Consider the following 54411-nt stretch of genomic DNA (forward strand, 5'->3'; position numbering starts at 1 on the left):
TCTGAAATCTTGCGTCAACAATCCTGCGCTGGATCAAGTTTGCAAACCCTTTGGCCGCGGGCGGGGCGAAATGGCCCCACAATGGGCGTCGCTGCTGCAATCGGGCAACGCGCCTTTTCAATCCGGCGGCAATCGCCTACAAGACCTCATGTTTTTGCCGGTCCCGTGCGGGCCCCGACCAGTCAAGGCCTTCATGCAGACAATCACCACGACCGAGGCGCTGGCCACCTTTTGTGCCGAAGCCGCCAAAAGACCCTATGTCACTGTCGACACCGAATTCCTGCGCGAGCGAACCTACTACGCGATGCTCTGCCTCGTCCAATTGGCATGGCAGGATGATGGTGGGCACGACGCGGTCGTCGTCGATCCCTTGGCCGACGGGCTGTCGCTGGAACCGCTATACGATCTGTTCCGCGATGAGGGCGTGGTGAAGGTGTTTCATGCCGCCCGTCAGGACCTCGAGATCTTCTGGGTCGATGCCAAGCTAATCCCCTCGCCGCTGTTCGACACGCAGGTCGCGGCGATGGTCTGCGGCTTTGGCGATCAGGCGGGCTATGAGACGCTGGTGCGCAAGATCTGCAAGGACGGCGTCGACAAGTCGAGCCGCTTCACCGACTGGTCCCGCAGGCCGCTGACGGACGCACAGAAGACCTATGCCATCGGCGATGTGACCTACCTGCGCGATATCTACGAATACCTGTCCGACCGGCTGCGCAGCACCGGACGACAGAAGTGGGTGACCGAGGAAATGGCGGTGCTGAACGACCCCACCACCTATGAGACCGACCCCGATACGGCGTGGGAACGGGTGAAGACCCGCACGAATTCGGGCCGGTTCCTTGGAATTGTGCGCGAACTGGCGCGATTCCGTGAAGTCTATGCCCAGACCAGAGACGTACCACGCAGCCGGGTCTACAAGGATGATGCCCTGGTCGAGATCGCGAGTGCGAAGCCCGCGAACGAGGCCGAGTTGGGACGCCTGCGCCTGCTGCTACGCGAAGCGCGGCGCGGCGAGATCGCGGACGGCATTCTGAAAGCGGTTGCCGACGGGCTGGCGGTGCCCAACGACAAGTTGCCAAAGCCGGACCTGAGCCGCGAGAAATTGCAGGTCAACCCGGCGATCGCCGACATGCTGCGGGTGCTCCTGAAGGCGAAATCCGACGCGGAGGACGTGGCGCAGAAACTCATCGCCTCATCCGCCGATCTGGACATGCTGGCGGCAGGTCAACGCGACATTGCGGCCCTGAAAGGCTGGCGTAACGAGGTCTTTGGTCGAGATGCGCTTTTGCTGACGCAGGGCAAGGTGGCGCTGGCTGTAGACGGACAGCGCGTCATCACGGTGCCGCGCTGAAAGGTGGATAAAGATGGCCACGCAAGCCTTTGAAGAGATAGTTGAAACCTTCGACTTTCTGGACGACTGGGAAGACCGCTATCGCCATGTCATCGACATGGGCAAGGCGATGCCGCCGCTGGAGGATGCGCTGAAGGTGCCGGCGACGAAGGTGGAGGGCTGTGCCAGTCAGGTCTGGCTGGTGGCGATGCCCAAAGACGGCGTGTTCCACTTTCGCGGTGACAGCGACGCGATGATCGTGCGCGGGCTGGTGGCGATCCTCGGCGCGCTTTACGACGGCGTGCCATTGGATCAGGTGGCACAGGTCGACGCCGGTGCAGAGCTTGGGCGGCTGGGTCTGACCGATCATCTGTCGGCGCAACGCTCGAACGGGCTGCGCGCGATGGTCGAGCGGATTCGCAACGTGTCAGCGTCGGGCTAACCGCTGCCCTGCAATGGGTTGAAGGGTGTCAGGCCGTCGCGAGGGCCTGCGCGAGGTCGCCGTATCCGGTACAGCGGCGGATGAACGTCAAACCCATGCGGTCCGCGATGGTGGCCGCCTTTGCCGTCAGCGCCGGGTCGTCGGTCTGCGCCAGATAGATCAGCGCCGTGTAATTGCCGAAATAGGTGTCGCGCAGTTGCGGATGACGGTCGAGGCCGAGCGGGCGCCAGACGAAGGCGTCGAACTGGCGGGTCAGGAAATCAGTCAGATAGAAGGCTGTCATGTCGTCGGTCCGGGCAAAGGCGTCGTTCCCCGTGAAGAAGCTGTAGCAATGCGGACCGGGGATCATCGCGATCCCCATCTCGTCGCAGGCCGCCTGCAACTGCCCACCGGTGCCGCAATCCGCGTAAACAACGAAGATTCGGTCGTAATCGTGACGTCGCGCCGCGACGGTCGCACGAATGGCCGGGACGATGCGTTCCGGGTGATTGTGGTATATTGCCGGCAGGCATTGCAGGTCCAGATGGTCCCACTGGTTCGCTGCACGCAGCGCGAGGATTTCATGCGCCAACGCACCGCAGGCCAGCAACAGGACCCGTCCGTCGCCTTGCGGCAGCAGTCCCTGTTCGGTCAACCGGTGATCCAGGTCCGTCACCGCGCGCGGCGGATCAGGATCGCGAGGATCAACAGGACAGTTCCCAAAGCCGGCAGAAGCGCCAAGGCACCGGCAAACTGCGCCAGCCAAACCGTCGCTGCTGCCAGCAGCAGCACGGTCAGGATTAAAAGAAGAAAGGGTCCGGTACGCATGAGTCTCCCCCCTATGTAGTGGGACAAGTGGGGGAGACTTTGCGGTCTGTCCAGTCAAAATGACGTCAAACTGAAAGCATGTCAGCCAGCATTGGCGCGATTGTGCTTTCGCGCCATCCAGGTCTTGGCCGTTTCGACCGCGACCGCCGCATCGCGGCAGTAGGCGTCGGCTCCGATGGCCCGGCCGAACTCCTCGTTCAGGGGGGCACCACCGACCAGCACGATGAAATCGTCGCGCATGCCTTTTTCGATCAAGGTGTCGATCACGACCTTCATGTAAGGCATCGTCGTCGTCAGCAGGGCGGACATGCCGAGGATGTCGGCCTTTTCGGACTGCAATGCCTCGATATATCCGTCGACGGCATTGTTGATGCCCAGATCGATGACCTCGAAACCGGCTCCCTCCATCATCATGCCGACAAGGTTCTTGCCGATGTCGTGGATGTCACCCTTGACCGTGCCGATGACCATCTTGCCGATGGTCGGCGCGCCGGTTTCGGCAAGCAGCGGCTTCAGGATCGCCATGCCGCCCTTCATCGCGTTGGCGGCCAGCAGCACCTCTGGCACGAACAGGATGCCGTCGCGAAAGTCGGCGCCGACGATGGTCATGCCGCCGACAAGTGCCTCTGTCAGCACGCGGTAGGGTTCCCATCCGCGCGCGATCAGAATGTTCACGCCTTCCTCGATCTCTTCCTTCATGCCATCGTAAAGGTCGTCGAACATCTGCGCGACGAGGTCTTCGTCATTCAGGTCGTTGAGGATAATTTCGTCGTCGTCCGACATGGGTTGATCCTTATGGCACGGCATTGACCGAAGTGTAGTTTCGTCATGCGCCTTTGCCCAGAGACGGACGCGATGAATTGCGACATTCGCGCCGTTGGGACCGACGCGGGCTTGCGGTTGTTTCCGTTTTGTTCCAAGCTCAGGTCATGGATTTCACTGTACCGCCACGCTTTCGCACGCCCGGTCGGGCCGCTGCCGGCAATCCGGACGTCCGGTTCGACCGCCTGACGCACGAGGGGGTCGATGACGGCTGGACGGCTGACGAGGATCTGCCTGTTCTGCGCACGCAGGTCAGCGAGGAGATGCCGCGCAGGGTGATCTCCAAGAACACCTCGCCCGACCTCTCCTTCGACCGGTCGATCAACCCCTACCGGGGGTGCGAACATGGCTGCATCTACTGCTATGCGCGACCCAGCCATGCCTACCTTGGCCTGTCACCCGGTCTGGATTTCGAGACGCGACTGATCGCGCGACCCGATGCGCCGCAGGTCCTGGCACGCGAGTTGCGGGCAGCGTCCTATGTGCCGCAGACCATCGCCATCGGCACCAACACCGACCCCTATCAGCCGATCGAAAGGGATCGCAGGATCATGCGGGGTCTGTTGCAAGTGCTGAGCGACTTCAACCATCCCATCGCCATCGTCACCAAGGGGGCGCTGATCACGCGGGACATCGACATCCTGGCACCGATGGCCGCCAAGGGTCTGGTGCGGGTCGGAATCTCGGTCACGACCTTGGACAACGCGACCAGTCGCGCGATGGAACCACGCGTGCCGCTGCCCGCCGTGCGGTTGCGGACGATCCGGGCGCTGACCGACGCCGGCATCGATGTGCGCGTCATGGTGTCGCCGGTGGTGCCGGCCCTGACGGATCACGAGCTGGAATCGATCCTTGCGGCGGCGAAGGACGCGGGGGCGGTTGCGGCGTCTTCCATCGTGCTGCGACTGCCGCGCGAGGTGGCGGGGCTGTTCCGCGACTGGCTGGAGTCGTCCTATCCCGACCGCGCCGCGCGGATCATGGGGCGCGTGCGTGAACTGCACGGCGGGCTGGACTATGACCCGGCGTTCGGGACGCGCATGACCGGGCAGGGGGAATGGGCACGTCTGCTGCGCCAGCGGTTCAACCTGGCCGCCCGGCGGCTGGGGCTGGACCGCCGCCTGCTGCCCTTGCGGACCGACCTGTTCGCCGCCCCGCCGCAGGCCGGTGACCAGATGCAGTTGTTCTGATAAGGTGACCTCCTCCGCGTGAAAGGATGCGACGATGAGCGAGCAACACTATTTCGGCGGCTGCCAGTGTGGTGCCATACGGTTCGAGGCAGACCTCGACCTTGAAAGGGCGATGACTTGCAACTGTTCGCGGTGTCAGCGCCTTGGCAGCGTGCTGACTTTCACGCCGCGTTCGAAGTTCACGCTATTGCAGGGTGAAGCTGCAATGACGTAATATCTGTTCAACACCGAACGGATTGCGCATCGTTATTGCACGACCTGCGGGATCGAGGCCTTTGCCTATGGCATCGGACCGGACGGATCCGAGGTTGTCGCCGTGAATGCCAACTGTTTTGACGGAGTCAATCCGCGGGCTCTGGCGGTGCAGCATGTGGACGGTGCAAGCTTCTAGGCCAGCCCCGCCTGCGTCAGTTGCGTCGCTTGCCCCGACGGGCGGCGCGGACGGGGCCGTTGCCGTCGGTGCCGTCCGATTCCGACGAAAAGGTGCCGAGGGCCGCCGTGATCGCCTCGAGTGACGGGCGGTCGCCCTTGGGCCGTGTTTCCAGAGCCTCACGCATCGCGGTCAGATGCTCTGGCGTCGTGCCGCAGCAGCCGCCGATGATCTTTGCCCCGCAGTTGCGGGCGAGTTCCGCGTAGTCCGCCATCAATTCCGGCGTGCCGTCGTAGTGAATGTGACCATCGTGATACTTCGGAATGCCCGCATTGCCTTTGGAGATCAGCGGCAAGGCAGGGTCCGCGTCCGCCATGCCGAGGATCGTGCGCAGCAGATCAGAGGCACCGGTGCCGCAGTTCGCGCCGAAGCCCTGCGGTTGGTAGTCGAGCTTGCCCACCGATTTCACCATCTCGCGCGAGGTGACGCCCATCATCGTGCGGCCCGCCGTGTCGAAGGACATGGTGCCGCACCAGGGCATGTCGGCGAGCTTGAACGCCTCGGCGGCAGCGGCATATTCCTCGAACGCGGAAATCGTCTCGACCCAGAGGACATCGGCACCGCCGGCCTTCAGCCCCTCGGCCTGTTCGTGGAACATCTCGACCGCAAGTTCATGGGTCAGGTTGCCCATCGGCATCATGATGTCGCCGGTCGGCCCGACAGAGCCCGCGACGATGACGGTGCGACCCGCCTTGTCGGCGACCGCGCGCCCGATCTCGGCGGCGGCCTTGTTCAGTTCCATCACGCGGCCTTGGGCATCGTGCAGTTTCAGGCGCGAGGCATTGCCTCCGAAACTGTTGGTCAGAAACAGGTCCGATCCTGCATCGACGGCCCCCTGATACAGCTTCGCGATCCGGTCAGGATGTTCGACGTTCCACATCTCTGGCGCGTCGCCGGAAGAAAGACCCATGTTGAAAAGGTTTGTCCCGGTGGCGCCATCGGCGAGGATCCAGTCGCGCGCGGCGAGCAGTTGGGCGAATGCTTGTGTCATCGGTGGCCTCGGGCGGTGCAGGGGGTCCGGTACGGACGGTCGTGTCTTCCGTCGCACGGGACGCGGCAAAAGACAATCGTCCGAGCCAGGATGTCAGCCGCGCGTGCGGGCGCTGGATGGCGAGCAGAACGGCACTGGCAGACCACAGGAACAGGATTGGATTGGGAGCGGCATGATAGAGCATCCGGGTGCGGGGCGCGAAGCCGCCCTTGAACTGTTGCAGTCCGGTATTGCGTCGGCCCAGCCAGCCGAAGGGTCCGCGTCGGGCGACCGTCGCACCCATGTTCACCTCGGTCACGCCCGCCAGCCTTGCAGCCGCGAACCCCGCGACCATGGCCGCGTGGATCGCACCGGCGGGCAGGGTGCCGTCGTAGCGGATCAGGTCCAGCGTCCAGTCGAACCGGCCGACCTGAAAGGTGACGAAGCCGCGCAGGGTGTCGTCGACGAAGATGCCATGGACCCGTTGGTCCCGCAGGGCATGCGGGGTGGTAGCGCCCCATGGAGAACCCGCGCTCTCCTCCGTGAGCGCGCGCCCAGGTGGCAGCGATGCGGTTCAGGTCGGTCGCCATTGCGCCGGGATCGATGATTCGGATCACGACACCGGCGGACCGGGCCTGCCGCAACTTGCGCCGCAGCGTGGACCTCGCAGGGCCGTCACATGTCCAGACCTGCGGGTCGATCCAGGATTCGGTCGCGATCACCATGACCGACCAGTCCACGCGACGCAGACGCGCGGCGGCGCGCGCGCTGCACTTGTAGCGACTGGTGCGGGCAAGGGCCGCAGGGGTGTCGCGCAACGTCTCTCCGATGATGGCGCGCGCAAAGAGGGCCTGGCCGACCAAGGCGGCACCGCGGTCGTCCTGCCAGACAGAGGCCCCTTGCCCCGACAGCGCCCAGATCGCGGGCGCACGGTTTCGCAACAGGCAGCGCAGGGAATCGCGACCGGGCAGGGCATGTGGCTGCCGCAACGCCAGCAGCCCCATTACGCCGGGCAGGATGCCATAGACCAAGCGGTAGGCCAGCAGCGCCGGCAGCATCTGCGCCACCGGGACCGGAAGCAAGGCCAGCACGACCAAATCGAATGCGCCAAGGCCCATCGGCAGGTGGGTGGCCAGCCTGGCCCCGACCGCCAGCGTGAAGACTGCTACGACGTCCAGCGCGGGAAGGTCAGAGGGGGCCAGCAACAGAAAGACGGCCGCCGCACAGAGCAAATCCAACTGGCACCACCCCAGGACACCGGTGGCAACGGCACGGTTTCGCCAGAGCATCGGGCCGTAGCGCCAGCTTGCAAGCCCGGCGGCGGTCAGCAGAAACGGCAGCAAGGTCAACGACAGCGACGGGATGCCAGTCAGCGCGACCCACCAGATTGCGACCAGCGCAGAGACACTCCAGCACAGCATGAACGACAGCGAGGCTGCGAGTGACAGGCGCGCGACATCGGCGGGCGGGGTCGTGTCGCGCAGCAGTCGCCAGCGCAGCAGGCCCGCCACCACGCTGGCCGCCCCGACGCACTGACCGACAGCCACGGCAATGCGACCGGTGCGCCGCGCGGCATGAGGCTGCGTGTTCAGGCGCAAGGCGACGTGCCAAACCGCCTCCATCCGGCCCATGACGACAAAGCTGAGGCCGGTCAGGCCAAGGGCTGCGATCCAGCGCCAGGGCGCGATGGCCGGCAGGCCGTCCAGTGCCGTCGCAAGCGCATGCGCCGGCAATTGCCCGGCACCCCAGACCAGCAGGCCAATACCGAGGGCCGTTGGCAGGGTGACGCGCGCCGCGCGCCAAGCCGGGTGGATCGTGACGTGTTGCCGCATCTGGGCCCCCTGACTGCACTGTCAGGGTCCTAGCGCGCGTGGCATGAAAGGCGGGTAAACGCGGCTCCGAAAGACCGCGTATCCCCTAAAATGCAATCAGTTTTCGTCCACAAGCTGCGCCTTGGCGGCGATCATCAGCTCTGCCATCTTGGCGCGCAGGTCGGCCTCGGACACCGTGTCGCCAAGATCACCGCTGACCTTGCGATAGACATCCTCGTCGCCGGCCTCTTGGAAATCGGACTTGATGACTTCGCGGGCGTAGGCCTGTGCATCATCACCGGTCTTGCCCATCAGGTCTGCCGCCCAAAGGCCCAGCAGCTTGTTGCGGCGGGCCTCGGCCTTGAACTGCATCTCGGCGTCGTGGGCATACTTGTTCTCGAAGGCGTTTTCACGGTCTTTCATCGTCGACATGGGGCGGCGTCCTTTGTGCGGCGTTGCGTTGATGAAGTTATGGGGACCGCACCGCTTGCCCGCAAGGGGGGCTTGGCGTAAGAGGCCCCAAGCGGTGGCCCGCCAACGGGGCCGCCCCCGAACGCGAGGCATTTCATGGCACGCCGCAAGCTGATCTACGAAGGCAAGGCAAAGATCCTTTACGAGGGGCCGGAGCCGGGCACATTCGTCCAGTATTTCAAGGACGATGCCACCGCAGGTAACGGTGCCAAGAAAGAGGTGATCGAAGGCAAGGGCGTGCTGAATAATCGCTTGTCCGAGTTCTTCATGATCGGGCTGGGCAACATCGGCATCCCCACGCATTTCATCCGCCGCCTGAACATGCGCGAGCAGTTGATCCGCCAGGTCGAGATCATTCCGCTGGAAATCATCGTGCGCAATTTCGCCGCAGGTTCCATGGCCAAGCGGCTGGGCATGGAAGAGGGCGCACCCTTGCCGCGCCCGATCGTGGAATTCTCCTACAAGGACGACAAGCTGGGCGACCCGCTGGTGCCCGAGGAATACATCATCGCCTTCGGTTGGGCGTCGCAACAGGACATGGACGACATCGTCAGCATGGCCCTGCGGGTCAACGACTTCATGTCGGGCGTCATGTACGGTGTCGGCATCAAGCTGATCGACTTCAAGATCGAGGTCGGGCGCATCTGGGACAACGAATTCCCGCGCCTTGTGGTCGCGGACGAGATCAGTCCCGATTGTTGCCGGCTGTGGGATGTCGAGACGGGACAGAAACTGGACAAGGATGTGTTCCGCCAGGACCTTGGCAATCTCGCCGACGCTTATACAGAGGTCGCGCGCCGTCTGGGCGTTCTGCCGAGCAACGTTACTCATCGCCCGAAGCCGACGCTGATCAACTAAGGATACCAAAGACATGAAGGCCAATGTTCATGTGATGCTCAAGGACGGCGTGCTGGACCCGCAGGGCGAGGCGGTGCGCCATGCGTTGGGGGCGATGGGGTTCGCCGGCGTGAACGGCGTGCGTCAGGGCAAAATCATCGCCCTCGATCTGCAGGACGGCACGTCCGAGGCGAAGATTCGCGAGATGTGCGAGGCGTTGCTGGCCAATACGGTCATCGAATCCTATCGGATCGAGCTTCTCTGATGCGCGCCGCCGTCCTCGTCTTTCCGGGATCCAACTGCGACCGCGACATGGCGGTGGCGCTGCGCGCGGCCGGGGCCGACGTCACGATGATCTGGCACAAGGATGCCGAGATCGGTGACGTCGATCTGGTCGCGGTGCCTGGCGGCTTTTCCTTTGGCGATTACCTGCGCTGCGGTGCCATCGCCGCGCAATCGCCGGTCTGCCAGGGTCTGAAGCGGCATGTGGAACGCGGCGGCTATGCGCTTGGCGTCTGCAACGGGTTCCAGGTCCTGACGGAAACCGGCCTTCTGCCCGGCGCGCTGATGCGCAATGCAGGGCTGAAATTCGTGTGCAAGCCAGTCACCTTGACCGTCGCGACCGCTGCGTCCGCGTTCACCCAAGGCTACACTGCGGGCGACACGATCACATTGCCGGTGGCGCATCACGACGGCAATTACACCGCCGATCCCGACACGCTGGACGCGCTGCGTGATCAGGACCGCATCGCCTTTGCCTACGGCGACAACTTCAACGGCAGCCGCAACGACATCGCCGGCGTGTTGAGCGAGAACCGGCGGGTGCTGGGCATGATGCCGCATCCCGAACGTGCCGTGGACCCACTGACGGGTCATACGCACGGGCTGGCGCTGTTCCGCGGCCTTGTGCAGCAACTCGCCGACGCATGAGCCATCGCTTGCCGGTCAGGGGTGCCCGGCTTATCTAATGTCGATGCAGCGGACGGATACCATCGCGGGAAAGACGGGGCAGGGCCGCTGGGTCCTGCGCCTGAGCGTTCTCGTGGTCTGCCTGTTGGGTATCATCACGATCTACACGACGAACATGCTGCTCACCCAGCGGTTCACCGAGACCACGCGCAACCGCGCCGAGGTCCGCCTGACCTTTTATGTCGCCAACCTGATGAGCGAACTTCAGCGCAATTCCATCGTACCGCAACTGCTGGCCCGCGACCCCGAACTGATCAACGCCTTGGCGGATGGAAACTTCGCCTTGTCCACCCAGCGCCTGCTGTCCTTCGTCGATGAGATCGGGGCCGCGTCGCTGATGCTGCTGGACCGCGACGGACGCGTCGTCGCCGCGACTGACCGCAACCGTCTGGGCGAGGCGCATCGCGGCGACGCGTCCTTCGTGAATGCATTACGCAGCAATGCGACGGTCTTTACGCTGAGCGAGACGGCACAGGGCGGCTATGGCTTTGTCTATTCGCGCCGGCTGGAGGAGAATGGCACGGCGTTGGGCGTGATCCAGGTCGCCGTCGATCTGGCCAAACTGGAACGCAACTGGGCCAGCGTGTCGGATGCGGTCTATGTGACCGATAGCAAGGGCACGATCATCCTGTCCACCGAACCACGCTGGCGCGGGCTGGACGAGGCAGAGGCGCTGCGGCGCCAGACACCGCCCTCTGCGATCGAAATGGCGCTGCGCGCCACGCAGGACTGGGCCGCCTTGCCCATCGACGCCTACCTGCGCGGAGAAGCCGTGCTGCGCCGCGAGGCGCGCGTCCCGTTCCAAGGGTGGCGCATGGTCAGCTACACCGCCTATTCCTCGGTGCGGGAAAGGGTGAACGGCGTTCTGGCGCTGGAGGTCATGGGCTTCGCGATCCTGCTGGCCTTCATGTTCTGGTTTTCATCGCGCAGGGCCACGAACCGGGTTGCGCTGTTTGAACGCGAATCCGCCGAATTGCGCGCGCTGAACGCCGCCCTTCAAAACGAAATCGCGGCCCGCAAGCAGGTTGAACGCAACCTCGAAGTGGCGGAACAGACAATGGCGCAGACGTCGAAGCTGGCCGTTCTGGGCGAGATGTCGGCCGCCGTCAGCCACGAATTGAATCAGCCGCTGGCCGCGATGAAGACCTACCTGGCCGGCGCGCGCCTGCTGCTGCAACGCAAACGGCCGGAAGAGACATTGTCGTCCTTCCAGCGCATCGACGACCTGATCGACCGGATGGGTGCCATCACGCGGCAACTGAAATCCTATGCACGCAAGGGGTCCGACGCGTTCGAGCCAGTGGACACCCGCGCGGCCGTGTCATCGGCCCTGTCGATGATGGAACCGCAGTTGAAGACTCGCTATGTGCAGATCAGCCGCACCTTGCCGGGCGGACCTGCGATGATCTACGGCGACCGGCTGCGGCTGGAACAGGTCATCATCAACCTGCTGCGCAACGCGATCGACGCGACCAAGGTCGTGGACGATCCGCGCATTGACGTGATCCTCGCCGTGGGCGAGACGGTCACGCTGACGGTGCGCGACAACGGCCACGGAATCGACGACCTCGAACAGCTGTTCGAGCCGTTCTATACGACAAAGCAACCCGGCGATGGTGTGGGCCTTGGCCTCGCGATCTCTTCGGGTATCGTGAACGATCTGGGCGGTCGTCTGACCGCGCGGAACGGGGCAGGTGGCGGTGCTGTGTTCGAAGTGCAGCTGCCACGCCTCAAGACAGCGGCACAAGCCGCGGAATAAGGATGAGATCCATGAGCAAAGCCATGAAAATCGCCATCGTGGACGATGAGAAGGACATGCGGCAGTCGATCAGCCAATGGCTGGCCCTGTCCGGTTTCGAAACGGAAGCCTATGCGACGGCCGAGGAGGCGTTGCGCAACGTGGGCCCGGATTTCCCCGGCATCGTCGTCAGCGACGTGAAGATGCCCGGCATGGACGGCATGCAGTTCCTGAAAAAGCTGCGCGGCGTCGATTCCGCGCTGCCCGTCATCATGATCACCGGCCACGGCGACGTGCCGATGGCGGTGGAAGCGATGCGCGTCGGCGCCTTCGATTTCCTTGAAAAGCCCTTCAATCCGGACCGCATGACCGAACTGGCCAAGAAGGCCTGCAGCGCGCGGCGCCTGACGCTGGACAACCGCGCCTTGCGCAAGGAATTGTCAGACGGGTCCGCCCTGATCAAGAAGCTGATGGGGTCTTCGACCCCGATGGAACGGTTGAAGGAAGACATCCTCGACCTGGGTCAAGCCGACGGCCATGTGTTGATCGAAGGCGAGACCGGGACCGGCAAGACGCTGGTGGCCCATGCGCTGCACGCGGTCGGGGCGCGGGCGACCAAGAAGTTCGTCCTGATTGCTTGCGCCGCCTTTGACGAGGCGACCTTGACCCGCCGCCTGTTCGGACCGGCAGGAGAGGAAGAGCCGATTCCCGCGATGGAAGAAGCCCGCGGCGGCACGCTGGTTCTCGAGGATGTCGAGAGCCTGTCGCAGACGCTTCAGGCGCGGCTGCTGACGGCGATCAACGATCAGGGCAATCCGGCAGAGACACGGATCGTGGCGATCTGCAACCTGCAGGAACAGGACAAGACCTGCGAGTCGGTGCTGCGCCCGGATTTGTATTACCGTATCAGTGCATTGCGCATCGTCGTTCCACCTCTGCGTCAACGTGGAGAGGACATCCTGACCCTCTTCACCCGCCTGTCCGACCAATTCGCCGAGGAATATGGCTGCGATGCGCCCGAGGTCAGCGCGCAGGAGGCAGCGCAACTGTTGCAGGCCCCCTGGCCCGGCAACGTGCGGCAGCTAATCAACGTGGCGGAACGTGCCGTATTGCAGAACCGGCGCGGCACAGGCTCCATCGCATCCTTGCTGATGGCTGACAACGACGACAGCCGGCCAGCCATGACAACGGAAGGCAAGCCCTTGAAGGAGTTCGTCGAAGCCTTCGAGCGCATGCTGATCGACAACACGATGCGCCGTCACAAGGGCAGCATCACCGCCGTGATGGAAGAGCTGTGCCTGCCGCGCCGCACCCTGAACGAAAAGATGGCGAAATATACCCTGTCACGATCCGATTACCTGTAGGGTGAAGCGGACACGGGACAGGGGGCCAACGATGATCCGACCGACTGCGACTGCCGGAGCCTTGGCCATGTTGGCCGCCTGCGGCAGCAGCGATTATGACGGCAACATCGGCAAGGACCCGGTGGAGATCAGCGCTTTCGGCGCGGCAACGATTGTGCCGACGACAACCGGTGCCTTTCCTGGCATCGCTGCCGCGGACACGACCGTCGTGCAGGATGGCGGTGGCAACGGCTATGCCTTTGGCTATGCTTTGGTGAATGCGGCTGACTATGGTGACGACACGGGGCAGGCCAATCTGGCGATTGCGGGCGTGCTGCCGCAGACCGACCTTGGCACGACACCGACGTCGGGCGTTGCGACGATGACGGGCACCTATCGGCTGGTCGTCGTCGAAAACGCCGATACGACGACTGCCCCCGGCACATGGACCGTGACGCGCCCGACCGGAACGCTGTCGGCCGACATCGACTTTGGCACAGGGCGTCTGAACGGGGCTTCCACCGACGGGAAACTGACGTTGGCGGCCTCTGGGGACGCGGGATTTGCGGACGGATTCGCGGGCGACGTATCCTACGACGGCGTCCCGGGCCTCTTTGCCGGCGAACTCGGGCCGGACGATGCCGTGGCGGCCATGACGGGGCGGGCCGACGACAGCTTCTATGCTGGCGGCTTCATCATCGGGAGGTGAACGGCCCGACGACCGGATTGCACTTTGTGATTGTCTTGTGACAGTCTTCTAACCTATGTAGGGACCACGGGCGGTTGCCATGACGATATGTGCAAAAGCCCGGTGAGATTCTCTGCCACGATCCGACACGGCCTTGCCGGTGGATCGCAGCAGCTGACCATGATCGGCAACGATCACACGAACGCCCTGGGTCAAGATGTTCAGCATTGTGACCGGGCATTGAACAGGCCCGCCTGACGCGGGTCAGACAAGGACCGCGATGCGAGGCGCGCAGATCAAAGGCCAGACGACAGACACCCCAAGGGGTGTTCTCGTGGCCCGCGCACCCATCGCCCTACTCAGACATGACAGCCGGACATCCGCGCCCCCCGGGGCCTGTTCCGCGCGCCATGCGATTGGAAATCATGAAGAAAATGCTTATCGATGCCACCCACGCGGAAGAAACCCGCGTTGTCGTGGTCGACGGAAACAAGGTCGAGGAATTTGACTTCGAAAGCCAGTTCAAGCGTCAGCTTGCTGGGAACATCTATCTGGCCAAGGTCACGCGGGTCGAACCGTCGTTGCAGGCCGCTTTCGTGGACTACGGCGGCAACCGCCATGGCTTCCTCGCCTTTTCGGAAATTCATCCCGATTACTACCAGATCCCGATCGCCGACCGCCAGGCGCTGATCGCCGAGGAAAAGGCCTATGCCGCCAGCCAAACGGCTGACGACGATGCCGATGACGCGGACGATGCAACCGAGGCTGCGGGCGACGACAGTGGCAAGCCCCGCGTGCGCCGCACCCGTCGCAGCCGGACCCGCGCCGCGGACGCCAGTGGCGAAGACGCCACCGCGACGCGCGCCGTCGCGGGCATGGAGATGATCGACCTCGACGACGAGGAAGGCTCCAGTCCGATGGAGCTGGTGAAGGAAACTCCGGTCGACACACCCGCGGCGGACGACGATCAGGACGAAGCCGAGACGCAGACCGCCGCAGAGAAGGACGACGAGATCGAGCAGGTCGAAAGCGCCGACGACAGCGACGACATGCGCCCCGTGCGCAAGCCGCGTCCCAAGCGCTACAAGATCCAGGAAGTCGTGAAGGTCCGCCAGATCATGCTGGTGCAGGTCGTGAAAGAGGAACGCGGCAACAAGGGTGCGGCGCTGACGACATATCTGTCGCTGGCCGGTCGCTATTGCGTCCTGATGCCGAACACCGCGCGCGGTGGCGGCATTTCCCGCAAGATCACGAATATCGCCGACCGCAAGAAGCTGAAGGAAATCGCGGGCGAGATGCTGGTGCCTGAAGGTGCCGGTCTGATCATCCGCACCGCAGGCTCGCAGCGGACCCGCAACGAGATCAAGCGCGATTACGAATACCTGCAACGGATGTGGGAACAGATCCGCGAGCTGACGCTGAAATCCATCGCGCCCGCCAGGATCTACGAAGAGGGCGATCTGATCAAGCGGACGATCCGCGACCTCTATTCCAAGGACATCGACGAGGTGATCGTTGCCGGTGCCGAAGGCTATCGCAACGCGAAAGACTTCATGCGGATGATCATGCCGTCCCACGCCAAGAACGTGAAGCAATACGCCGAACAGATGCCTCTGTTCGCCCGCTATCAATGTGAAAGCTACCTGTCGGGCATGTTCAACCCGGCGGTGCAGCTGCCGTCAGGCGGCTACATCGTCATCGGCGTGACCGAGGCGCTTGTGGCGATCGACGTGAACTCCGGCCGGGCAACGAAGGAAGGCTCGATCGAGCAGACCGCGTTGAAGACCAACCTGGAGGCCGCCGACGAGGTGGCGCGTCAGGCCCGTCTGCGCGACCTTGCCGGCCTGATCGTGATCGACTTCATCGACATGGACGAGCGCCGCAACAACGTGGCGGTGGAAAAGCGGTTCAAGGACGCGCTCAAGACCGACCGCGCGCGTATCCAGGTCGGCCGCATTTCGGGCTTTGGCCTGCTGGAAATGTCGCGCCAGCGTCTGCGCCCCGGCATGCTGGAGGCGACGACGCAACCTTGCCCGCATTGCCACGGCACGGGCCTGTTGCGCTCTGACGACAACGTGGTTCTGAATATCCTGCGCCAGATCGAGGAAGAAGGCGTGCGTGCGCGCAGCAAGGAAGTGCTGGTGCGCGCCCCTGTGTCCATCGCGAACGTGCTGATGAACGGCAAGCGTGAGCATGTGGCCGGGATCGAGGCGCGCTACGGCATGTCCGTGCGCGTCGAATGCGACATCACCCTGGTGTCGCCCGATTTCGCCATCGACAAGTTCAAGACGGCGACCCGCATGGTGCCAGATGCGCTGCCTTTCGTGGCCCCCACGCTGGACGCGCAGGATCAGGCCGATGAACATGTCTTCGACGAGGTCGAGGAGGAAGCGGCCGAGACGGTTGCAGAGGCCCCGACCCAACGCCAGCCGCAGGCGCGGGCCGCGACCGAGGACGATGCCGATGGCCAGCCCCGCAAGAAGCGGCGCCGGCGGCGGCGGCGGAAGGGCGGTCAAGGTGCCGATCAGAACGGCGATCAGCCCGATGGCGCAGATCAGAACGACGATGCGGACGATCTCGACGACGACGCCGTGACGACCGATGCTCCGCCGGCCGAGGAGGGTGAGAAGCCCAAGCGCACCCGGACGCGGAGCCGCAAGCCGAAGGCCGACGCTGACGCGCCGGAGGCCGCGCTTGTGCCCGAAGCCCCGGCTGAGGAGGTGGCCTCCGCAACAGAGGAAGCACCGAAGCGCACACGGGCCCGGCGCAAGCCGAAGGTCGAGGTCGAGGCCGTCGCAAGCGATGCGGCGACCGAGGAGAAGCCGAAGCCCGCGCGTCGCAGCCGGGCCAAGAAGCCGGCTGCTGTGACTGCTGACGACGCCGCTGTCGTGACGGAAGCGCAAGCGACCGTCGAGGCCGCCCGCGAGGCTCCCGCCGATACGACAACGGAAACGGAGCCCATGCCCGTAGCCGTTGAACCGGAGCCCGCAGCACCGGAGCCCGCAGCACCGGAGGTCGTCGCTGAACAGGCCGCACCAGAGGTGAAATCCGCCCCTGTGGCCGCCGATGTCGCGGAACCTGCAACGGAAGACGATGCAAAGCCGAAGAAGCGCGGCTGGTGGTCACTCGGTCGCTGATCGACGCTGCGAACACATAAAAAGGCGGGCCTTCGGGTCCGCCTTTTTCGTCTGCACGAGGCCTTAACCCTTGCGGATGAGATAGATCTGCGCCTCGCCCTCGTCCGATGCCGACAGCAGGTCATGCCCGGCCTCGGCACAGAAATGCGGCACGTCGATGACGGCGGCGGGGTCTGTCGCGCGCATCCGCAGGACCTGACCAGAGGCCAGCGCCGACAGGCGCTTGCGCGCCTTCAGGACGGGCAGGGGGCACAGCAGACCAGAGGCGTCGAGGTCGGCGTCATGTTCCATCGCCCATCGCTAGGCCGCATGTGACAGTTTGTAAACGCCCTCGTGACGCATGAAGCCGTGACGCTTGCCGTGCAATCGCCTATGCCTTTTCCAAACCAAGGAGTGCCCATGTTCGAGAATGTCGCCCTGATGGATGCGAGCCTGCTGCCCGCGATGGCGATTGCACTTGTCGCCGGATTGCTGTCGTTCCTGTCGCCCTGTGTGCTGCCCATCGTGCCGCCCTATCTGGCCTACATGGGCGGCGTGTCGGTGACAGAGCTGGATGAAACTGCGGCTGCACGCCGGCGCGTCATGGTCGCGGCCTTCATGTTTGTGCTGGGCCTGTCCACGGTATTCTTGCTGCTTGGCATGGCATTCTCCTCACTGGGCCGCGCGTTGCTGCAGTGGCAGGGCTGGTTCGTGCCCATCGCGGGCACCGTCGTGATGATCTTCGGGGCGCATTTCATCGGTGTCTTCCGGATCGGCTTTCTCGACCGCGAAGCGCGACTGGCGACCGGTGACAACGGCGGCGGCGCGTTCGGTGCCTATATCCTCGGCCTCGCCTTCGCCTTCGGATGGACGCCGTGCCTTGGCCCGATCCTGGGCACGATCCTCGGGCTGGCGGCATCAGAGGGTGATGTCGGGCGCGGCACCGTCCTGCTGGCGATGTATGCGGCCGGGCTGGGCCTGCCGTTCCTCGCCGTTGCCGCGTTCTTTCCACGCCTTCGCGGTCCGATGAACTGGATGAAGCGGCACATGGCGCGGATCGAGCGCACGTCGGGCCTGCTGCTCTGGACTGTCGGACTGATGATGGTGACGGGTCAGTTCACCGCCTTCAGCTTCTGGCTGCTTGAACGGTTCCCGGCGCTCGGCGCGATCGGTTAGCGGCTTATTTCCGTCGCCATTGCCCGCTAGGGTGCGCGCATGAGCGATGATCAGGTTCAGCATCGGCCCGTGCGGCGCCGGCGGGTGTTCTACATCCCCGGCTACGATCCGATTCATCCCCGCCGCTACCGCGAGCTTTACCGGACGGAAGGTGCAGCGCAGGCGCAGATCAGCGGCTACGTCCTGACGCTATGCCCGAAGCCGCGCGGCAAGACCTATGGCTGGACCGTCGATGCGGTGATCGGCGGGGCAGAGGTCGCGGCGCAGATCGACGTCCTCGTCTGGTCCGACATCGTGCGCGACAGCATGTCGGGGTCGGTTCCGGCGACCTACTGGCAGCTTGTCCGCACCGCATGGACCTACATTGCCAGCGGTGCGCTGCGGCGCATGATGTGGTTGCGAAAGGGGCCGGTGATTGCCGCTCTCTACCCGGTGGGCATGCTGTTGCTGCAACTGCTGGTGGCGCTGCTGCTGGGATCACTTGCAGCCGGCGTCCTGGGGCTGATCCCGGCGACAGGGAGGGTGCGCATGGTCCTCGCGCTGCTGTCCTGGGGGATCTGGGCCGCAGCCATCGTTGCAACGCTGCGCTGGTTCAAGAAGAAGGACGGCAGGTTCTTCGCTTATTACCTGATGCACGACTACGCCTACGCGGCCCGCTGGAACGGAGCAAATCCAGCCGCATTGGAAACGCGGATGGCCGAATTCGCCGACCGCGTCGCCACAGCGTTGTCGCAAGACTTGGACGAGGTGCTGGTCGTCGGCCATTCGTCGGGTGCGCATCTTGGCGTGTCGATCCTGGCCGATCTGCACCGCGATGGACGGGTGCCCGCCACTGGACCATCGCTGTCCTTCCTGTCTCTGGGGCAGGTCGTGCCCATGGTCTCATTCCTGAAGGATGCCAGTCGCTTGCGCCGCGATCTTCATTTCCTGTCTCAACAAAAGATGCCGTGGGTCGACGTGAGCGCGCCGGGTGACGGCTGTGCCTTTGCGCTGTGCGATCCTGTCAGCGTTTCGGGTGTCGAGCCGGCGAACAAGCGTTGGCCCCTCGTGATCTCGGCAGCCTTCACGCAGACGCTGTCGCCCGAACGGTGGAACGCCCTGCGGTGGAAGTTCTTTCGTCTGCATTTTCAGTACCTTTGCGCGTTTGACCGGCCGGGCGACTACGACTATTTCCAGATCACGGCAGGTCCGCTGACGTTGGGCGACCGCTACCGCGGCCGCGCGCCATCCGCGTCGCGCATCGATGTGGCCGCGTCCAAATACACTGACATGGCCGCATGATCCCGGCCAAACCGCCGGCCCGCCCGGACAGGGTCTCTCTCTGGCGGTATCTGCGGCTGTTCCGCGCTGACATCCTGTCGGCGCAACCGGCCAAGCTTTACCGCGCATGGATGGCGGAATTTCGCACGCCGTTCTTTCGCAGCTACATGATCAACGACCCCGATCTGATCGCCCGCGTCCTGAAAGACCGGCCCGACGACTTTCCGAAATCCGATCGCATCGGTGCAGGTCTGCGGCCGCTGCTGGGAGAGTCCGTGTTTCTGACCAACGGCGATCTGTGGAAGCAGCAGCGCCGCATCATCGACCCCGCCTTTGCGGGCGGTCGGTTGCGCGACACCTTTCCGGCGATCAAGGCCGCCGGTGACGCCGCCGTGGCGCGCCTCGCCCCGCTTGCAGACGGCACTGCACGGGATATCGAACCCGAAACCAGCCATGCCGCCGCCGATGTGATCTTTCGCACGCTGTTCTCGGTCCCGATCGAGAACCTGATCGCGGCACAGGTCTTTGACGCCTTTCGCGCCTACCAGCGCACCCAACCGATCCTGAACCTCGCCGCTTTCATTCCCGGACCGCGCTGGATGCCGCGTTTTTTCCGCCGCGACACACGGGCTGCGGCACGCACGATTCGGGCGTTGATCACTGAAATGACGGCCCGCAGACTTGCGCAGATCGAGGCGGGCACCGCCCCCGACGACTTGGCCACGAAGATCATGACGACCGCCGACCCGGACACCGGACTGACATTCGACGTGCCGCAGATGGTCGATCAGGTCGCGATCTTCTTTCTTGCAGGCCACGAGACGAGCGCTGCGGCTTTGGCCTGGACGCTGTATCTGCTGGCGATGCACCCGGACTGGCAGGATCGCGTGGCCGCCGAGGCGCGAACCTGGGATGGCAGTTTTTCGGGGCTGTCGACGCTGAAGGTGACGCGCGATGTGTTCCGCGAAAGCCTGAGGCTTTATCCCCCGGTTCCGATGATGGTCCGCCAGACTGTGAAGCCCGAGATATTTCGGGACCGCAATGTCACCCCCGGTGCGCAGGTCGTGTTGTCGCCGTGGCATCTGCATCGTCATACGCGGATCTGGGACGATCCGGATGCGTTTGATCCCGCCCGCTGGCAGACCGAGAACGGCAAGACAGGGCAGCGCACGGCCTATATCCCGTTTTCTGCCGGACCCCGCGTCTGCACCGGGGCCGGTTTCGCGATGATCGAAGGAGCCGTGTTGCTGGCGCAACTACTGTCCGCCTACCGCTTCGATCTGGTGCCGGACCGCGCGCCGATGCCGGTGGCGCATCTGACCGTGCGAACGGCGCAGGGCATGTGGTTGCGGATCGAACATCGTCAATCGCGGTCAATCTCCTGTTGATCCGGCATCACGCCATTTGCGATGCCTCGCAAGCTATTGATCGCACGCGATTACAAGCGTTATTCGTTGGATCGATGTTGCTGCGCGTCGCGCAGGACGTGAACACGAATGGCAGAGGCAAGGCCGACATCGCCACGCTCTGCATCGATCCGCGCGGCGAGCGCATTGATCGTCACGCCGTCCCGGTCCGCCATCGCGCGAAACGCCTGCCAAAAGGCGTCCTCCAACGAAACAGAGGTGCGGTGCCCGCGCAGGGTCAGCGAATGCTTCACCGGACGCGCGGGCACAGGCGGCATCATTCCTCGAATTTGCCCTGATCCAGCGCGGTCTTCGCCTTGTCGACACGCGCCGCGTCCAGAAGGCGTTCGGCCTTGCTGCGGCCGAACTTTGCAGCATTGGCATCGGCCTGCGCCTTGTCCTGCGTGCGGTCGCGGGCCTTGCGCACCTTGTTCAGGTTGATCGTCGTCGCGTCGGTCATTTCGGACCGATCATGTCTTCGGGACGGACGACCCGATCAAAGGTTTCCGCATCGACGAAGCCCAGTGCAATGGCTTCCTCCTTTAGCGTCGTGCCGTTCTTGTGTGCGGTCTTGGCGACCGTGGTGGCGTTGTCGTAGCCGATGGTCGGGGCCAGTGCCGTCACCAGCATCAGGCTTTCGCGCATCAGCTTTTCGATCCGCGTGCGGTCGGCTTTGATCCCCACGACGCAGTTGTCGGTGAAGGCCATGGCCGCATCACCCAGAAGTTGCAGCGACTGCAGCACGTTGTAGGCCATCATGGGTTTCATCACATTCAGCTCGAAATGACCTTGTGAGCCTGCGAAACCAACGGCAGCGTCGTTGCCCATGATATGCGCGCAGACCTGCGTGATCGCCTCGACCTGAGTCGGGTTCACCTTGCCCGGCATGATCGACGACCCCGGCTCGTTTTCGGGCAGGATCAACTCGCCCAGACCGCAGCGGGGACCGGAACCCAGCATCCGGATGTCGCAGGCGATCTTGTAGATTGACATGGCGGCGGTCTTGATCGCGCCCGAGATTTCGACCAGCCCGTCGTGCGCGGCCAGGGCCTCGAACTTGTTGGGGGCGGTGACGAAGGGCAGGCCGGTGATATCCGCGATTTCGGCGGCCACGGTCTCGCTCCAGCCCTTCGGCGTGTTCAGCCCGGTGCCGACGGCGGTGCCACCCTGCGCCAGTTCGTAGATCGCGGGCAGAGCGGCCTTGATGCGACGCAGGCCCATCGCGACCTGATGGGTGTAGCCGGAAAACTCCTGCCCCAGCGTCAGCGGCGTCGCGTCCATGGTATGGGTGCGGCCTATCTTGATGATGTCGTCGAACTCTTCGACCTTGGCCTGCAAGGCGGCGTGCAGGTGTTCGAGCCCCGGGATCGTCACGTCATGGGCGGTCCGGGCGACGGCGATGTGCATCGCGGTCGGAAAGGTGTCGTTGGAGGACTGGCCCATGTTGACATGATCGTTGGGATGCACCGGGTCCTTGGACCCGATCGTGCCGCCCATCATCTCGATCGCGCGGTTGGAGATCACCTCGTTCGCGTTCATGTTCGATTGGGTGCCAGAGCCTGTCTGCCAGACGACCAGCGGGAAATGATCATCAAGCTTGCCTGCCACGACCTCTTGCGCTGCGGCGACGATGGCATTGCCCAGCCTGTCGTCCAGCTTGCCGCGCGCCATGTTGGCTGTGGCGCAGGCCTGCTTGATGACGCCAAGGCCGCGCACGATGGCGACCGGCTGTTTTTCCCAGCCGATGGGGAAGTTTTCCAGACTCCGCTGGGTCTGCGCGCCCCAGTAACGGTCGGCGGGCACGTCGATGGGTCCGAAGCTGTCGGATTCACTGCGTTGTTCGGTCATGACTATGTCCCGGATAGTTGTTTTTGGGGCCGCTTACTTGCGGAATTTGTCGAGGCTCACGACCTCGGCGTCCTTGCGGGGCGCCTCATCCTCGGGTTCGACCATCTCGTCCATCGGCGCTTCTTCCTCGTCATCCGAGTCGGGCTGGGTTTCGAACCGCAAGCCGAATTCGACGGAGGGATCGACGAAGGTCTTGATGGAATCGTAGGGGATGTACAGCGGCTCTGGCGCATTGCCGAAATTCAGCGTGACCGAAAAGCCTTCGTCCGTGACCACCAGATTGTCGAACCAGTGCTGGATCACGATCGTCATCTCTCCCGGATAGCGGTCGGACAGCCAATCGGCGATTTCGACATCGGGGTGCTGGGTATCGAACGTGATGAAAAAGTGATGCGCGCCAGGCAGTTGGCCAGTCTTTTGAATGTCGGACAAGACGTTCTGGATCAGGCTTCGCATGGCGCGATGCATGAGGTTTCCATAGTCTATGGTGCGCGACATGACGGGTCTTCCTTCGTGGCCTAGGGCGCACCATACCCAAATTGCGGCGGGATGAAAGGGTCTGCTGTCAGCCGATGGGTCGGGACAGTTCCCGCAGGATCTTGGCCCGGATCGCGCGGGGATAATCGCGATGACGCTGGGCCGTCACGACGAAACCGTCGCGCGTGATGACCCGGCGCGTGTAGAAATTCGTGATCGCAAGGCCCATCGATTCGATGGCGATGGCGTTGATGGTGATCCCGTCACGTTGCGCCTGCTGGCGGGCGGCGGCGACGTCGCTGCCGGTGTTGGGTGTGCCGTCGCCCGAGATGTCGATCAACCGCCGCTTGCAGTCGGCGACGGGCCCGAAATTCGCCAGAGAGAACAGCAGCGCCTCGGCGGGTGCCGTCCCGGACAGGGTGTAGGCGCGTGGCATAAGGCGGGCCGTGTCCGACAGGCGCGCGACGTCCACCGCGGTCCGGATGCGGGTCCAGGGCACCGTGACGGACTGGCGGTCGATGCCGGACCATTGCACGACGCTGATCGCGGCAGCCCCCGCTACCATCGCGTCGATGATTGCGGGATCGGCCAATGCATCGGCCAAGCCGTCGGTCTGAAGGCGATATTCGACCGGATCGACGGAATTCGACACGTCGATGGTCAGCATGAGGGCCACGTCGCAGGCGATGACCTGAAAGGGAAAAACCGCAAAGATCAGGGCCCGCCACATGACCGCAGTCTGGGCGAGAACGAAATGGCAGGCAAGTGGGGGAAAGGTGCAGGTTTCTGTTGCCAGGTACCTGCGGACCCCGCCTTAGGTCGCAAAACCTAAGGACTTAAGGTTTCGATATTCCGCACAGCTTACGCTGCGAGGGCCATCGGTGCTTTGTTGTCATTTGCAACTAGCTTTTTTGTACCGATAACGGTGGTAACTCACCGGGACAAAGCATTACCCCTTTAGACGTTCGTCGATCCTGTTTCGTCCCCATCGCTGGCAAATGACCAGAATGTTGGTGGAGACGCCGGGTACCGCCCCCGGGTCCGATCCGCTTATTACGAGCGCGTTTATGTCCATAGTCCCGAAGGACAACTTACAGATAGGCGCAGCACCTGTCTGTGGCAAGAGGCATCACCGCTTTTGCAGAACGAGGAACGTCATCATTCCGAAAGGCGGCAAGCTGGATTCCTCGACCAGTTTCAGCCGGTCATCGGCCAGCACGGTTGCGATCGGAAAGTCCGAATGCCAACCCAACAGGTTTTCCAGCGGGGCGGCGATGCGTTCGACCTTTGCCAGAAACCCGTCGTCCCGCTGAAAGTGGTTGGCGATGACGACCTGCCCGCCGGGTTTGCAGACGCGGGCGATCTCCTGCATCACCCGCCCCGGGTCCGGCACCACGGACAGGACATGCATCGCCGCCACGGTGTCGAAATGATCGTCGGGAAAGTCGAGGTGCCGCGCATCCATTTGGCGCAGCGCCGCGACGTGGTTCAGTCGTTCCTCGGCCACGCGCTTGCGGGCCTTGGCCAGCATGTCGTCGTTGTAATCGATGCCGGTGACGCGGACCCGGTCGTCATACAGCGGTAGGGCTAGGCCAGTGCCGACCCCGACCTCCAGCACGTCGCCCCCGCGGTCCAGGATGTGGTCGACCGTGCGCCGCCGCGCGATGCGGGTGATGGCCCCGAACGTCTGGTCATAGATCGGTGCCCAGCGGGCATAGCTTTTTGCGACGGCAGAGATTTCCAAGGCATCGATCCTTCCGGTCAGGACTTGCGGCGCAGGGCGCTCCATACAACTGCAACGATATAGGCAACGCACAGGGCAACCAAAGTGATCCACGGATACGTGAGAACGGCGGCGATCAAGACGACCACCCCCAGCAGGACATAACGTACATAGCCGGGTGCGATGCGGGCCGACTTGAAGGAAGATGTCTTGATTCCGCTGATCATCAGCAGGCCGATCCCCGTCATGTAAAGGCACAGGATCGGGTCCGGCAGCAATGATGCATCGGCAAAGGCGAAAGAGGTGAACATGGGAAGAAGGACCAGCATCGCCCCGGCGGGCGACGGCACGCCGACGAAATGGTCCGCCTTGGGGCCGGGCATATCCGACTTTGCATCGACATTGAACCGCGCAAGGCGCAGCACGCAGCAGACGGCAAAGACCAGCACCGCGATCCAGCCGATCTTGCGGTAATCCTGCAACGCCCAGAAATAGAGCATGAGTGGGGCTGCGACGCCGAAGTTCACGAAATCCGCGAGACTGTCGAGTTCCGCGCCGACCTTGGAATGGCTGCCCAACATCCGGGCAACGCGCCCGTCGATCCCGTCCAGAAGCGCCGCGAACAGGATCAGCAGGGCGGCGGTCTTGAAATCCTGCTCGACCGCGGCCCGGATCGCCGACAGCCCCGCGCCGATGGCAGTGATCGTCAGTGCATTGGGCAGAAGCTGCAACAGCGCGACGTCACGGCGGGGAGGCTGGGCCATGACCTAGCCTTTCAAGTCCGCGATGACCGTCTCGCCTGCGACCATCGTCTGGCCGATCGCAACCAGTGGAGACACACCCTCGGGCAGATAGACATCGAGGCGCGATCCGAAGCGGATCAGTCCGAAACGTTCACCCGTCGCCAGCGTCGCCTCCGGCTTGACGAAGCAGACGATGCGGCGCGCCACAAGACCTGCGATCTGCACGACAGCCACATCGCGCCCGTCAGCCACCCTGATCCGCAGGGAATTGCGTTCGTTATCGACGCTTGCCTTGTCCATCGAGGCATTCAGGAACTTGCCGGGCCGATAGGCAATGGCCGCCACTGTGCCGCCGACCGGCGCGCGGTTCACATGGCAGTTGAACACGTTCATGAAGACGCTGACGCGAGTGAGCGGCGTATCGGCCATGCCCAGCTCTGCCGGGGGAACAGCAGGTTCGATCAGCGATACGATGCCGTCGGCGGGACTGATGACAAGGTCGGGTCGCTGCGGGGTCACACGCTCCGGATCGCGAAAGAAATAGTAGCACCAGACCGTCAGCAAGACACCCAGCCAGCCCAATGGGTCCCAGATCAGGAACAGCACGACCGTGATCGCGGTGAAAATCGCGACGAAGCGTCGCCCTTCCGGGTGCATCGGCTTGATGAAGGTGCTGGCCATGTTCATTTTGTCGCGTTCCCTGCCGGTTGCGTCGCACCCGTCATAGGTGCGACGCCCCGGAACGCAAGGCGATAGCGCGCGACGTCTATTTTTCGGGCAAGATGCCGCGTGGACTGAACCGCAGGATCAACAGCAAAACCGTCCCCATCACGAGGAACCGCATCTGCGGCGCCGAATTGACCAGATCGGCCTTGAGCTGGCTGTCCTCACCCAGGGCGGACGTGGCCCAGATCATCAGGCCCGGCCCGTATTCACCGACTGCGACCCACAGCCACCAGATCAGCATGCCGCCCAGCACGGCACCGATGTTGTTGCCGGACCCGCCGACGATCACCATGACCCAGACCAGAAAGGTGAACCGCAGCGGCTGATAGGACGCGGGCGTCAGTTGCCCGTCCAGCGTGGTCATCATCGCACCCGCAAGTCCGCAGATCGCCGAGCCGATGATGAAGATCTGCAAGTGGCGCCGCGTCACGTCCTTGCCCATCGCCTCGGCGGCGACCTCGTTGTCGCGGATCGCGCGCATCATTCGGCCCCAGGGCGAATGCAACGCCCGCTGTGCCAGAATCAGAAGCACGATCAGGAACACGGCGAACAGACCCGCATAGGCCAGTTTTACGAACAGGGTCGAGGCCGTCGTCGGGTCCAGTCCGACATCGGCGGCCCGCTGCACGAACGCGGGGTCGGCTTGCAGATCCGTCTCATAGGGAACGGGGCGGGGCAGGCCGGTGACGTTCTGCACGCCGCGCGACAGCCAGTTCTCGTTCTTGAGAACTGCAATAATGATTTCCGCAATGCCCAGCGTAGCGATCGCAAGGTAGTCGCTGCGCAGCCCCAGCGCCACCTTGCCGATGGCCCATGCGGCCCCGGCCGCCAGCAGACCGCCCACAGGCCAGCCGATGATCGGCATCCACCACCAGTCGCGCCCGGCGTCACCGCCCAGATTCACGCCGCCAAGATAGCCGGCAGAGGCGGGGTTGACCGCTTCGATTGCCATCACACCCCCGTCAAAGACCGCGCGATATGCAAAGAATCCAGCGATCGTTAGGACAAGCATGACGATGTTGCGAGCCCGGCCCTTTGTCATGCGCCGGTAAACCGCCCCCAGTGCCAGGATCACGACGGCCCCAAGCGCGAGCCCCAGCAGCGTGCGCCCGCCACCGACCGCCCAGGCCTCTCGGACCGGCGGCATCGACAACAGGACGGAGGCGAGCCCGCCCAGGGCAACGAACCCCATGATGCCGACATTGAACAGTCCAGCGAGGCCCCATTGCAGGTTCACTCCCAACGCCATGATCGCCGAGATCAGGCCGTAGTTCAGGATGATCAGCGCGAGGTTCCAGTTGTCCAGAAACCCGGTGCCGAGGATCAGCAGGGCGACAAGACCCGCGAACAGGCCGGTGCGCAGGCGGTCGGTCATATGCTTTGCCCCTTGAACAGGCCAGTCGGTCGGAACAGCAGCACGATCAGCAAAATCATGAAGCTGACGGCGAACTTGTAGTCACCGGACAGCAATTGCACGAGGCCCTCCGGCCCCATGCCGTCTGGCAACCAGTAGGTCAGCACCTTCTTCAGCGGATAAGTCACGGTGACCTCGGCGAAAGCGATCAGGAATCCGCCGGCGATGGCGCCGACCGGATTGCCGATTCCGCCAACGATGGCGGCCGCGAATATGGGAAGAAGCAGCTGGAAGTATGTGAAAGCCTTGAAGGATTTGTCCAAACCGTAAAGCACGCCCGCGATGGTCGCCAGCGCCGCCACGATCAGCCATGTGACGCGCACCACGCGGTCCGGATCGATGCCGGACAGCAGGGCTAGGTCTTCGTTGTCAGAGAACGCGCGCATCGACTTGCCTGTACGGGTCTTGTTCAGGAACCAGAACAGCACGGCGACGGTGATCGCCGCCGTCACCAAGGTGATCGCCTGCGTCGTGCGGATCGCCAGCCCTTCGTCAAGGCCGGTCCAGTCCTTGAATTGCTGCACCGTCATGACGAACCGTGCGCCGTCCGCGAACTGGATGTCGCGTACGCCGATGAACACGCGGGTCAGGCCGTTCAGGACGAACATCACGCCAAGGCTCACGATCACGAGGATCACCGGCTTGGCCTTCTGCACGCGGTAGAACTTGTAGATCAACCAGTCGGTCCCCAGCAGCAGCATCCCGGTGGCCAGGATGCCGACGGGCAGCGCCAGCAAAGCGGTCGGCAACGGCCCGAGGCTGACGCCAAGCGCCACCAGCACGGCCGTCACCTTGATCGTGACCGCCGTGCCGAAGGCCATCGTGTCGCCGTGCGCGAAGTTGGAAAAGCGCAGGATCGCGTAGACAAGCGTGACGCCCAGCGCCCCGATGGCCAACTGCGCGCCATAGGCCAAGGCCGGTACGATGACGAAGTTGGTCAGGAAGACCAGACCGTTCAGAAATTCCATGTCGCGTCCCCGATTGTCTTGGTGCGCATCGTCATCCCCCCAGAAAGCTGCGGCGGACTTCGGGGTCTGCCAACAGCTCCTTGCCAGTCCCAGTATGGGCATTGACACCCTGCACAAGAACATAAGCCTTATCTGCAATTTCAAGCGCTTGCCGGGCGTTCTGTTCCACCATCAGGATCGGGATGCCGGTACGGGCGACCTCGATGATGCGGTCAAACAGCTCGTCCATCACGATGGGGCTGACGCCAGCGGTCGGCTCGTCCAGCATCAGGACCTTGGGCTTGGTCATCAGCGCGCGACCCACGGCGACCTGCTGACGCTGCCCGCCAGAGAGTTCGCCTGCGGGCTGCAACCGTTTCTCCTTCAGGATCGGGAACAGGTCATAGATCTGCGCCATCGTGTCCCGGAAATCGTCGCGGCGGATGAAGGCCCCCATTTCGAGGTTTTCCTCCACCGTCATGGCGGTGAAGATGTTGTGCGTCTGCGGCACGAACCCCATGCCTTTGACCACCCGCTGCTGCGGCGACAGGGTCGTGATGTCCTCACCGTCCAGCATCACATGTCCGGACCGCACGTCGAGCATGCCGAACATCGCCTTCATGGCCGTCGACTTGCCAGCGCCGTTCGGGCCGACGATGACGGCAATCTCGCCGGGCTCCACCGCGATGGTGCAGGCATGCAGAATATCAGGACCCTTGCCATAGCCGCCGGTCATGGCGTCGCCGATCAGAAAGGGGGTGCCGGGGGCAGGACTGGACGCACCGCGCCTCACCGGTTGCGCCGTGCCGCCGCCGGCCTTCGTGATCGACCGGTCTTTATTGCCGCGATCATCCTGATAAGGGTTGTCAGACATGCACGGCCCTTCTGTCGTTCATTTTCATCTGGCCGGTTAAACTCTCGGGGGTGAATGCGCGCCAGCGCAGAGGGGGCAGACAGCCCCCTGACACCGCCTGCGACAATCGCTGCAATCTCATGCGCTTGCCACCTGATCCTTGTTCTTCAAACCGGTGCCGAGATAGGCTTCGATCACCTGCTCGTTGGCCTTGATCTCGGCCAGGGTGCCTTGGGCCAACACACGGCCTTCGGCCATGCAGATGACCGGATCGCAAAGCCGACCGATGAAATCCATGTCGTGTTCGATCACGACGAAGGTATAGCCGCGTTCTTTGTTCAGCCGCAGGATCGCGTCGCCGATGGTGTTCAGCAGGGTGCGGTTGACGCCGGCACCGACCTCGTCGAGGAACACGATCCTGGCGTCCACCATCATGGTCCGCCCCAGTTCCAGCAGCTTTTTCTGTCCGCCGGAAATCTGGCCCGCCTTGTGGTCTGCAAGGTGACTGACCGTCAGGAAGTCCAGCACCTCGTCGGCCTTGGCACGCAGGGCACGTTCCTCGTCGGCGATGCGCTTGCGGCCGAACCAGGTGTTCCACAGGGTCTCGCCCGACTGGGCGGCGGGGACCATCATCAGGTTCTCGCGGCAGGTCATGGAGGGGAATTCGTGCGCGATCTGGAAGGTGCGCAGCAGGCCGCGATGGAACAGGTCATGCGGCGGCAGACCAGTAATGTCTTGACCTTGCATTGTCACACGGCCGGAAGTCGGTTGAAGAACGCCGGCGATCACATTGAAAAGTGTCGTTTTTCCAGCACCGTTCGGACCGATGAGCCCCGTGATCGATCCTTCCTGAATCGTCAGGCTTGCACCGTCCACGGCATGAAAACCACCAAAGGTCTTCACCAGATTCTCAACGACTATCATGGCGTCCCCGTCCGGCACATTTAGAGTGCGCCGTAAATTATTGAAACAGCGCGGGGTTTGCCCCGCGCCGTTCAGATCGCGTTTAGCGGAAGTTCACCGTCTCGATGACACCGTCCTTGATCTCGATCTCGCGGTAGTTGCCGGCGGATTCGCCTGCACCGATCAGCTCGACGGCGGTGGCACCGACATAATCGATGTCTTCGCCGGCCTTCAGAAGTTCGATGGCCTTTGCCAGTTCACCCGGAAAAATCTCGGTGCCGGGTGCGTTGGCGACGTCCATGACGTGGTCCTTGAAGTCGGCCGACTGGTTCGATTTTGCGGCCTCCATCGACAGCATGATCAAGGCGGCGGCGTCGTATGATTCCGGTGCAAATGCACCGGTGCCTTCGAATCCGGCCTCGGTCGCCATCGCCTGGAAAAGTTCCGCACCCTGGCTGTCGGTGCCGGGAAACTGGCCGAAGGACCCGTTCAAGCCCGCGCCGATGTCGTCCACAAGCTGCTGGCCGACCATGCCGTCGGGCAGGACGAAGGTATCGAAAGCACCGGTGTCGAGGGCGTTCTGGATGATGCCCTTGCCGCCCTGGTCGGTGTAACCGGCCACGACCAGCACATCGCCGCCGGCGGCAGCCAGGGCCGCCACTTCGGACGAATAATCGCCCTTGCCGTCTTCATGCGCGGCCGAAATCGTCACCGTACCGCCGGCTTCCTCGAAAGCAGCCTGGAACGCGTCGGCCAGACCCTTGCCGTAGTCGTTGTTGGTGTAGGTCAGGGCGACGGTCTGAATGTCGCGGTCCATCAGGACTTCGGTCATCACGACGCCCTGACGGGCATCCGACGGCGCGGTGCGGAAGAACAGGCCGTCATCCTCTGCCGTCGACAGCGCGGGCGAGGTGGCAGAGGGGGAAATCATCACGATGCCGTTCGGGCGCGCGACGTTCTGCAGGATGGCACCGGTCACACCGGAACAGTCAGCACCCATGATCGCATTGACCATGTCGCCTGTGACCAGACCTTCGGCTGCGGCTGTCGCGGCACCGGCGTCGATGCAGGTGGAATCGGCGCGGACGGCGCTGACGGCGGCACCGTCCAGCAATGTGCCCGCGTCGTTCACTTCCTTGATCGCCAGATCGGCACCGGCACCCATCGCGGGGGTGATCGATTCCAGCGGGCCGGTAAAGCCCAGCACGATCCCGATCTTGATGTCCCCGGTGTGGGATTCGGCAAAGGCCGTGCCTGTCATCAAGGCAGTGGCGGCGGTGGCCAGCAGCAGTTTGTTCATGTCGTAACTCCCAGTTGATGTTATTGTTCTGGCGGGCAGATTAACAGGCGAAACCGGATTGTGAAGCAGCCATTGCGGGGCCTTTCGCCTGATTTACGCAAGGTTCGCGGGCGAAACGGCGACATTGCAACCTAGACGGACAAACGCGCCGCATGGGTGCCGCGTTCGCGGTAGGGCGTGGTGTCGTAATGGGCCCGGTAGCATTTGGAAAAATGCGATGGAGAGGCAAATCCACAGGCAAGGGCGACGTTGATGACCGTCATGTCCGTCTGCATCAGCAGGTTGCGCGCCTTGGACAGCCGCAATTCCATGTAATACCGCTTCGGGCTGCGCGACAGATAGCGGCGGAACAGTCGTTCGAGCTGTCGCGTCGACATGCCGACGTCATGGGCCAGAGTGGCGGGGCTGATGGGGTCTTCGATGTTGTTTTCCATCAACTGGATCACGCGGGACAGTTTCGGATGCCGCACGCCGATGCGCGTCGGAATGGACAGGCGCTGCGTGTCCTGATCGGTGCGGATCGCGGAATAGATCAGGATATCGGCCACCGCATTTGCGAGGTCTTCGCCGTGGTCGTCGGCGATGATCTTCAGCATCAAATCGATGGAAGCAGTGCCGCCGGCGGTCGTGATCCGGTTGCCGTCGATGACGAAGACCGACTTCGTCAGGTTCACATCCTCGAATTCCTCGATGAAGCTGTCCTGATTTTCCCAGTGGATCGTCGCGCGTCTGCCGGTCAGCAGCCCGGCCCTGGCCATCGTGTAGCCGGCGGTGCACAGCCCGGCGACCGTCGTGCCGCGTCGCGCCTCGCGGCGTAACCAGTTCAAGACCTTGCGGGTCGTGGCGTCGGCGATGTCGATGCCGCCACACAGCATCACGGTATCGTCGCGGTCCAGCTCGATCAGGTCGCTGTCCAGTTTGAAGGTGCAGCCGTTGGAACAGGTCGCGGACTCGCCACCTTCGCCGAGGATGGTCCAGTCATAAAGCTTGCGACCGGCGGTGCGGTTGGCGATCCGCAGACTTTCGATCGCAGCCGAGAAGCAAAGCATCGTGAACTGGTCCAGCAGCACGAACACGAACCGGCGCGGCTTGCCCGCGTGCTTGACGTCGATGATCTGTGGTGCGACTTGCATGGTGTCCCCGAAGTGCCTCGCAAAATCCAATCGACAAACTCTGCCCCCCACAAGGGGTATTCGCACGAATTTTGACGTTTTGCGACAGAAAGCGGCGTTTTTCGCCTGCGATTCCCCATTGGCCCCCGCCCGCGTTAGCGGTATAAGCGCCGCTCGAATTGCGAAAGATCGCCAGGGGAGAGGCACGATGAAGGACTGGAAGAAATCGGACTGGCGCAGCAAGCCACGCGTCCAGATGCCCGACTATACCGACGCTGCTGCCTCGCAGGCCGTCGAAGCGAAGCTGTCCAGCTATCCCCCGCTTGTGTTTGCCGGTGAGGCACGGCGTCTGAAATCGCACCTGGCCAAGGTCAGCCGGGGCGAGGCGTTCCTGCTGCAAGGCGGCGATTGCGCCGAAAGCTTTGCCGAATTCAGCGCCGACGGCATCCGCGACACCTTCAAGGTGATGTTGCAGATGGCGATGGTCCTGACTTACGGGGCCAAGGTGCCGGTGGTGAAACTTGGGCGGATGGCGGGGCAGATGGCCAAGCCGCGCTCGACCCCGACAGAAGTCGTGAACGGGCAGGAACTGCCCAGCTACCGGGGCGACATCATCAACGGCTTCGATTTCACCCCCGAAAGCCGCATGCCCGATCCCGCACGCATGCTGCAGGCTTACCTTCAGGCTGCTGCCTCCTTGAACCTTCTGCGCGCGTTTTCGACGGGCGGTTATGCGGACGTCCACAAGGTCCATGCTTGGACGCTGGGGTTCACCGACAAGCCCGAAGCCGAGAAATATCGCGATCTGGCCAACCGGATCAGCGACACGCTGGATTTCATGGAAGCTGCCGGCCTTTCGACCGAGACGAACCACGAACTGCAGACGGTCGAATTCTACACCTCGCACGAGGCGCTGCTGCTGGAATATGAAGAGGCGCTGACCCGCGTCGATTCGACCTCTGGCAAGTGGCTGGCCGGGTCGGGTCACATGATCTGGATCGGCGACCGTACGCGCCAGCCCGACGGCGCGCATGTGGAATACTGCAAGGGCGTGATGAACCCCATCGGCCTGAAATGCGGGCCGAGCATGACCTCTGGTCACCTCAAGGCGCTGATGGCGTCCTTGAACCCTGACAACGAGGCGGGTCGCCTGACGCTGATCGCGCGTTTCGGCGCGGGACAGGTCGGCGATCATCTGCCACGCCTGATCAAGGCCGTCGAGGAAGAGGGTGCCAAAGTCGTTTGGTCCTGCGATCCGATGCACGGCAACACGATCAAGTCGTCGTCCGGCTACAAGACGCGGCCCTTCGAGTCGGTTCTGCGCGAAGTGCGCGAATTCTTCGACATCCACAACGCCGAGGGGACGATCCCCGGCGGCGTGCATTTCGAGATGACGGGCAAGGACGTGACCGAATGCACCGGCGGCGTGCGCGCCGTGACGGACGAGGACCTGTCCGACCGCTACCACACCGCCTGCGATCCGCGCCTGAACGCCAGCCAGTCGCTGGAACTGGCCTTCCTCGTGGCAGAGGCATTGGGCGCGCGGCGTGACAAGATGGCCGAAGCCAAGGCAAGCTGAAACCCACACATCGATCCGGACCGGAAAGGCACCCCTGAGCGGGTGCCTTTTTCGTGCTAACCTGCGGTCACGCAACCGTTGGCAGGCATGACATCGATGAAGACGAAGGCATCCCACGACGACCGCATGGCCGCGCTGACCTTTGCGACGGTCTATCCGATGTATCTGGCCAAGGTCGAACGCAAGGGCCGCAGCAAGGCAGAGCTGGATGCGGTGATCCGCTGGCTGACCGGGTTAGACGATCTCGCGCTGGATCGATTACGCGACGAGAAGGCGACCTTTGCCACCTTTTTCGACGTGGCGACGCTGAACCCCGACGCATCGCTGATCACAGGCACAATCTGCGGCGTCCGGGTCGAACAGATCACGACACCGCTGACGCAAAAGGTGCGTTACCTTGACAAGCTGGTGGACGAATTGGCGAAGGGCTGGGCGATGGACAGGGTCCTGCGCCGTCCCTGAAACTCTGCCTCAGGTGTTGTCGACGACCAGCCGAAGTTTTGGGAACTCTGTCGGGACCGGGCGGGCACGGGTGCCGCGACGTTCGGCAAACGACAGGTTCAGGCTGTCGTGACGCAGCACAGCATCGCCCGCGATATCAAAGCGATAGGTGCGGTTGTTCAAGGGACCGGCGGCGACGAGAGCGCCCATCATCCGCGTGACCTGACCCTGCGCATCGACCATCGGCAACAACAGCAATTCGGCCTGCATCGGCTTGCGTCCCAGCCCCCGCGCGGCGGTCAGTGGCAGACCGACGACGGCAGGCCCGTCAAAGGCGGTATCGACGATGTTCATGGCCGCATCACGCGCGGCCACGGTAAAGAACGACCCGAAGGACATGCCGCGCGGGTCCATCCGCAGCAGGTCGTGCAGACGCTGACCTGCGACCCGGATGCGCACCGCACCGGGTGCCGTGCGATGCAGCAGGAACGCATGGGGCAAGGCATCGTGCAGGGCGTGAGGATCAAGTTGCGCGTGCGCCGGGATCTCCTTACCGCTGCACATCTGGCGCAAGTCTTCCTCCAGCAGGCGCAGCACGGCGCGCTCTGCCTCGGGCAGGCGGTGCAGGGGGGGCTTGGCGCGGGGCAGGTCGATGACATTGAACATGGTGGCACTCTCTTTCAAGCGGGCGGGCAGACCCGCGGTTTCGGGCTGTCGTTAAGAGAATATTAAACTTTGACTTATCCGAAATCACTTAAGAAAGTCTTAAGGGGTTAATACCGCCGCCCACGCCGCGCACCTCTTGCCCCTGCTACGCAATTTCCCTTAGGTGGGAGCATGCAGACAGGGATACGCCGATGACCCATTCGATGACGGCTTTCGCCAGCCGCACCGGCCAGACGGACACCGCCAGCTGGCACTGGGACATGCGCGGCGTGAACGGGCGTGGCCTCGATATCCGCACGCGACTGCCCGACGGCATGGACCGCTTGGACCAAACCCTGCGGACGGCGCTCGGCAAGGCGCTGCACCGCGGGACGGTGACCGTCAGCCTGCGGTTGACGCGCAGGTCCGACGCCGCCGACCTCGACATCGACGAGGCGCAGCTTGACCGCGTGCTGCGGGCACTGGACCTTGTGCAGGAACGCGCCTTTGCCGCCGGGGTGACACTGGGGCAGCCGACCGCCGCAGACGTGCTGTCGGCGCGCGGTGTGCTGGGGCAGGCGCCGGGTCCGGTCGACAATGCCGAACTGATCGCCGCACTTTCAACCGACATCGGGCCGCTGCTGTCGGACTTCACCGCGATGCGCGCCCACGAGGGGTCAGCCCTCCAACACATCATCGCCGACCAGCTGGACCGGATGAAGGCCCTGATCGATCAGGCAAGGAGCCTGTCAGAGGCTCGCCAGCCAAAGGTCCGGCAGGCCGTGCGCGAGGCCTATGCCCGGATCATGGAAGTGACCGCCGCCGACGATGCGCGGCTGGTGCAGGAATTGGCTGTGCTGGCGGTCAAGCAGGACGTGACCGAAGAGATCGACCGCCTGAAGGCCCATATCGCCGCAGCCTGGGACATTGTCGAGGACGACGGCCCTTCAGGCCGGCGGCTGGATTTTCTGGCGCAGGAGATCAACCGCGAGGTCAACACGCTCTGCGCGAAATCGCAGGACACGGACCTGACGCAGGTCGGTCTGGCGCTGAAACTGGTCGTCGACCAGATGCGCGAACAGATTCAGAACGTGGAGTAAGCCTTTGTCCAGACGCGGTTTGCTGATCATCCTGTCGTCGCCGTCCGGGGCAGGGAAATCGACATTGGCCAAGCGGTTGATGGTCTGGGACCCGTCGCTGTCGTTCTCGGTCTCGGCCACGACCCGCGCGGCCCGGCCCGGCGAAGTGGACGGCGCGGATTATCATTTCGTCACCGAACCCGCCTTTCGCAAGCTGGTGGACGACCGGGGCATGCTGGAACACGCGCGGGTCTTCGACAACTACTATGGCAGCCCCAAGGCCCCGGTGCAGGACGCCATCGAGGCGGGGCGCGACGTGCTGTTCGACGTGGATTGGCAGGGCGCACAGCAGATCAGCAACTCCGACCTGCAAGACGCTGTTCTGTCGATCTTCATCCTGCCGCCGTCGATCACGGAACTGCACCGGCGGCTGGTGGAACGCGGGCAGGATGCGCCCGATACCATCGCGCGACGGATGCAGAAAAGCTGGGACGAGATCAGCCATTGGGACAGCTACGACTATGTCCTCGTGAACGACAATCTGGACACGACCGAGGCGCAGTTGCGCACCATCATCAGCGCAGAACGCCTGCGCCGCGCGCAACAGCCCGACTTGCTGGACCACGTCCGCACCCTGCAACGCGAATTCGAGGAACGCTGACATGCCGATCTATGCCTTGAAAGACCTGACGCCCGACGTGGCAGACGACGTGTGGATCGCGCCCGGTGCCCATGTGATCGGCCGTGTCCGGCTGGAACCCGGTGTCGGCATCTGGTTCGGGGCGACGCTGCGCGGCGACAACGAGCTGATCAGCGTCGGCACCGGCACGAACATTCAGGAAAACTGCGTGCTGCACACGGACATGGGCTATCCGCTGACGATCCACGCGGGCTGCACCATCGGTCACAAGGCGATGCTGCACGGCTGTACCATCGGCGCAAACAGCCTGATCGGCATGGGTGCGACGGTGTTGAACGGCGCGGTGATCGGCGAAAACTGCCTGATCGGCGCGGGGGCCCTGATTACCGAGGGCAAGGTCATTCCGGACGGCTCTCTGGTCGTCGGCGCGCCCGGCAAGGTCGTGCGTCCGCTGGATGCGGCCGCGATCGAAGGTCTGCGCGCCTCGGCCCTGCATTACAGCGAAAACGCCGCGCGGTTCATGCGCGATCTGAAAGAGATCTGAGTTGAAAAAGCCCCTGACAAGCCTCGTCCGCCGCACGGTCTGGCCGACTTCCGTATCGCGCCCGGTCGTGACACCGCTGCAACCCTCTGTCGTCTACAGCAGCCCGGACCCGGACGCGCTGGATGCGCAATATGCCGATGCCTCGGGCTATACTTACGCGCGCGAGGGGCATCCCAACGCGCAGGTGCTGGCCGAGAAGATCGACATGCTGGAAGCGGTCGATCCGGCCTCTGGCGGCGGCATCGTCACCGGGTCAGGCATGTCGGCCATCGGTGCGGCGTTCCTTGGCTTGCTGAATGCGGGCGATCACGTGCTGGGCGGCGACCAGCTTTACGGGCGCACCCTGCGCCTGATGACGCAGGATTTCCCACGCTTCGGGATCGAAACCTCGCTGGCCGACCCGACGGACGCGAAAGCGATGGAAGCCGCACTTCGCCCCAAAACAAAGATGATTCTGGTCGAGGTCGTCTCCAACCCCACCATCCGCGTGGCCGACATGGAAGGCATCGTGGCGCTGGCAAAGGCGCGCGGCATCCTGCTGGTGGTCGACAATACCTTCACGACTCCCGCGGCGTATCAGCCGCTGTTGAGGGGTGCCGACATCGTCGTCCATTCCGTGACGAAGCTGCTGGCCGGCCATTCGGACGCGACGCTGGGTTATGTCGCCACACAGGATGCGGACCTGCGGCGGCGCATGAACGACGCCAATGTCACCTGGGGCCTGACCCCCAGCCCCTTCGACTGCTGGCTGGCGGAACGCGGGCTTCATTCGTTCCATCTGCGCCACCGCGCTGCGCAGGACAACGCGCGCAAACTGGCCGACGCGCTGGCCGACATGCCGGGCGTGAAGCAGGTCCTGTATCCGACCCGGAACGATCACCCGGACCACAACCGCGCCGTGGCATTGCTGGGCGGTCAGGGCGGCAACATGCTGTCCTTTGCCTTGCATGGCGGACGCGAGGCGGCAAATCGGCTGACCCGCGCCGCACCCGAGATCGCTTTTGCCCCGACGCTGGGCGACATCGGTACGACCCTGTCGCATCCGCCGTCGTCGTCGCATCGGGGCCTGACCGCCGAAGGCCGGGCAGCGCTTGGCATCACCGAAGGATTCTTTCGCGTCTCGGTCGGGGTCGAGGACGCGGACCTGCTGATCGCGGAACTGGGTGCCGCGGTGAAGGCTGCGCACGAAAGCTGACAATCTTCCTTGGCGGTTGAATCGGCGCTGCAACCTGTCATGTTGCCGCGACTTCCGATCATCATGGGGACCTGGACGTGCCGACCGATCCCACCGCCATCCCCATCGCAGCCCTGCCGTTTCCGGTCATGCTGATTGACGACCGCCAGATCGTTGCAGCGCTCAGCCCATCGCTTGCGGCGGTGCTTGGGGATCACGTGCGGGGGCGGCACTACATCAACGCGCTACGCCAGCCGATCACGCTCGAGGCGATCGAGGCCGCGATGAAGACCGGGCAACCCGGCCTGACGCGCTGGCTGGGTCGCGACGGCGCGCGTGACACAACCTGGGACGTGCATGTGATCCCCGAAGGCCGCCGCATGGTTCTGACCTTCGAGGATCGCACCGCCGCCGAGGAGGTGGGTCAGTTTCGTCGCGATTTCGTCGCCAATGTCAGTCACGAACTGCGGACGCCGCTGACAGCCCTGCAAGGATTCATCGAAACGCTGCGCGGGGCCGCCCGCAACGACGCTGTCGCCCGCGAAAGATTTCTCGGGATCATGGAGCGCGAGACGGCGCGCATGACCCAGCTTGTCGACGATCTGCTGTCGCTGAGCCGGGTGGAGGAGGGCGAGCGGATGCGCCCTGTCCAGACCATCGCCCTTGGCGAACTTGTGGTGGCGACACTCGCCGACCTCGAACCGGTCATCGCGGCCTCTGGCGTCACGGTCGCGCTGAACGACGACAGCGCCGGTGCCATGGTGCGTGGCGATGCGAACCAATTGCGGCAGGTGATCGGCAACCTGATCGAGAATGCGATCAAATACGGGGCCAGTGGTGGCGCGCTGATCATCCGAGTCGATTCCGCAATGTATCACAGAGGGTTGCGCGCCGACGGCGTGACCCTGCATGTGCAGGATCGCGGACCGGGCATCGCGCAGCATCACATTCCGCGCCTGACGGAGCGGTTCTACCGCGTTGACACCCACCGCAGCCGGGCGCTGGGGGGGACGGGTCTTGGCCTTGCCATCGTCAAGCATATCGTAAGTCGCCATCGCGGGCGGTTGTTGATCGAAAGCACCATCGGGCAGGGCACGACCTGTTCCGTCGTGCTGCCTTTGGCATGATCCAATTGGGCGTTGTCATATAACTTTTACACGACTGTCACAAAAACGTAGTGACGCAACACTAGACGGGCGGCAACGGTCTGGCCCGAGGCGGGCCGACAATCTGCATTCTGGCACGTTGAAGCCTGACCGGAGCCGAAATGTCGTCTATGACACCCGCCACCTGCATCTGGACCCGACCGAACTGCCTGGCCTTTTTCGCAGAGGCGCGGACTGCTATCATGCCGCCACCTGCGGTCCTGCCGTTCACGGATACCGCCGCCAACGTCCTGCGCCGCCACTGCGCGCCCCGCGGGTAGGAGACAGACAATGGAAGACATGTATCATATGGACAGGGCGATGAGCACGCAGCAGGACGTCAAGATCTCGGCGCGCAACGTCAACGTCTACTACGGCGAGAAGCACGCCATCAAGGACGTGAACGTGGAGATCGGCGACAAGACGGTCACCGCCTTCATCGGTCCGTCGGGGTGTGGCAAGTCCACTTTCCTGCGCTGCATCAACCGGATGAACGACACCATCGACATCGCCCGCGTCAGCGGCAACATCCTGATCGACGGCGACGACATCACCGATCCCCGTGTCGATCCGGTGCAACTGCGCGCCAAGGTCGGCATGGTCTTTCAGAAACCGAACCCGTTCCCCAAGTCGATCTATGACAACGTCGCGTACGGTCCCAAGATCCACGGTCTGGCCCGCAACAAGGCCGACATGGACGAGATCGTCGAACGCGCCCTGCGACGCGGCGCCATCTGGGAAGAGGTGAAGGATCGCCTGCATGAGCCCGGCACCGGCCTGTCCGGCGGCCAGCAGCAGCGCCTGTGCATCGCCCGTGCCGTGGCGACGGAACCCGAAGTGCTGTTGATGGACGAACCATGCTCGGCGCTTGACCCCATCGCCACCGCGCAGGTCGAGGAACTGATCGACGAATTGCGGCAAAGCTATTCGGTCGTCATCGTCACCCACTCGATGCAGCAGGCGGCCCGCGTCAGTCAGCGGACGGCCTTCTTTCACCTCGGCAACATGGTGGAATACGGCGAGACCGACAAGATCTTCACCAACCCCGAAGACCCGCGCACCGAAAGCTACATCTCTGGCCGGATCGGATAAGGAATGGCAACCGTGAAAGAGCAACACATCTCATCAGCCTATGACCGCGACCTCGACGCGATCACGACCCTCATCATGAAAATGGGCGGGCTGGTCGAGGACGCGATCATGCAAGCCGCCGAAAGCCTGGCGACCCGTGACGTCGAACTGGCCGAGAAGGTCCGCAAGGGCGACAAGGCGATCGACGCGCTGGAGATGGAGATCAGCGAGGCGGCAGCCCGTACCATCGCCCTGCGCGCCCCCGTCAGCAAGGATCTGCGGTCGGTTCTGACCGTTCTGCGGTTGGCGGCGGCGCTGGAACGGATCGGCGACTATGCCAAGAACATGGCAAAGCGCACCTCTGTCCTTGTCGACATGTCGCCCATCGCGGGGGCGGAATCGTCGCTGCGCCGCATGGCGCGTGAAGTGCAGGGCATGTTGAAGGACACGCTGGACGCCTACATCAAGGGCGACGCGCAACTGGCCGAGGACGTGCGCCAGCACGATCAGGACGTCGACCAGATGTACAACGCCCTGTTCCGCGAATTCCTGACCTTCATGATGGAAGACCCGCGCAACATCACCGCCTGCATGCACCTGCATTTCATGGCCAAGAACATCGAACGCATGGGTGACCTCACGACAAACATGGCCGAACAGGTGATCTACCTCATCACCGGCGAGATGCCGGAGGACGCGCGTCCGAAAAGTGACAGCACCTCTTACATGAAGCAGCCGGAGTAAGTGATGGCCAGCCAGCCCCATGTCCTGATCGTCGAGGATGAAGAGGCGCAGCGCGAGGTGCTGGCCTACAACCTCGAGGCCGAAGGCTTTCGCGTGACCCGTGCCGAGGACGGCGAAGAAGGGCTTCTGATGGTGGCCGAAGACGCGCCGGACGTCATGGTGCTGGACTGGATGCTGCCGCGCGTGACGGGTATCGAGGTGTGCCGCAGGCTGAAGATGGACCCGGCCACGCGCGGCATCGCGATCATCATGCTGTCCGCGCGCAGCGAAGAGGTGGACAAGGTGCGCGGACTCGAAACCGGCGCCGACGATTACGTGACCAAGCCCTATTCGGTGACCGAACTGATGGCCCGCGTGCGCAGCCAGTTGCGCCGCGTGCGACCGGCGACGGTGGGGCAGGTGCTGTCCTATGACGACATCCTGCTGGATGCAGAGACCCACCGTGTCAGCCGCGACGGCAATTCCCTGAAGCTTGGCCCGACGGAATTCCGTCTGCTGTCGACCTTCATGGAAAAGCCGGGCCGCGTCTGGTCACGGGATCAGCTGCTGGACCGGGTCTGGGGCCGCGATGTCTATGTCGATACGCGCACCGTCGATGTCCATGTCGGGCGCCTGCGCAAGGCCCTGACCGCGACGGGCGGAGCCGATCCGGTGCGCACCGTGCGTGGCGCGGGATACGCGCTGGGATAACGTTTGCCAGAGGTCGCGGCCTGGGCGCATATTCCGGCCATGACTCACCCGAATCCTGCCTTTACCCAAGCGGAATACGACGCGCGTCTGATCCGTGTGCGGGCTGCGATGGATCATGCGGGCGTGAACGCGCTGTTCATCACCGACCCCAGCAACATGGGCTGGCTGACCGGGTACGACGGCTGGTCGTTCTACGTGCATCAAGGTGTGCTGGTCGGCCGCGACGGCCCGCCGCGGTGGTGGGGCCGCACGATGGACGCCGCCGGGGCCCTGCGCACGGTCTGGATGCCGGACGACCACATCCATGGCTACGACGACAGCTTTGTGCAGAACCCCGTCAAGCACCCGATGCTGGACCTGTGCAGCCTGATCCGGGCCTGCGGCTGGGACACCGGGAGGCTGGGCATCGAGAAGGACAACTACTATTTCACCGCAGCCGCTTATGAGACGTTGTTGACAGGACTGCCACAGGCCTCGCTGATCGAGGCGACGGGTCTCGTGAACTGGTGTCGCGCGGTGAAGTCCGAGACGGAAATCACATATCTGCGCCGCGCCGGGGCCATCGTGACGCGGATGCACGCCCATATCGCCAGCGTCGCGACAGAGGGCATGCGCAAGAACGACCTCGTCGCGCAGATCATGGCCACGGGGATCGAAGGGGCGGACGGCCACTGGGGCGACTACCCGGCGATCGTGCCGATGGCCCCCTCGGGGCGCGACGCGACGGCACCGCACCTGACCTGGGACGACAGCCCATTGACGCGCGGTGTGCCCACGTTCTTCGAGATTGCAGGGGCTTACCGCCGCTACCAGTGCCCGCAGTCGCGCACGCTGTTTCTGGGTGCCGTACCCGACACATATTTGCGCGCAGCAGAAGCCGTCGATGTGGCGACCGGGGCCGTCCTCGACATGGCGCAACCCGGCGTGCGCTGCGAAGATCTGGCACGGGTGTTCAACGGCACGTTGGCCAGCCACGGGTTCCACAAGGACAGCCGTGTCGGATACTCCATCGGGATGTCATATCCGCCCGACTGGGGCGAACGCACGATGTCGCTGCGGGCCGGGGATCAGACGCCGTTGCAGGCAGGCATGACGTTCCATTTCATGCCGGCGCTCTGGCTTGACGACGGCGGGATCGAGATCACTGAACCGATGCTCATCACCGAAACCGGGGCGGAGCGGTTGTGCGCCACGCCGCCCGGCTTGATCGTGAAACTCTAGGCGGCCGCCGGTTCAGTCGGCCCAGGGCCCGTGAAAGCCGCGACCTTCGCGATCCAGCCGCTCGAACCCGTGCCGACCGAAGTAGTCGCGCTGGCCTTGCAGCATGTTCGCCGTGCCGCGATGGGTGCGCATCGAGTCGAAATAGGCCAGCCCCGACGACAGCGCAGGGACCGCAAGGCCGTGCATGGCCGCCTGCGCCACGACCTGCCGCATCGCCTCGTGATTCGCTTTAAGGGCGTCCGCGAATATACTGGAAAACATCAGGTTCTTGTCGGGCGCATCGGTCAGCGCCGTGGCCATGTCGTCCAGCATGACGGACCGGATGATGCAGCCCGCGCGCCAGACCTTGGCAATCTCTGGCAGCGGCAAGTCCCAGCCAAACTGGTCAGAGGCCGCAGAGATCATCTGGAACCCCTGTGCATAGCAGATGATCTTGCCCGCGATCAGGGCCTGTTCCAGTTGATCGATCGTCAGTGCGCCGTCCAATGCCCGAGGGGCCGCCCCGAACATGTCCTCTCCGATCCGGCGCAGGTCGCGCGCGGCGGACAGGTTGCGGGCGGCCACGGCAGCCTCGATCGCGGGGACCGGCGCGCCGAGGTGCTGCGCCTCGATTGCCGTCCAGCGACCGGTGCCTTTCTGGCCTGCGGCGTCCACGATGATGTCGAGCACCGGGTTGCCGGTGTCCGAATCCCGGGCCTCGGCGACGCGGGCCGAAATACCGATCAGGTAGGACGACAGCGCGCCGGCGTTCCAGCGGTCGAAAACCTTTGCGATGGCAGCATTGTCCAGACCCATGCCATCGCGCAGGATGCCATAGACCTCGGCGATCATCTGCATGTCTGCGTATTCGATGCCGTTGTGGACGGCCTTGACGAAGTGCCCGGCCCCGGCTTCGCCCATCCATGTGGCGCAAGCGGTGTCGTCATGCTTGGCGGCAATGGCGGTCAGGACGTGGGCGACGCGGTCCCAGGACTGCTTCTTGCCACCGCCCATGATCGACGGGCCGAACCGCGCGCCTTCCTCTCCGCCGGACACGCCGATTCCCAGAAACGGCTTGTCCCCGGCCTCGGACGCGCGGCGGTTGGTGTCGTGAAAATTGGCATTGCCTGCGTCGATGATCAGGTCGTCGTCGTCCAGCAGCGGGCGCAGTGCCGCGATCTGACTGTCCACCGGATCGCCTGCAGGCACCATCAGGATGATTGCCCGCGGCGACGCCAGGCTGGCGACGAAATCGGCCAGCGTCTCTGTCGCGGTGATGCGGTTCGACAGGGCACCGGCCGCGGCCTTGAAATCCCGCGTCACCTGCGTCGTGCGGTTGAAGACGGCGATGTCAAAGCCGTTGTCGGCGATGTTCGACGCCAGTGCGGCCCCCATCGTGCCCAGACCCAGAAGGCCGATTTCACTTTTGCTCATGGGGGTCCTCGCGTGGCTGTTCCGCCCGCTCTTATCTGGCGCAAGGTGCGGAAACAACACGGTCCAGACCTTGCCCCCGCGCACCAAGACCATAGACTGACCGATAGGCGACACGAGGACAGCGCGATGCAAAGGCCCGTACTGACGGAAGAGGCGCTGCGATTGTCCGTCGGGCAGAGCGTGGGAACATCGGATTGGCACCGTGTCGATCAAGTGATGATCGACGCCTTTGCCGACCTGACCGGGGACCATCAGTTCATTCACGTCGACCCGGTGCGCGCCGCGGCGGGCCCCCTTGGCACGACGGTCGCGCACGGCTTTCTGACGCTGTCGTTGCTGGGCCGGATGACCGACGAGGCGCTGCCGCCGCTGGCAAAGGTGCGCTACAGCGTGAATTACGGGTTCGACCGTGTGCGTTTCGTGGCTCCGGTGCCCGTCGACAGCGACCTGCGGGCTGTGCTGCGATTGATGGCCATGGACGATGCGACGCCCGGTCAGGTCAGGCTGATGTGGGAGGTCACCGTCGAGATCAAGGGGCTTGATCGGCCCGCCGTGGTCGCCACCTGGATTCACCTGCACTTCATGAAAGGCATATTGCCGGATGACTGATGATCTTGATGTGACGGCCGTCGCCCGGTGGGTCGACGGGCGCCTGCCCGGGCTTGAAGGCAAGGTACAGGTCCATCGGTTTGCCGTGGGTCAGTCGAATCCGACGTTTCGGCTGGACACCGACACGGGGTCCTATGTCCTGCGCCGCAAACCCGGCGGGGTCCTGTTGAAATCCGCCCATGCGGTCGAACGGGAGTTCGCCGTGCAGACCGCCCTGTGGGACACCGCCGTGCCGGTCCCGAAAATGCATCTGTTGTGCGAGGATGCCAGCGTCATCGGTGCGCCGTTCTACCTGATGGATCATGTCGCTGGCCGCAGCTTTGACGACCCCCGGTTGCCGGATCAGTCACCAAATGCGCGTGCCGCGATCATGGACGCGATGAATGCCACGCTGGCGGCGATCCACGCCGTCGATCCGGTGACTGTCGGCCTGTCCGACTACGGCCCCGGTGGCGATTATTACGGCCGTCAGATCGGCCGCTGGGTCAAGCAGTACCGCGCCACGGCGACCGAGGACATCCCCGAGATGGAGAACCTGATCGCATGGTTGCACGCAAACACGCCGCCCGACGATGGCCGCCGCACGCTGGTCCACGGAGACTACCGCATCGACAACCTGCTGTTCGCGCCCAACGGCACGGATGTCGTTGCGGTGCTGGACTGGGAGCTTTCGACGCTCGGACATCCTTTTGCCGACCTCGCGGCCGTCATCATGCAGTGGCGGATGCCGCCGGGCGCAGATGGGCGCGGGCTGGCCGGGGTGGACCGCGCGGCACTGGGTCTGCCGTCGGACGCGGATTTCGTGGCGGCCTATTGCCGTCGGATGGGGATTGCGCGGATCGATGGTTTCGGATTCTACATTGCGTTCTGCTTTTTCCGGATGGGCGCGATCCTGCAAGGGGTCAAGAAACGGGGGCTGGAAGGCAACGCCTCCAACCCGGAAAAGGCTGCCAAACTGGGCGCTTATGTGCCACTCTTCGCGCAGCACGGCCTGCGGGCGTCGCGTGAGGATTGACCCACAGCAGGACATGATGGCTGCACCTGGATTGGCCATGCCCTTTGGTCACCACAGGCAGATGACCTGACATATGGCACAGACCACGGATGACACGGCACATGCGGACTGTCACGGCACCCGGAAAACCCTGAGTGCGGCATTGCTTGCAGCTGGCTTTGCCGCCTACATCGCCGCGATCCTGGGCAGCGGGGACATGTTCGCGGACCTGAGCGCTGCGCTGATCCTGTCCTTCATCGCCGTGAACCTGCGCCGCGCAACGCGGATCGTGCAGCTGTTCGCGACAGCGTCGGTGTTGATAGCCGTGGCGGGCTGGGTCGGCGGAACCATCGGCTTGGCCGAGCTGTCCGTGGCCGCCGGCCGGGTGTCGTTCCTGACCTCGATCCTCGTCGCGCTGATCTTTCTGCGATTGGTGGCCCAGCGCGATCCGGCTTTCGCGGCCGCAGGTGCATGTCTTGCCAATCAGCCGCCGTCGCGGCGCTATGTCTCGCTCGGGGTCGGGGGGAACCTGTTTGGCGTGCTGTTGAACCTGGGCGGGCTTGGCCTGTTGATCGAGATGACACTGGCCGGGCAGCGCAGGCTGGAAACGACACATGCGGTCAGCTCTGCCGTCCACGACATCCGCGAACGGCGCATCGTCACAGCCATCGTGCGAGGGTTCTCTACCATCGCCTTCTGGTCACCGTTCGGCATTGCACTGAACACGCTGCTTCTGATTTTGAACGATCTGCATTGGGCGGACGTCGCCCCGTGGGGCATCGGATTTTCGTTTGGCTTCCTTGCCTTGGGGGCGGTCATGGATGTGATCGAACGACGGATCTTTCCGGTTTTTCCGCGCCCCGTAGTCGTGCCGCCGACGCCCGGCGACGCCCTGGGTCTGTGGGCGGTGCTGGCTCATCTGATCGGGCTTGCCACATTGGTCGTTGCCGGCGACTGGCTCTTGCCGCTCCGCTTCCAAGACGTGCTGGTCACCATCGTCCCGATCTACGCGGTCGTCTGGGCCTTGTTCCGTTTTGGACCCTCTGGACCGACGCGGCTGAAAGGTGACTTCATTGCTAATTCAACGCGTTATGTGAATGAGGTCGGCGTATTTGCGCTGGCCGGCCTGATCGGCGCGCTGTTGGTCGCGATGGTCCCCCAGCAGGCCCTGGACCCGCTGCTGCTGGCCGTTATCGACACCGGAGGGCCGGTTGCACTCGTGCTGGCACTGGCCTGGGCGACGCTTGCGCTCGCGATGCTGGGACTGCATCCGATCATCACCGTCGTGATCCTGGCAGAATTCATGGCCCGCACATCGCTGATCTCGGACCTTGCGACGCTTCTGGCCTTGTTGACAGGCTGGACGCTGACCGTTTGCGTGGCACCCTTGGCGACGACCGCAACCTATGTGGGAGCGATCCTGAACCGAGGCCCGGTCACCGTCAGCATGATCTGGAACGGCGCATTTGGCGTGGTCACGTTCATCGCGTCGTCGGGTTTCCTGATCGCAGGGATCACGGCGGGCTGGTTCTAATGACGCCGCCGACCGCCCGGCAAGAGTAACAGGTCCGCTTCAGTTTCCGATCAGGGTAACACGGTGGTCAGCGTCCGGCTGTCGAGCGAGCGGACCGTGCCAGAGCGTTCCTGCAACGCCTGCGCATAGCCGCCCGCGCTTTCGGTTGTGGGACGCAGGCCGCCGAACATCTGGCTGTCGGCGTTGATGACGACGATCTGCGTCTGGCCAAGCGTCGAGTCGTCGACGGTAAAGGCGAGCTTCTTGCCGTCTGCGGCCTCGGCCAGCGGATAGGCAACCCGCACCGGAACGTCACCCGCAGCACCATCGCGCAACGCGGCGACGCTGTTGTCCTCACGGATCAGGTTGGGCAATAGGTGGAACACATTCCCCGACACATCGACGGCCGAGATGAAGAGGAAACCATCCGTCATGGCGGCCGGGATCGTGATGTCGATCACCGGGTTCTCTCCTGCGGTAAAACGTCCGTCGGACCTGAGGCTGTTGTCGGCTCCGTTCGTGAGCGCGATCCCGACACCGGCGGGCGGGGCCGCAGGCAGCACCTCTGCGATCTGGCACAGCGTGGGATTGAGAACCTCCGTCTCGAGCGCCAAGGCGCGCGGGCCGATCGCGGTGACGAGCGCGTCGGACAGTGCTGCCTCAGCCTGCACGAATTGCGCGACAGGCTGGGGGTGCATTTCCCAGTCTACATCCTGTTCACCAAGGCCGACCTGATCGCGGGCTTCAGCGAATACTTCGACGGGATGACCAAGGACGAGCGTGAACAGGTCTGGGGCTTTACCCTGCCGCTGGCCAAGAAGGGCAGCCGCACGCCGACCATCGCGGCCTTCGACGCGGAATTCGACCTGCTGCTGGATCAGTTGAACAGCCAGTCGCTGGAACGCATCCAGCAAGAGGCCGACCCCCAGCGACGCAGCATGATCGCTGGCTTTCCCGTGCAGGTTGCATCGGTCCGCGCGACCGCGCGGGAGTTCCTGACAGAGCTTTTTCAGGACAACAAGTACGAGCATCGGCAGATGCTGCGCGGCATCTATTTCACCTCTGGTACGCAGGAAGGCACGCCGATTGACCGGTTGATGCTGGGCATGTCGCGCACCTTCGGCATCGGGCGGCAGGCCATCGGGTCGGGCCGCGGCACCGGGCGGTCCTTCTTTCTGACGCAGCTTTTCGACAATGTCATCTTCCGCGAGGCGGGTCTCGTATCCGCCGACGATGCCGTCGAACGCCGCTACCGCGTGACCAAGGCCCTGTCCTACGCCGGCGTCGTCGTGGTGGCGGTGGCGATGGGGACGCTGTGGGTGCGCAGCTATCTGGGCAACCAGCAGCGGCTGGAAGCAACGACGGCGATGATTGCGACCTACCGCGAAGAGGTCGCGTTGATCCCGCCCAGTCCGGTGGGCGACACGGACCTGATCTCCATCGTCCCGGCGCTGAACACCCTGCGCGACCTGCCCGATAATCCCAGCACGGGACCGGTGATCCGGCCTGCCGCACTCGGCTTTGGTCTGTCGCAGTCCGGCGTCATCGGTAACGAGGCAAAGCTGACTTACCGGTCGGCCCTGAACACGCATTTCCTGCCGCGCCTTCTGTTGAGGCTGGAAAACCAGATGCAGGCCAGCATCAACGACCCAGACCTGCTGTATGAGACGCTCAAGGTCTATCTGATGCTGGGCGGGGTCGGTCCGCTGAACCCCGAGATGGTCACGCAGTGGATGACCGACGACTGGGCCACCGCCTTTCCCGATACCAGCCGCGAAACCCTGCGCGCCGATCTGGCGCAGCACCTGGATGTGCTGATGGCGGCACCGATGCAACCGATCGCGCTGAACAACGATCTTGTCTCGGCGGTGCAGAACGTGCTGACCCAGATGCCGCAGGCGCAGCGGGTCTACAACAGCATCGTCAGTTCGCCTCTGGTCACCGATCTGCCCGCATTCCGGCTGACGGATGTGGGTGGGCCGGCCATCGCCCGGGCGTTCAGTCGATCCTCTGGCAAGCAGCTGAACGACGGTATCCCCGGCCTTTATACCAAGGCCGGGTTCAACGGCGTCTTTCTGGAAGAAGCCCTGACCGTCGCTGCCCGCATCCAGAGCGAAAGCTGGGTCTTGGGCGACGCAGGCGAGCAGGAACAGAGCGAAGCGGCGATGCTGAACCTCAGCCGGGACGTGCTGGTCCTGTATTACGACGACTACATCGTGCAGTACGACCAGCTTCTGGCCGACATCGACATCATCCCGATGGCCGACCTGCCCACGGCGGTCGAGGTGACCAACGTGCTGTCCGGCCCGACATCGCCCATCGCCAACGTGCTGGAGGCGGTCTCTGCCGAGACCAACCTGACGTCGGTGCCCGAGGACCCCGGCACCAACGTCGCCGACGTTGCCGGTGCCGTCGCCACCGGTCAGGTACCGGGTCTGCGGCGCCTATCACCCAAAAGCCGCCTGTTCCTCGAGGCGATGACGAAGGCCGAGGCGGCCCGCACCGGCAAGGCCGCAGTGGCGCCGGGTGCGCCGGTCGCCGAGCATTTCGCCTGGCTGCACCAGTTGACGGCCGAGGCGGAGGGACAGCCGTCGCCCCTGTCGGGCCTGATCGACATCCTCAAGGACGTGTATCAGGAGTTGAGCAATCTGAACTTCGCGGGTGGCATCGGCAGTCCGCAGGATGCGACGACGGCATTGCCGCGGTTTCAGGCCGCGGCCGGCCGGGTCGAGGAGGGTCCCGTCAAGCGATGGGCCTCGCAGATCACCGTGGGCACCAAGGGGATCGCGACCGAAGGTACGCGGGCCGGCATCGATGAAAGCTGGAAGCAGACCGTGCTGCCCCTGTGCCAGCGGGTCACGACGAACACCTATCCCTTCGCACCCCGGTCCAACACCGATGCGGGGCTCGCGGAATTTGCAGAGCTGTTCCGCCCCGACGGCCAGATCGACGCCTTCTTCAAGGCCAACCTGGAACAGATCGTCGACCAGTCGCAGCGGCCCTGGTCCTTCAAGCCGGGCGCGGGGGCAGAGCTTGGCATCTCTCCGGCGGTGCTGACCCAGTTCGAGAATGCCGCCCTGATCCGGGCGGCGTTCTTTCCCGGATCGCCAGCGCTGAACCTGTCGTTCCAGCTGACCGCAGAGGCGCTGGACCCCAATGCGGAAGGGATCGTGCTGGAGATCGACGGCCAGACGGTGGGCTTTGTCCACACCCAGAAGGAACCCGGCACCGTCGCGATGACCTGGCCGGGATCGGTGGGGGCCGCGCGGGTCAGCTTTCTGCCCGATCAGGCCAACTCGGAAAGCTCTCTGGTGCGCAACGGACCCTGGTCGCTGTTCCGCATCATGGATGTCGCGGCTTTGCGCGATACGGACGCACCCGACCGCAAGCGGCTGATCTTCAACCTGGGCGGGCGGATCGCGATTTTCCAGATGCAGACGGGGACGTCGATCAGTCCGTTCAACCTCAAGGCGCTCAGCGAGTTCAGCTGTCCGACGTCGTTCTGACCGTGGTGCCCTTTGCAGCCTTCGGCAAGATACCGGCGCTGGGGGACTTCATCCGGATCGCGGCACCGCCAGCGTTTACAGGACCCCGGGACCAGTGGGTGCAGGCGGTTCTGGTGGCCGGGCGCGCCGCCTGCGGCCGCGATTGGCAGGACATCTATTTGTCCGCGCCGATCTGGCGGTTCACGCTGTCGCCCGGTCTGGCCGGACCGCAGGGTGTGCTCGGCATCATCATGCCCTCTGTCGACCAAGTCGGCCGACAGTTTCCCCTGACGCTTTTCATTCCAGCGGGCAGCGACGCGTCAGCCACCCACGCCGCCAATGCTGCGCTTTTTGCCCGTCTCGAGGATGTCGCCCTCGAGGCGCTTGGGGACGGGGTCAGCCGCGACGATCTGGCCGCCGCGTTGGCCGATCTTCCGCCGCCGGTGCTGGCGACACCTGTCGCCCCGCCGTTGCGCGCACTCAGCCTGTGGTCGGTGCTGCTGGCGGATGGCGTGCGGACCGTGACCTTTTTCGGACTGCCTTCGGCGGCGCAGGCGGCGGGTCTTTTCGATCTGTCGGTGCTGACGCGACAGGCGCAACAGGCAGAGGACCTGGCACCATGACACTGCTGCGACATACCGCGACGACGCATATCGGCAAGGTCCGCAAGGTCAACGAAGACAGCATCCTGTCCATTCCGGACCAGCAGGTCTGGGTCGTCTCGGACGGCATGGGTGGTCATGCGGGCGGCGATTTCGCGTCCCGCACCGTCGTGGACAGCGTGGCGACGATGCCGATCCTCGGCGATCCGGCGGAACAGATGCAGGCCCTGCGCCGGTCCATCCTGGCGGCGCATGACACGATTCTGCGCGAGATTGCGGCACGCGGCGGCGGCACCATCGGCGCAACCGTCGTGGCCTTGATGATATCGGACGCGCATTTCGTCTGCCTCTGGGCCGGTGACAGCCGGCTGTACCGCATGCGCGGCGGTCAGATCGAGATGCTGACAACCGATCATTCCATCGTCGCGGCCCTCGTGCTGGACGGACAGATGTCTTGGGACGAGGCAGAGCATCATCCCCAGTCCAACGCCATCACCCGCGCCGTGGGCGTCGGCGAGGCGCTGGAACTGGACAAGGTGCGCGGCCCGCTGGATCGCGGCGACCGGTTCCTGCTGTGCAGCGACGGTCTGACGAAATACGCGGGCTTCGAGACCCTGGCAAATGCCCTGCGCGACACCCCGATCGAGGTCGTGGCCGACAAGCTGATGGCCATCGCATTGGACGGTGGCGGGGCGGACAATATTTCGATCATCGTGGTCGACGTGGTATGATCGAACGATCGAACCCGCCGGACGCCGGGTCGGGGCATGTCGCGATCAAGATGTCCGATCCGTGCGAACACGCGCATCATCTTCCGCGGGAATAGGTGCGAAGAGAGTGGCCAAGCGAACTGATCCTGTTGTATCCTTCCCGCAATTCAGACGCCTCTGACATCAAGACTCCGCATTCAGGGATATCAGCAGCCATGCCATTCCGCATCCGCCCCCTTGGCCAAATCCTGCTGTCGCTGCCGCTGATGATCGTCATGGCATTTGGAACGTCAGCCAGGGCGCAGGACGTCTTTGCCGGTGGCTGGACCCTGAAGCCCGAGATGTCGAACCTGCGGTTCCAGTCGGTCAAGAAAGACACTGTGGTGGAATCCAGCTCTTTTGCCACGCTGAGCGGTTCCATTGGCGCGGACGGGGCGGCGCGGGTGTCGGTCCTGCTCGATTCCGTCGATACGAAGGTCGATCTGCGCAACGTCCGCATGCGGTTCCTGTTCTTCGAGACCTTCCGCTTTCCCGAAGCCACGATCACCACCCGAATTGATCCCGCATTGCTGGCCGACCTCGCGCAGGTCCGGCGCAAGCAGGTGCCCGTCACCTACACGCTGGACCTGCATGGCGTATCCAAGACGTTCGAGACGCAGGTCATCGCCACGCTGCTGACCGACGACCTCGTGTCGATCGCGTCCGATGCGCCGATTTCCATTGCGGTTGCCGACTTCGATCTGGCCGCCGGGCTGACCAAGCTGGAAGAGGCCGCGAGCGTCAAGATCCTGCCGTCGGCGACGATCAGTTTCGACTGGACCTTTGCCCGCAATGCCGGTGGTGTCGCCCCCGTTCCGGCCGCACCGGCCCCCGCAGCGGTCGCGCTCGAGACCAGCGGCGATTTCGACGCCGAGGCTTGCAAGGGCCGTTTCGATATCCTGTCGCGGACCGGCAACATCTACTTCACCTCCGGCTCTGCCCGGCTGGAGGACAAGAGCGCGCCTTTGCTGGACGCGCTGGCGGACATCGTGTCGCGTTGCCCCGGCATGGTGGTCGAGGTCGGCGGCCACACGGATTCCGTCGGCAGCGATGACCTGAACCTGCGTCTGTCCGACGCGCGCGCGGCATCCGTCACGCAATACCTGTTCGGGAAGGGGCTGCGACCCGATGCACTGGTCAGCCGTGGCTACGGAGAGACGACGCCGATCGCGGACAATGCCACCTCCGAAGGCCGCTGGAAGAACCGGCGCATCTCTTTTCAAG

The 54411-nt window shown here is 63.9% G+C and carries 56 protein-coding genes and 1 other RNA gene; 32 read left to right on the forward strand and 25 right to left on the reverse strand.

What is annotated here, in order from left to right; all coding sequences use genetic code 11:
* The first annotated feature begins 193 nt into the window (after positions 1–193).
* Both rnd and ACOI1H_RS09620 read left to right on the forward strand, forming a co-directional pair.
* Entirely contained in the window at positions 194–1351 is a 1158-nt protein-coding gene (rnd, locus tag ACOI1H_RS09615) for a ribonuclease D (RefSeq protein ID WP_422436978.1), read from the forward strand.
* Between the two features lie 13 nt (positions 1352–1364).
* A complete protein-coding gene (locus ACOI1H_RS09620; RefSeq protein ID WP_422436979.1) occupies positions 1365–1772 on the forward strand; it encodes a SufE family protein in 408 nt (135 codons plus the stop codon).
* A 28-nt stretch (positions 1773–1800) separates the two neighbouring features.
* On the opposite strand, the gene ACOI1H_RS09625 is transcribed toward ACOI1H_RS09620, so the two are convergent.
* The 3 genes from ACOI1H_RS09625 to ACOI1H_RS09635 all read right to left on the reverse strand — a co-directional run bounded on the left by ACOI1H_RS09625 (position 1801) and on the right by ACOI1H_RS09635 (position 3362).
* Positions 1801–2406: a DUF1638 domain-containing protein gene (locus tag ACOI1H_RS09625; protein ID WP_422436980.1), complete on the reverse strand. Its 606-nt coding sequence runs from the start codon at positions 2404–2406 to the stop codon at positions 1801–1803.
* Positions 2407–2423: 17 nt separating this feature from the next.
* The gene (locus tag ACOI1H_RS09630) at positions 2424–2579 is read right to left on the reverse strand and encodes a hypothetical protein (RefSeq protein ID WP_422436982.1); all 156 of its coding nucleotides are present in this window, start codon (positions 2577–2579) and stop codon (positions 2424–2426) included.
* Between the two features lie 81 nt (positions 2580–2660).
* Positions 2661–3362 carry a corrinoid protein gene (locus tag ACOI1H_RS09635; protein ID WP_422436983.1) on the reverse strand — a complete coding sequence of 234 codons (702 nt, stop codon included), beginning with the start codon at positions 3360–3362 and terminating at the stop codon, positions 2661–2663.
* A gap of 146 nt (positions 3363–3508) precedes the next feature.
* Between ACOI1H_RS09635 and ACOI1H_RS09640 the strand changes: the two genes are divergently transcribed.
* Both ACOI1H_RS09640 and ACOI1H_RS09645 read left to right on the forward strand, forming a co-directional pair.
* Positions 3509–4588 (forward strand): PA0069 family radical SAM protein, encoded by a 1080-nt coding sequence (locus ACOI1H_RS09640; RefSeq protein WP_422436985.1) that lies wholly within the window; start codon positions 3509–3511, stop codon positions 4586–4588.
* A gap of 34 nt (positions 4589–4622) precedes the next feature.
* On the forward strand, positions 4623–4802 hold the full coding sequence (locus ACOI1H_RS09645) for a GFA family protein (protein ID WP_422436987.1): 180 nt from the start codon (positions 4623–4625) through the stop codon (positions 4800–4802).
* Between the two features lie 193 nt (positions 4803–4995).
* On the opposite strand, the gene bmt is transcribed toward ACOI1H_RS09645, so the two are convergent.
* From bmt to ACOI1H_RS09660, 3 genes are all read right to left on the reverse strand, one after another.
* Positions 4996–6009: a betaine--homocysteine S-methyltransferase gene (gene bmt, locus ACOI1H_RS09650; RefSeq protein WP_422436988.1), complete on the reverse strand. Its 1014-nt coding sequence runs from the start codon at positions 6007–6009 to the stop codon at positions 4996–4998.
* Positions 6006–7820, reverse strand: a complete 1815-nt coding sequence (locus tag ACOI1H_RS09655) for a phosphatidylglycerol lysyltransferase domain-containing protein (RefSeq protein ID WP_422436990.1) — start codon at positions 7818–7820, stop codon at positions 6006–6008. Before ACOI1H_RS09655 ends, bmt begins: the two co-directional genes overlap by 4 nt.
* Before the next feature lie 96 nt (positions 7821–7916).
* Positions 7917–8231 (reverse strand): DUF1476 domain-containing protein, encoded by a 315-nt coding sequence (locus ACOI1H_RS09660; protein WP_422436992.1) that lies wholly within the window; start codon positions 8229–8231, stop codon positions 7917–7919.
* Between the two features lie 135 nt (positions 8232–8366).
* On the opposite strand from ACOI1H_RS09660, the gene purC reads away from it, so the two are divergent.
* The 7 genes from purC to ACOI1H_RS09695 all read left to right on the forward strand — a co-directional run bounded on the left by purC (position 8367) and on the right by ACOI1H_RS09695 (position 16982).
* Entirely contained in the window at positions 8367–9128 is a 762-nt protein-coding gene (gene purC / locus ACOI1H_RS09665; protein ID WP_422436994.1) for a phosphoribosylaminoimidazolesuccinocarboxamide synthase, read from the forward strand.
* Positions 9129–9141: 13 nt separating this feature from the next.
* On the forward strand, positions 9142–9372 hold the full coding sequence (gene purS, locus ACOI1H_RS09670; protein ID WP_422436996.1) for a phosphoribosylformylglycinamidine synthase subunit PurS: 231 nt from the start codon (positions 9142–9144) through the stop codon (positions 9370–9372).
* A complete protein-coding gene (purQ, locus tag ACOI1H_RS09675) occupies positions 9372–10037 on the forward strand; it encodes a phosphoribosylformylglycinamidine synthase subunit PurQ (RefSeq protein ID WP_422436998.1) in 666 nt (221 codons plus the stop codon). Before purS ends, purQ begins: the two co-directional genes overlap by 1 nt.
* A gap of 37 nt (positions 10038–10074) precedes the next feature.
* Positions 10075–11835: a sensor histidine kinase gene (locus ACOI1H_RS09680; protein WP_422436999.1), complete on the forward strand. Its 1761-nt coding sequence runs from the start codon at positions 10075–10077 to the stop codon at positions 11833–11835.
* 11 nt (positions 11836–11846) lie between these two features.
* Complete coding sequence (locus ACOI1H_RS09685; RefSeq protein ID WP_422437000.1) at positions 11847–13178, forward strand: sigma-54-dependent transcriptional regulator; 1332 nt, start codon at positions 11847–11849, stop codon at positions 13176–13178.
* A 31-nt stretch (positions 13179–13209) separates the two neighbouring features.
* A complete protein-coding gene (locus ACOI1H_RS09690; protein ID WP_422437002.1) occupies positions 13210–13866 on the forward strand; it encodes a hypothetical protein in 657 nt (218 codons plus the stop codon).
* Positions 13867–14267: 401 nt separating this feature from the next.
* Positions 14268–16982, forward strand: coding sequence for an Rne/Rng family ribonuclease (locus ACOI1H_RS09695; protein ID WP_422437067.1), 2715 nt, complete (start codon positions 14268–14270; stop codon positions 16980–16982).
* A 63-nt stretch (positions 16983–17045) separates the two neighbouring features.
* Here the strand turns inward: ACOI1H_RS09695 and ACOI1H_RS09700 are convergent, their stop codons facing one another.
* Positions 17046–17273 carry a sulfurtransferase TusA family protein gene (locus ACOI1H_RS09700; RefSeq protein WP_422437004.1) on the reverse strand — a complete coding sequence of 76 codons (228 nt, stop codon included), beginning with the start codon at positions 17271–17273 and terminating at the stop codon, positions 17046–17048.
* Positions 17274–17381: 108 nt separating this feature from the next.
* Between ACOI1H_RS09700 and ACOI1H_RS09705 the strand changes: the two genes are divergently transcribed.
* The 3 genes from ACOI1H_RS09705 to ACOI1H_RS09715 are packed head-to-tail and all read left to right on the forward strand — an operon-like array spanning position 17382 to position 20785.
* Positions 17382–18137, forward strand: a complete 756-nt coding sequence (locus ACOI1H_RS09705; protein WP_422437005.1) for a cytochrome c biogenesis CcdA family protein — start codon at positions 17382–17384, stop codon at positions 18135–18137.
* A 39-nt stretch (positions 18138–18176) separates the two neighbouring features.
* The gene (locus ACOI1H_RS09710; protein WP_422437007.1) at positions 18177–19418 is read left to right on the forward strand and encodes a hypothetical protein; all 1242 of its coding nucleotides are present in this window, start codon (positions 18177–18179) and stop codon (positions 19416–19418) included.
* On the forward strand, positions 19415–20785 hold the full coding sequence (locus tag ACOI1H_RS09715; protein WP_422437009.1) for a cytochrome P450: 1371 nt from the start codon (positions 19415–19417) through the stop codon (positions 20783–20785). Before ACOI1H_RS09710 ends, ACOI1H_RS09715 begins: the two co-directional genes overlap by 4 nt.
* 59 nt (positions 20786–20844) lie before the next feature.
* On the opposite strand, the gene ACOI1H_RS09720 is transcribed toward ACOI1H_RS09715, so the two are convergent.
* From ACOI1H_RS09720 to ACOI1H_RS09790, 15 genes are all read right to left on the reverse strand, one after another.
* Positions 20845–21072, reverse strand: a complete 228-nt coding sequence (locus tag ACOI1H_RS09720; RefSeq protein WP_422437011.1) for a ribbon-helix-helix domain-containing protein — start codon at positions 21070–21072, stop codon at positions 20845–20847.
* Positions 21073–21080: 8 nt separating this feature from the next.
* Positions 21081–21263, reverse strand: a complete 183-nt coding sequence (locus ACOI1H_RS09725; protein WP_422437012.1) for a DUF4169 family protein — start codon at positions 21261–21263, stop codon at positions 21081–21083.
* Positions 21260–22651: a class II fumarate hydratase gene (fumC, locus tag ACOI1H_RS09730; RefSeq protein ID WP_422437013.1), complete on the reverse strand. Its 1392-nt coding sequence runs from the start codon at positions 22649–22651 to the stop codon at positions 21260–21262. Before fumC ends, ACOI1H_RS09725 begins: the two co-directional genes overlap by 4 nt.
* A 33-nt stretch (positions 22652–22684) precedes the next feature.
* Complete coding sequence (locus ACOI1H_RS09735) at positions 22685–23149, reverse strand: SspB family protein (protein ID WP_422437015.1); 465 nt, start codon at positions 23147–23149, stop codon at positions 22685–22687.
* Positions 23150–23216: 67 nt separating this feature from the next.
* On the reverse strand, positions 23217–23858 hold the full coding sequence (locus ACOI1H_RS09740; protein WP_422437017.1) for a DUF1194 domain-containing protein: 642 nt from the start codon (positions 23856–23858) through the stop codon (positions 23217–23219).
* A gap of 45 nt (positions 23859–23903) precedes the next feature.
* Positions 23904–24255: a transfer-messenger RNA gene (ssrA, locus tag ACOI1H_RS09745) on the reverse strand.
* Positions 24256–24257: 2 nt separating this feature from the next.
* Entirely contained in the window at positions 24258–24872 is a 615-nt protein-coding gene (locus ACOI1H_RS09750; RefSeq protein WP_422437019.1) for a class I SAM-dependent methyltransferase, read from the reverse strand.
* A 17-nt stretch (positions 24873–24889) separates the two neighbouring features.
* Entirely contained in the window at positions 24890–25615 is a 726-nt protein-coding gene (gene pssA, locus ACOI1H_RS09755) for a CDP-diacylglycerol--serine O-phosphatidyltransferase (RefSeq protein ID WP_422437020.1), read from the reverse strand.
* A 3-nt stretch (positions 25616–25618) separates the two neighbouring features.
* On the reverse strand, positions 25619–26281 hold the full coding sequence (locus ACOI1H_RS09760; protein ID WP_422437021.1) for a phosphatidylserine decarboxylase: 663 nt from the start codon (positions 26279–26281) through the stop codon (positions 25619–25621).
* A 79-nt stretch (positions 26282–26360) separates the two neighbouring features.
* Positions 26361–27695: a branched-chain amino acid ABC transporter permease gene (locus ACOI1H_RS09765; protein WP_422437023.1), complete on the reverse strand. Its 1335-nt coding sequence runs from the start codon at positions 27693–27695 to the stop codon at positions 26361–26363.
* Positions 27692–28702 (reverse strand): branched-chain amino acid ABC transporter permease, encoded by a 1011-nt coding sequence (locus tag ACOI1H_RS09770; RefSeq protein ID WP_422437024.1) that lies wholly within the window; start codon positions 28700–28702, stop codon positions 27692–27694. Before ACOI1H_RS09770 ends, ACOI1H_RS09765 begins: the two co-directional genes overlap by 4 nt.
* A 31-nt stretch (positions 28703–28733) precedes the next feature.
* The gene (locus tag ACOI1H_RS09775; protein WP_422437026.1) at positions 28734–29555 is read right to left on the reverse strand and encodes an ABC transporter ATP-binding protein; all 822 of its coding nucleotides are present in this window, start codon (positions 29553–29555) and stop codon (positions 28734–28736) included.
* Between the two features lie 117 nt (positions 29556–29672).
* Positions 29673–30458 carry an ABC transporter ATP-binding protein gene (locus ACOI1H_RS09780; RefSeq protein WP_422437028.1) on the reverse strand — a complete coding sequence of 262 codons (786 nt, stop codon included), beginning with the start codon at positions 30456–30458 and terminating at the stop codon, positions 29673–29675.
* 82 nt (positions 30459–30540) lie between these two features.
* Positions 30541–31737, reverse strand: a complete 1197-nt coding sequence (locus tag ACOI1H_RS09785; RefSeq protein WP_422437029.1) for an ABC transporter substrate-binding protein — start codon at positions 31735–31737, stop codon at positions 30541–30543.
* Between the two features lie 131 nt (positions 31738–31868).
* The gene (locus ACOI1H_RS09790; protein WP_422437031.1) at positions 31869–32870 is read right to left on the reverse strand and encodes a GlxA family transcriptional regulator; all 1002 of its coding nucleotides are present in this window, start codon (positions 32868–32870) and stop codon (positions 31869–31871) included.
* A gap of 187 nt (positions 32871–33057) precedes the next feature.
* Between ACOI1H_RS09790 and ACOI1H_RS09795 the strand changes: the two genes are divergently transcribed.
* Together ACOI1H_RS09795 and ACOI1H_RS09800 are read left to right on the forward strand one after the other, a co-directional pair.
* Positions 33058–34428, forward strand: a complete 1371-nt coding sequence (locus ACOI1H_RS09795; protein ID WP_422437033.1) for a class II 3-deoxy-7-phosphoheptulonate synthase — start codon at positions 33058–33060, stop codon at positions 34426–34428.
* A 96-nt stretch (positions 34429–34524) separates the two neighbouring features.
* Positions 34525–34890 (forward strand): DUF2200 domain-containing protein, encoded by a 366-nt coding sequence (locus ACOI1H_RS09800; RefSeq protein ID WP_422437035.1) that lies wholly within the window; start codon positions 34525–34527, stop codon positions 34888–34890.
* Between the two features lie 9 nt (positions 34891–34899).
* Here ACOI1H_RS09800 and ACOI1H_RS09805 read toward each other — a convergent pair whose 3' ends face one another.
* Positions 34900–35535 carry a PAS domain-containing protein gene (locus ACOI1H_RS09805; RefSeq protein WP_422437037.1) on the reverse strand — a complete coding sequence of 212 codons (636 nt, stop codon included), beginning with the start codon at positions 35533–35535 and terminating at the stop codon, positions 34900–34902.
* 191 nt (positions 35536–35726) lie between these two features.
* Between ACOI1H_RS09805 and ACOI1H_RS09810 the strand changes: the two genes are divergently transcribed.
* From ACOI1H_RS09810 to ACOI1H_RS09850, 9 genes are all read left to right on the forward strand, one after another.
* On the forward strand, positions 35727–36614 hold the full coding sequence (locus tag ACOI1H_RS09810) for a YicC/YloC family endoribonuclease (protein WP_422437039.1): 888 nt from the start codon (positions 35727–35729) through the stop codon (positions 36612–36614).
* A gap of 4 nt (positions 36615–36618) precedes the next feature.
* Positions 36619–37254 carry a guanylate kinase gene (gene gmk / locus ACOI1H_RS09815; RefSeq protein WP_422437041.1) on the forward strand — a complete coding sequence of 212 codons (636 nt, stop codon included), beginning with the start codon at positions 36619–36621 and terminating at the stop codon, positions 37252–37254.
* A gap of 1 nt (position 37255) precedes the next feature.
* The gene (locus ACOI1H_RS09820; protein WP_422437042.1) at positions 37256–37777 is read left to right on the forward strand and encodes a gamma carbonic anhydrase family protein; all 522 of its coding nucleotides are present in this window, start codon (positions 37256–37258) and stop codon (positions 37775–37777) included.
* A 1-nt stretch (position 37778) separates the two neighbouring features.
* A complete protein-coding gene (locus ACOI1H_RS09825; protein ID WP_422437044.1) occupies positions 37779–38972 on the forward strand; it encodes a trans-sulfuration enzyme family protein in 1194 nt (397 codons plus the stop codon).
* 77 nt (positions 38973–39049) lie between these two features.
* Positions 39050–40078, forward strand: coding sequence for a sensor histidine kinase (locus tag ACOI1H_RS09830; protein ID WP_422437046.1), 1029 nt, complete (start codon positions 39050–39052; stop codon positions 40076–40078).
* A gap of 309 nt (positions 40079–40387) precedes the next feature.
* On the forward strand, positions 40388–41188 hold the full coding sequence (gene pstB / locus ACOI1H_RS09835; protein ID WP_422437047.1) for a phosphate ABC transporter ATP-binding protein PstB: 801 nt from the start codon (positions 40388–40390) through the stop codon (positions 41186–41188).
* Positions 41189–41191: 3 nt separating this feature from the next.
* Positions 41192–41911 (forward strand): phosphate signaling complex protein PhoU, encoded by a 720-nt coding sequence (gene phoU, locus ACOI1H_RS09840; protein WP_422437049.1) that lies wholly within the window; start codon positions 41192–41194, stop codon positions 41909–41911.
* A gap of 3 nt (positions 41912–41914) precedes the next feature.
* A complete protein-coding gene (gene phoB / locus ACOI1H_RS09845; RefSeq protein WP_422437051.1) occupies positions 41915–42601 on the forward strand; it encodes a phosphate regulon transcriptional regulator PhoB in 687 nt (228 codons plus the stop codon).
* A 39-nt stretch (positions 42602–42640) separates the two neighbouring features.
* Complete coding sequence (locus ACOI1H_RS09850) at positions 42641–43822, forward strand: M24 family metallopeptidase (protein WP_422437053.1); 1182 nt, start codon at positions 42641–42643, stop codon at positions 43820–43822.
* A 12-nt stretch (positions 43823–43834) separates the two neighbouring features.
* Here the strand turns inward: ACOI1H_RS09850 and gndA are convergent, their stop codons facing one another.
* Positions 43835–45235, reverse strand: coding sequence for an NADP-dependent phosphogluconate dehydrogenase (gene gndA, locus ACOI1H_RS09855; RefSeq protein WP_422437055.1), 1401 nt, complete (start codon positions 45233–45235; stop codon positions 43835–43837).
* A gap of 126 nt (positions 45236–45361) precedes the next feature.
* Here gndA and ACOI1H_RS09860 point away from each other — a divergent pair, with 126 nt between their 5' ends.
* The 3 genes from ACOI1H_RS09860 (at position 45362) to ACOI1H_RS09870 (ending at position 48372) form a co-directional block, all read left to right on the forward strand.
* Positions 45362–45844 (forward strand): MaoC family dehydratase, encoded by a 483-nt coding sequence (locus ACOI1H_RS09860; protein ID WP_422437056.1) that lies wholly within the window; start codon positions 45362–45364, stop codon positions 45842–45844.
* Complete coding sequence (locus ACOI1H_RS09865; RefSeq protein ID WP_422437057.1) at positions 45837–46859, forward strand: phosphotransferase family protein; 1023 nt, start codon at positions 45837–45839, stop codon at positions 46857–46859. Before ACOI1H_RS09860 ends, ACOI1H_RS09865 begins: the two co-directional genes overlap by 8 nt.
* 73 nt (positions 46860–46932) lie before the next feature.
* Positions 46933–48372 (forward strand): hypothetical protein, encoded by a 1440-nt coding sequence (locus tag ACOI1H_RS09870; protein WP_422437058.1) that lies wholly within the window; start codon positions 46933–46935, stop codon positions 48370–48372.
* Positions 48373–48422: 50 nt separating this feature from the next.
* Here the strand turns inward: ACOI1H_RS09870 and ACOI1H_RS09875 are convergent, their stop codons facing one another.
* The gene (locus ACOI1H_RS09875; protein ID WP_422437059.1) at positions 48423–49049 is read right to left on the reverse strand and encodes a hypothetical protein; all 627 of its coding nucleotides are present in this window, start codon (positions 49047–49049) and stop codon (positions 48423–48425) included.
* On the opposite strand from ACOI1H_RS09875, the gene tssM reads away from it, so the two are divergent.
* The 4 genes from tssM to ACOI1H_RS09895 all read left to right on the forward strand — a co-directional run.
* Positions 49044–51857: a type VI secretion system membrane subunit TssM gene (gene tssM, locus ACOI1H_RS09880; RefSeq protein ID WP_422437061.1), complete on the forward strand. Its 2814-nt coding sequence runs from the start codon at positions 49044–49046 to the stop codon at positions 51855–51857. The two genes, ACOI1H_RS09875 and tssM, sit on opposite strands and share 6 nt — an antisense overlap.
* 2 nt (positions 51858–51859) lie before the next feature.
* Entirely contained in the window at positions 51860–52459 is a 600-nt protein-coding gene (gene tagF / locus ACOI1H_RS09885) for a type VI secretion system-associated protein TagF (RefSeq protein ID WP_422437063.1), read from the forward strand.
* Positions 52456–53169, forward strand: a complete 714-nt coding sequence (locus ACOI1H_RS09890; RefSeq protein ID WP_422437064.1) for a PP2C family protein-serine/threonine phosphatase — start codon at positions 52456–52458, stop codon at positions 53167–53169. The genes tagF and ACOI1H_RS09890 overlap by 4 nt, the downstream gene beginning before the upstream one ends.
* Positions 53170–53363: 194 nt before the next feature.
* The coding region (locus tag ACOI1H_RS09895) for an OmpA family protein (RefSeq protein WP_422437065.1) at positions 53364–54411 on the forward strand (1048 nt) is incomplete at its 3' end.

Source organism: Loktanella sp. DJP18, assembly GCF_049310965.1.
Taxonomy (GTDB): domain Bacteria; phylum Pseudomonadota; class Alphaproteobacteria; order Rhodobacterales; family Rhodobacteraceae; genus Loktanella.

Coding starts and splice junctions, on each gene's coding strand:
- rnd (WP_422436978.1), top strand. CDS start 194: ATGCAGACAATCACCACGACCGAGGCGCTGGCCACCTTTTGTGCCGAA.
- ACOI1H_RS09620 (WP_422436979.1), top strand. CDS start 1,365: ATGGCCACGCAAGCCTTTGAAGAGATAGTTGAAACCTTCGACTTTCTG.
- ACOI1H_RS09630 (WP_422436982.1), bottom strand. CDS start 2,579: ATGCGTACCGGACCCTTTCTTCTTTTAATCCTGACCGTGCTGCTGCTG.
- ACOI1H_RS09635 (WP_422436983.1), bottom strand. CDS start 3,362: ATGTCGGACGACGACGAAATTATCCTCAACGACCTGAATGACGAAGAC.
- ACOI1H_RS09640 (WP_422436985.1), top strand. CDS start 3,509: ATGGATTTCACTGTACCGCCACGCTTTCGCACGCCCGGTCGGGCCGCT.
- ACOI1H_RS09645 (WP_422436987.1), top strand. CDS start 4,623: ATGAGCGAGCAACACTATTTCGGCGGCTGCCAGTGTGGTGCCATACGG.
- bmt (WP_422436988.1), bottom strand. CDS start 6,009: ATGACACAAGCATTCGCCCAACTGCTCGCCGCGCGCGACTGGATCCTC.
- ACOI1H_RS09655 (WP_422436990.1), bottom strand. CDS start 7,820: ATGCGGCAACACGTCACGATCCACCCGGCTTGGCGCGCGGCGCGCGTC.
- ACOI1H_RS09660 (WP_422436992.1), bottom strand. CDS start 8,231: ATGTCGACGATGAAAGACCGTGAAAACGCCTTCGAGAACAAGTATGCC.
- purC (WP_422436994.1), top strand. CDS start 8,367: ATGGCACGCCGCAAGCTGATCTACGAAGGCAAGGCAAAGATCCTTTAC.
- purS (WP_422436996.1), top strand. CDS start 9,142: ATGAAGGCCAATGTTCATGTGATGCTCAAGGACGGCGTGCTGGACCCG.
- purQ (WP_422436998.1), top strand. CDS start 9,372: ATGCGCGCCGCCGTCCTCGTCTTTCCGGGATCCAACTGCGACCGCGAC.
- ACOI1H_RS09680 (WP_422436999.1), top strand. CDS start 10,075: ATGTCGATGCAGCGGACGGATACCATCGCGGGAAAGACGGGGCAGGGC.
- ACOI1H_RS09685 (WP_422437000.1), top strand. CDS start 11,847: ATGAGCAAAGCCATGAAAATCGCCATCGTGGACGATGAGAAGGACATG.
- ACOI1H_RS09690 (WP_422437002.1), top strand. CDS start 13,210: ATGATCCGACCGACTGCGACTGCCGGAGCCTTGGCCATGTTGGCCGCC.
- ACOI1H_RS09700 (WP_422437004.1), bottom strand. CDS start 17,273: ATGGAACATGACGCCGACCTCGACGCCTCTGGTCTGCTGTGCCCCCTG.
- ACOI1H_RS09705 (WP_422437005.1), top strand. CDS start 17,382: ATGTTCGAGAATGTCGCCCTGATGGATGCGAGCCTGCTGCCCGCGATG.
- ACOI1H_RS09710 (WP_422437007.1), top strand. CDS start 18,177: ATGAGCGATGATCAGGTTCAGCATCGGCCCGTGCGGCGCCGGCGGGTG.
- ACOI1H_RS09715 (WP_422437009.1), top strand. CDS start 19,415: ATGATCCCGGCCAAACCGCCGGCCCGCCCGGACAGGGTCTCTCTCTGG.
- ACOI1H_RS09725 (WP_422437012.1), bottom strand. CDS start 21,263: ATGACCGACGCGACGACGATCAACCTGAACAAGGTGCGCAAGGCCCGC.
- fumC (WP_422437013.1), bottom strand. CDS start 22,651: ATGACCGAACAACGCAGTGAATCCGACAGCTTCGGACCCATCGACGTG.
- ACOI1H_RS09735 (WP_422437015.1), bottom strand. CDS start 23,149: ATGTCGCGCACCATAGACTATGGAAACCTCATGCATCGCGCCATGCGA.
- ACOI1H_RS09740 (WP_422437017.1), bottom strand. CDS start 23,858: ATGTGGCGGGCCCTGATCTTTGCGGTTTTTCCCTTTCAGGTCATCGCC.
- pssA (WP_422437020.1), bottom strand. CDS start 25,615: ATGGCCCAGCCTCCCCGCCGTGACGTCGCGCTGTTGCAGCTTCTGCCC.
- ACOI1H_RS09760 (WP_422437021.1), bottom strand. CDS start 26,281: ATGAACATGGCCAGCACCTTCATCAAGCCGATGCACCCGGAAGGGCGA.
- ACOI1H_RS09765 (WP_422437023.1), bottom strand. CDS start 27,695: ATGACCGACCGCCTGCGCACCGGCCTGTTCGCGGGTCTTGTCGCCCTG.
- ACOI1H_RS09770 (WP_422437024.1), bottom strand. CDS start 28,702: ATGGAATTTCTGAACGGTCTGGTCTTCCTGACCAACTTCGTCATCGTA.
- ACOI1H_RS09775 (WP_422437026.1), bottom strand. CDS start 29,555: ATGTCTGACAACCCTTATCAGGATGATCGCGGCAATAAAGACCGGTCG.
- ACOI1H_RS09780 (WP_422437028.1), bottom strand. CDS start 30,458: ATGATAGTCGTTGAGAATCTGGTGAAGACCTTTGGTGGTTTTCATGCC.
- ACOI1H_RS09785 (WP_422437029.1), bottom strand. CDS start 31,737: ATGAACAAACTGCTGCTGGCCACCGCCGCCACTGCCTTGATGACAGGC.
- ACOI1H_RS09790 (WP_422437031.1), bottom strand. CDS start 32,870: ATGCAAGTCGCACCACAGATCATCGACGTCAAGCACGCGGGCAAGCCG.
- ACOI1H_RS09795 (WP_422437033.1), top strand. CDS start 33,058: ATGAAGGACTGGAAGAAATCGGACTGGCGCAGCAAGCCACGCGTCCAG.
- ACOI1H_RS09800 (WP_422437035.1), top strand. CDS start 34,525: ATGAAGACGAAGGCATCCCACGACGACCGCATGGCCGCGCTGACCTTT.
- ACOI1H_RS09805 (WP_422437037.1), bottom strand. CDS start 35,535: ATGTTCAATGTCATCGACCTGCCCCGCGCCAAGCCCCCCCTGCACCGC.
- ACOI1H_RS09810 (WP_422437039.1), top strand. CDS start 35,727: ATGACCCATTCGATGACGGCTTTCGCCAGCCGCACCGGCCAGACGGAC.
- ACOI1H_RS09820 (WP_422437042.1), top strand. CDS start 37,256: ATGCCGATCTATGCCTTGAAAGACCTGACGCCCGACGTGGCAGACGAC.
- pstB (WP_422437047.1), top strand. CDS start 40,388: ATGGAAGACATGTATCATATGGACAGGGCGATGAGCACGCAGCAGGAC.
- phoU (WP_422437049.1), top strand. CDS start 41,192: ATGGCAACCGTGAAAGAGCAACACATCTCATCAGCCTATGACCGCGAC.
- phoB (WP_422437051.1), top strand. CDS start 41,915: ATGGCCAGCCAGCCCCATGTCCTGATCGTCGAGGATGAAGAGGCGCAG.
- ACOI1H_RS09850 (WP_422437053.1), top strand. CDS start 42,641: ATGACTCACCCGAATCCTGCCTTTACCCAAGCGGAATACGACGCGCGT.
- gndA (WP_422437055.1), bottom strand. CDS start 45,235: ATGAGCAAAAGTGAAATCGGCCTTCTGGGTCTGGGCACGATGGGGGCC.
- ACOI1H_RS09860 (WP_422437056.1), top strand. CDS start 45,362: ATGCAAAGGCCCGTACTGACGGAAGAGGCGCTGCGATTGTCCGTCGGG.
- ACOI1H_RS09865 (WP_422437057.1), top strand. CDS start 45,837: ATGACTGATGATCTTGATGTGACGGCCGTCGCCCGGTGGGTCGACGGG.
- ACOI1H_RS09870 (WP_422437058.1), top strand. CDS start 46,933: ATGGCACAGACCACGGATGACACGGCACATGCGGACTGTCACGGCACC.
- ACOI1H_RS09875 (WP_422437059.1), bottom strand. CDS start 49,049: ATGCACCCCCAGCCTGTCGCGCAATTCGTGCAGGCTGAGGCAGCACTG.
- ACOI1H_RS09890 (WP_422437064.1), top strand. CDS start 52,456: ATGACACTGCTGCGACATACCGCGACGACGCATATCGGCAAGGTCCGC.